At 52.9% G+C, this 56,851-nt stretch carries 59 protein-coding genes and 1 other RNA gene (2 of these 60 only partly in view); 22 read left to right on the top strand and 38 right to left on the bottom strand.

What is annotated here, in order from left to right; genetic code table 11:
• From RB298_RS18850 to RB298_RS18830, 5 genes are all read right to left on the bottom strand, one after another.
• Positions 1–879: the 5' portion of an ABC transporter substrate-binding protein gene (locus tag RB298_RS18850; protein ID WP_486047975.1), read on the bottom strand. Its footprint begins 192 nt before the window's first position; 879 of the gene's 1,071 nt are visible here — the first part of the coding sequence; the start codon lies at positions 877–879; the stop codon falls past the left edge of the window.
• Positions 880–927: 48 nt separating this feature from the next.
• The gene (locus tag RB298_RS18845; protein ID WP_486047973.1) at positions 928–2,142 is read right to left on the bottom strand and encodes an ABC transporter substrate-binding protein; all 1,215 of its coding nucleotides are present in this window, start codon (positions 2,140–2,142) and stop codon (positions 928–930) included.
• 254 nt (positions 2,143–2,396) lie between these two features.
• Positions 2,397–3,197, bottom strand: coding sequence for a Cof-type HAD-IIB family hydrolase (locus RB298_RS18840; RefSeq protein ID WP_015736678.1), 801 nt, complete (start codon positions 3,195–3,197; stop codon positions 2,397–2,399).
• 30 nt (positions 3,198–3,227) lie between these two features.
• Entirely contained in the window at positions 3,228–3,989 is a 762-nt protein-coding gene (locus RB298_RS18835) for a pseudouridine synthase (protein ID WP_096776043.1), read from the bottom strand.
• On the bottom strand, positions 3,986–5,590 hold the full coding sequence (locus RB298_RS18830; protein WP_486047970.1) for an RsmB/NOP family class I SAM-dependent RNA methyltransferase: 1,605 nt from the start codon (positions 5,588–5,590) through the stop codon (positions 3,986–3,988). Before RB298_RS18830 ends, RB298_RS18835 begins: the two co-directional genes overlap by 4 nt.
• 159 nt (positions 5,591–5,749) lie before the next feature.
• On the opposite strand from RB298_RS18830, the gene RB298_RS18825 reads away from it, so the two are divergent.
• A complete protein-coding gene (locus tag RB298_RS18825; RefSeq protein ID WP_452520228.1) occupies positions 5,750–6,277 on the top strand; it encodes a thioredoxin family protein in 528 nt (175 codons plus the stop codon).
• Entirely contained in the window at positions 6,274–6,729 is a 456-nt protein-coding gene (locus RB298_RS18820) for a PCYCGC motif-containing (lipo)protein (protein WP_486047968.1), read from the top strand. Before RB298_RS18825 ends, RB298_RS18820 begins: the two co-directional genes overlap by 4 nt.
• An 88-nt stretch (positions 6,730–6,817) precedes the next feature.
• On the opposite strand, the gene RB298_RS18815 is transcribed toward RB298_RS18820, so the two are convergent.
• Genes RB298_RS18815 through RB298_RS18805 form a run of 3 tightly spaced genes read right to left on the bottom strand, consistent with a single transcriptional unit; the run spans position 6,818 to position 9,183 of the window.
• Positions 6,818–7,261, bottom strand: a complete 444-nt coding sequence (locus tag RB298_RS18815) for a DUF309 domain-containing protein (protein WP_090909553.1) — start codon at positions 7,259–7,261, stop codon at positions 6,818–6,820.
• Positions 7,251–8,063: a GTP diphosphokinase gene (gene yjbM, locus RB298_RS18810; protein ID WP_096776046.1), complete on the bottom strand. Its 813-nt coding sequence runs from the start codon at positions 8,061–8,063 to the stop codon at positions 7,251–7,253. The genes RB298_RS18815 and yjbM overlap by 11 nt, the downstream gene beginning before the upstream one ends.
• 25 nt (positions 8,064–8,088) lie before the next feature.
• Entirely contained in the window at positions 8,089–9,183 is a 1,095-nt protein-coding gene (locus RB298_RS18805) for a quinone-dependent dihydroorotate dehydrogenase (RefSeq protein WP_375120597.1), read from the bottom strand.
• A gap of 195 nt (positions 9,184–9,378) precedes the next feature.
• On the opposite strand from RB298_RS18805, the gene RB298_RS18800 reads away from it, so the two are divergent.
• Positions 9,379–9,516: a hypothetical protein gene (locus RB298_RS18800; RefSeq protein WP_015736685.1), complete on the top strand. Its 138-nt coding sequence runs from the start codon at positions 9,379–9,381 to the stop codon at positions 9,514–9,516.
• Here RB298_RS18800 and RB298_RS18795 read toward each other — a convergent pair.
• From RB298_RS18795 to RB298_RS18785, 3 genes are all read right to left on the bottom strand, one after another.
• Complete coding sequence (locus RB298_RS18795; RefSeq protein ID WP_096776049.1) at positions 9,513–10,916, bottom strand: L,D-transpeptidase; 1,404 nt, start codon at positions 10,914–10,916, stop codon at positions 9,513–9,515. The two genes, RB298_RS18800 and RB298_RS18795, sit on opposite strands and share 4 nt — an antisense overlap.
• Positions 10,917–11,083: 167 nt before the next feature.
• Entirely contained in the window at positions 11,084–11,323 is a 240-nt protein-coding gene (locus RB298_RS18790; protein ID WP_009594795.1) for a ferredoxin, read from the bottom strand.
• Between the two features lie 188 nt (positions 11,324–11,511).
• A complete protein-coding gene (locus RB298_RS18785; RefSeq protein WP_096776050.1) occupies positions 11,512–12,834 on the bottom strand; it encodes a DNA polymerase IV in 1,323 nt (440 codons plus the stop codon).
• A gap of 353 nt (positions 12,835–13,187) precedes the next feature.
• Here RB298_RS18785 and cimA point away from each other — a divergent pair, with 353 nt between their 5' ends.
• A complete protein-coding gene (gene cimA, locus RB298_RS18780) occupies positions 13,188–14,804 on the top strand; it encodes a citramalate synthase (RefSeq protein WP_015736688.1) in 1,617 nt (538 codons plus the stop codon).
• Between the two features lie 91 nt (positions 14,805–14,895).
• Here cimA and RB298_RS18775 read toward each other — a convergent pair whose 3' ends face one another.
• Entirely contained in the window at positions 14,896–15,447 is a 552-nt protein-coding gene (locus tag RB298_RS18775; protein ID WP_096776051.1) for a TlpA family protein disulfide reductase, read from the bottom strand.
• Positions 15,448–15,611: 164 nt separating this feature from the next.
• On the opposite strand from RB298_RS18775, the gene RB298_RS18770 reads away from it, so the two are divergent.
• Positions 15,612–16,145 (top strand): M67 family metallopeptidase, encoded by a 534-nt coding sequence (locus RB298_RS18770; protein WP_486047964.1) that lies wholly within the window; start codon positions 15,612–15,614, stop codon positions 16,143–16,145.
• Positions 16,146–16,181: 36 nt separating this feature from the next.
• Here the strand turns inward: RB298_RS18770 and RB298_RS18765 are convergent, their stop codons facing one another.
• From RB298_RS18765 to RB298_RS18755, 3 genes are read right to left on the bottom strand one after another with little or no spacing between them, the layout of a single operon-like run.
• The gene (locus RB298_RS18765) at positions 16,182–16,922 is read right to left on the bottom strand and encodes a 3'-5' exonuclease (protein WP_015736691.1); all 741 of its coding nucleotides are present in this window, start codon (positions 16,920–16,922) and stop codon (positions 16,182–16,184) included.
• A complete protein-coding gene (locus RB298_RS18760; RefSeq protein ID WP_486047962.1) occupies positions 16,919–17,998 on the bottom strand; it encodes a DUF294 nucleotidyltransferase-like domain-containing protein in 1,080 nt (359 codons plus the stop codon). Before RB298_RS18760 ends, RB298_RS18765 begins: the two co-directional genes overlap by 4 nt.
• Before the next feature lie 52 nt (positions 17,999–18,050).
• Positions 18,051–19,490: an ammonium transporter gene (locus tag RB298_RS18755; RefSeq protein WP_096776053.1), complete on the bottom strand. Its 1,440-nt coding sequence runs from the start codon at positions 19,488–19,490 to the stop codon at positions 18,051–18,053.
• 316 nt (positions 19,491–19,806) lie between these two features.
• Between RB298_RS18755 and RB298_RS18750 the strand changes: the two genes are divergently transcribed.
• The gene (locus RB298_RS18750; protein ID WP_009594823.1) at positions 19,807–20,256 is read left to right on the top strand and encodes a MerR family transcriptional regulator; all 450 of its coding nucleotides are present in this window, start codon (positions 19,807–19,809) and stop codon (positions 20,254–20,256) included.
• A gap of 43 nt (positions 20,257–20,299) precedes the next feature.
• Positions 20,300–20,980, top strand: a complete 681-nt coding sequence (locus RB298_RS18745) for a zinc metallopeptidase (RefSeq protein WP_009594846.1) — start codon at positions 20,300–20,302, stop codon at positions 20,978–20,980.
• A 134-nt stretch (positions 20,981–21,114) separates the two neighbouring features.
• On the opposite strand, the gene gltC is transcribed toward RB298_RS18745, so the two are convergent.
• On the bottom strand, positions 21,115–22,035 hold the full coding sequence (gene gltC / locus RB298_RS18740) for a glutamate biosynthesis transcriptional regulator GltC (protein ID WP_009594790.1): 921 nt from the start codon (positions 22,033–22,035) through the stop codon (positions 21,115–21,117).
• 91 nt (positions 22,036–22,126) lie between these two features.
• Positions 22,127–22,741, bottom strand: coding sequence for a rhomboid family intramembrane serine protease (locus RB298_RS18735; protein WP_096776054.1), 615 nt, complete (start codon positions 22,739–22,741; stop codon positions 22,127–22,129).
• Between the two features lie 122 nt (positions 22,742–22,863).
• On the opposite strand from RB298_RS18735, the gene tpx reads away from it, so the two are divergent.
• The gene (gene tpx, locus RB298_RS18730) at positions 22,864–23,382 is read left to right on the top strand and encodes a thiol peroxidase (protein WP_009594784.1); all 519 of its coding nucleotides are present in this window, start codon (positions 22,864–22,866) and stop codon (positions 23,380–23,382) included.
• A gap of 72 nt (positions 23,383–23,454) precedes the next feature.
• Here tpx and RB298_RS18725 read toward each other — a convergent pair whose 3' ends face one another.
• The 3 genes from RB298_RS18725 to RB298_RS18715 form a co-directional block, all read right to left on the bottom strand.
• Complete coding sequence (locus RB298_RS18725; RefSeq protein ID WP_006211699.1) at positions 23,455–23,847, bottom strand: DUF1499 domain-containing protein; 393 nt, start codon at positions 23,845–23,847, stop codon at positions 23,455–23,457.
• Positions 23,848–23,992: 145 nt separating this feature from the next.
• Positions 23,993–24,184: non-coding RNA, 6S RNA (ssrS, locus tag RB298_RS18720), on the bottom strand.
• Between the two features lie 45 nt (positions 24,185–24,229).
• Positions 24,230–25,033 (bottom strand): YesL family protein, encoded by an 804-nt coding sequence (locus tag RB298_RS18715; protein WP_015736695.1) that lies wholly within the window; start codon positions 25,031–25,033, stop codon positions 24,230–24,232.
• A 188-nt stretch (positions 25,034–25,221) separates the two neighbouring features.
• Between RB298_RS18715 and RB298_RS18710 the strand changes: the two genes are divergently transcribed.
• Complete coding sequence (locus RB298_RS18710) at positions 25,222–25,323, top strand: hypothetical protein (RefSeq protein ID WP_015736696.1); 102 nt, start codon at positions 25,222–25,224, stop codon at positions 25,321–25,323.
• A 195-nt stretch (positions 25,324–25,518) separates the two neighbouring features.
• Here RB298_RS18710 and cshA read toward each other — a convergent pair whose 3' ends face one another.
• Positions 25,519–27,120, bottom strand: a complete 1,602-nt coding sequence (gene cshA, locus RB298_RS18705; RefSeq protein ID WP_096776055.1) for a degradosome RNA helicase CshA — start codon at positions 27,118–27,120, stop codon at positions 25,519–25,521.
• A gap of 286 nt (positions 27,121–27,406) precedes the next feature.
• Here cshA and RB298_RS18700 point away from each other — a divergent pair, with 286 nt between their 5' ends.
• The 4 genes from RB298_RS18700 to RB298_RS18685 all read left to right on the top strand — a co-directional run bounded on the left by RB298_RS18700 (position 27,407) and on the right by RB298_RS18685 (position 31,851).
• Positions 27,407–28,228: a YitT family protein gene (locus tag RB298_RS18700; RefSeq protein WP_096776056.1), complete on the top strand. Its 822-nt coding sequence runs from the start codon at positions 27,407–27,409 to the stop codon at positions 28,226–28,228.
• A gap of 173 nt (positions 28,229–28,401) precedes the next feature.
• Entirely contained in the window at positions 28,402–28,596 is a 195-nt protein-coding gene (locus RB298_RS18695; RefSeq protein ID WP_006211704.1) for a hypothetical protein, read from the top strand.
• Between the two features lie 393 nt (positions 28,597–28,989).
• Positions 28,990–30,201 (top strand): putative glycoside hydrolase, encoded by a 1,212-nt coding sequence (locus tag RB298_RS18690; RefSeq protein WP_015736698.1) that lies wholly within the window; start codon positions 28,990–28,992, stop codon positions 30,199–30,201.
• Positions 30,202–30,474: 273 nt separating this feature from the next.
• Complete coding sequence (locus tag RB298_RS18685; protein ID WP_486047956.1) at positions 30,475–31,851, top strand: MATE family efflux transporter; 1,377 nt, start codon at positions 30,475–30,477, stop codon at positions 31,849–31,851.
• Positions 31,852–31,986: 135 nt separating this feature from the next.
• On the opposite strand, the gene pfkA is transcribed toward RB298_RS18685, so the two are convergent.
• Both pfkA and RB298_RS18675 read right to left on the bottom strand, forming a co-directional pair.
• Complete coding sequence (gene pfkA / locus RB298_RS18680; RefSeq protein WP_009594803.1) at positions 31,987–32,958, bottom strand: 6-phosphofructokinase; 972 nt, start codon at positions 32,956–32,958, stop codon at positions 31,987–31,989.
• A gap of 21 nt (positions 32,959–32,979) precedes the next feature.
• Positions 32,980–34,062, bottom strand: a complete 1,083-nt coding sequence (locus RB298_RS18675; protein WP_096776059.1) for a tetraprenyl-beta-curcumene synthase family protein — start codon at positions 34,060–34,062, stop codon at positions 32,980–32,982.
• A gap of 249 nt (positions 34,063–34,311) precedes the next feature.
• On the opposite strand from RB298_RS18675, the gene RB298_RS18670 reads away from it, so the two are divergent.
• The gene (locus tag RB298_RS18670) at positions 34,312–35,502 is read left to right on the top strand and encodes an MFS transporter (protein ID WP_486047954.1); all 1,191 of its coding nucleotides are present in this window, start codon (positions 34,312–34,314) and stop codon (positions 35,500–35,502) included.
• A 193-nt stretch (positions 35,503–35,695) separates the two neighbouring features.
• Here the strand turns inward: RB298_RS18670 and RB298_RS18665 are convergent, their stop codons facing one another.
• A complete protein-coding gene (locus tag RB298_RS18665) occupies positions 35,696–35,893 on the bottom strand; it encodes a cold shock domain-containing protein (protein ID WP_006211711.1) in 198 nt (65 codons plus the stop codon).
• 196 nt (positions 35,894–36,089) lie between these two features.
• On the opposite strand from RB298_RS18665, the gene RB298_RS18660 reads away from it, so the two are divergent.
• From RB298_RS18660 to RB298_RS18640, 5 genes are all read left to right on the top strand, one after another.
• On the top strand, positions 36,090–36,323 hold the full coding sequence (locus RB298_RS18660; RefSeq protein WP_009594800.1) for a hypothetical protein: 234 nt from the start codon (positions 36,090–36,092) through the stop codon (positions 36,321–36,323).
• Positions 36,324–36,326: 3 nt separating this feature from the next.
• Positions 36,327–36,509 (top strand): hypothetical protein, encoded by a 183-nt coding sequence (locus tag RB298_RS18655; RefSeq protein WP_015736702.1) that lies wholly within the window; start codon positions 36,327–36,329, stop codon positions 36,507–36,509.
• Positions 36,510–36,711: 202 nt separating this feature from the next.
• Positions 36,712–38,502, top strand: a complete 1,791-nt coding sequence (pepF, locus tag RB298_RS18650; protein ID WP_486047952.1) for an oligoendopeptidase F — start codon at positions 36,712–36,714, stop codon at positions 38,500–38,502.
• A gap of 111 nt (positions 38,503–38,613) precedes the next feature.
• Complete coding sequence (locus tag RB298_RS18645; protein ID WP_009594827.1) at positions 38,614–38,940, top strand: LapA family protein; 327 nt, start codon at positions 38,614–38,616, stop codon at positions 38,938–38,940.
• 38 nt (positions 38,941–38,978) lie between these two features.
• On the top strand, positions 38,979–40,013 hold the full coding sequence (locus RB298_RS18640) for a M42 family metallopeptidase (protein ID WP_213579392.1): 1,035 nt from the start codon (positions 38,979–38,981) through the stop codon (positions 40,011–40,013).
• 68 nt (positions 40,014–40,081) lie between these two features.
• Here RB298_RS18640 and taeA read toward each other — a convergent pair whose 3' ends face one another.
• From taeA to hemE, 7 genes are all read right to left on the bottom strand, one after another.
• Positions 40,082–42,019: an ABC-F type ribosomal protection protein TaeA gene (gene taeA, locus RB298_RS18635; protein ID WP_213579393.1), complete on the bottom strand. Its 1,938-nt coding sequence runs from the start codon at positions 42,017–42,019 to the stop codon at positions 40,082–40,084.
• 65 nt (positions 42,020–42,084) lie between these two features.
• Positions 42,085–42,891 (bottom strand): DUF92 domain-containing protein, encoded by an 807-nt coding sequence (locus RB298_RS18630; RefSeq protein ID WP_192571026.1) that lies wholly within the window; start codon positions 42,889–42,891, stop codon positions 42,085–42,087.
• A gap of 32 nt (positions 42,892–42,923) precedes the next feature.
• Entirely contained in the window at positions 42,924–43,547 is a 624-nt protein-coding gene (locus RB298_RS18625; RefSeq protein WP_015736707.1) for a fumarylacetoacetate hydrolase family protein, read from the bottom strand.
• 3 nt (positions 43,548–43,550) lie between these two features.
• Positions 43,551–44,324 carry a glycerophosphodiester phosphodiesterase gene (locus RB298_RS18620; RefSeq protein ID WP_486047949.1) on the bottom strand — a complete coding sequence of 258 codons (774 nt, stop codon included), beginning with the start codon at positions 44,322–44,324 and terminating at the stop codon, positions 43,551–43,553.
• Between the two features lie 32 nt (positions 44,325–44,356).
• Entirely contained in the window at positions 44,357–45,676 is a 1,320-nt protein-coding gene (locus RB298_RS18615; RefSeq protein WP_486047947.1) for a CapA family protein, read from the bottom strand.
• A gap of 148 nt (positions 45,677–45,824) precedes the next feature.
• Positions 45,825–46,766: a ferrochelatase gene (hemH, locus tag RB298_RS18610; RefSeq protein WP_486047945.1), complete on the bottom strand. Its 942-nt coding sequence runs from the start codon at positions 46,764–46,766 to the stop codon at positions 45,825–45,827.
• Positions 46,767–46,801: 35 nt separating this feature from the next.
• Positions 46,802–47,860 carry a uroporphyrinogen decarboxylase gene (hemE, locus tag RB298_RS18605; RefSeq protein WP_015736711.1) on the bottom strand — a complete coding sequence of 353 codons (1,059 nt, stop codon included), beginning with the start codon at positions 47,858–47,860 and terminating at the stop codon, positions 46,802–46,804.
• 237 nt (positions 47,861–48,097) lie between these two features.
• On the opposite strand from hemE, the gene RB298_RS18600 reads away from it, so the two are divergent.
• The gene (locus RB298_RS18600; RefSeq protein WP_486047943.1) at positions 48,098–49,309 is read left to right on the top strand and encodes an MFS transporter; all 1,212 of its coding nucleotides are present in this window, start codon (positions 48,098–48,100) and stop codon (positions 49,307–49,309) included.
• 93 nt (positions 49,310–49,402) lie between these two features.
• Here the strand turns inward: RB298_RS18600 and RB298_RS18595 are convergent, their stop codons facing one another.
• Positions 49,403–50,038, bottom strand: coding sequence for an O-methyltransferase (locus tag RB298_RS18595; RefSeq protein WP_486047941.1), 636 nt, complete (start codon positions 50,036–50,038; stop codon positions 49,403–49,405).
• A gap of 160 nt (positions 50,039–50,198) precedes the next feature.
• On the opposite strand from RB298_RS18595, the gene RB298_RS18590 reads away from it, so the two are divergent.
• A complete protein-coding gene (locus RB298_RS18590) occupies positions 50,199–51,347 on the top strand; it encodes a THUMP domain-containing class I SAM-dependent RNA methyltransferase (protein WP_375120484.1) in 1,149 nt (382 codons plus the stop codon).
• A gap of 170 nt (positions 51,348–51,517) precedes the next feature.
• The gene (locus tag RB298_RS18585) at positions 51,518–53,503 is read left to right on the top strand and encodes an LTA synthase family protein (RefSeq protein WP_486047939.1); all 1,986 of its coding nucleotides are present in this window, start codon (positions 51,518–51,520) and stop codon (positions 53,501–53,503) included.
• Between the two features lie 323 nt (positions 53,504–53,826).
• Here RB298_RS18585 and RB298_RS18580 read toward each other — a convergent pair whose 3' ends face one another.
• From RB298_RS18580 to racE, 6 genes are all read right to left on the bottom strand, one after another.
• On the bottom strand, positions 53,827–54,093 hold the full coding sequence (locus tag RB298_RS18580; RefSeq protein WP_009593780.1) for a hypothetical protein: 267 nt from the start codon (positions 54,091–54,093) through the stop codon (positions 53,827–53,829).
• A gap of 127 nt (positions 54,094–54,220) precedes the next feature.
• Positions 54,221–54,442 carry a YuzB family protein gene (locus RB298_RS18575; protein ID WP_015736716.1) on the bottom strand — a complete coding sequence of 74 codons (222 nt, stop codon included), beginning with the start codon at positions 54,440–54,442 and terminating at the stop codon, positions 54,221–54,223.
• A gap of 30 nt (positions 54,443–54,472) precedes the next feature.
• Positions 54,473–54,775, bottom strand: a complete 303-nt coding sequence (locus RB298_RS18570; protein ID WP_009593786.1) for a HesB/IscA family protein — start codon at positions 54,773–54,775, stop codon at positions 54,473–54,475.
• Between the two features lie 103 nt (positions 54,776–54,878).
• A complete protein-coding gene (locus RB298_RS18565; RefSeq protein WP_015736717.1) occupies positions 54,879–55,154 on the bottom strand; it encodes a hypothetical protein in 276 nt (91 codons plus the stop codon).
• Positions 55,155–55,348: 194 nt separating this feature from the next.
• The gene (locus tag RB298_RS18560) at positions 55,349–56,551 is read right to left on the bottom strand and encodes a M14 family metallopeptidase (RefSeq protein ID WP_096776678.1); all 1,203 of its coding nucleotides are present in this window, start codon (positions 56,549–56,551) and stop codon (positions 55,349–55,351) included.
• Positions 56,552–56,788: 237 nt separating this feature from the next.
• Positions 56,789–56,851, bottom strand: partial view of a glutamate racemase gene (gene racE / locus RB298_RS18555; RefSeq protein WP_009593789.1) — the 3' end only. It continues 744 nt past the right edge of the window; only the last 63 of its 807 coding nucleotides appear in the window; its start codon lies beyond the right edge, outside the window — the gene reads right to left on this strand; it ends in the stop codon at positions 56,789–56,791.

The following is a 56,851-nucleotide window of genomic DNA, read 5'->3' as shown; positions in this document are numbered from 1 at the left end:
TATATAGTCCGCATCGAGCTGCGGGAGTATTTCCAGGGATAGGTTAGCTGCATTCTCGTTCTCGACCAGCTTGGACTTGCCCAGTCCCAGGTCCTGATGGATGACATATCCGCACAGGTAATTTCCGCCCATCAAACTGACTCCTCTGGGTGCGAAACGGATAATGGCCACGTTCTTGTCCCCCACCACGGAACTCAGCTTCGCCTTCGCTTCGCTTGCTTTTTGCTGATAATTTTTCAAGGCGGTCTCGGCCTCCGGCGCCTTCCCGAGCAGATCGCCCAGGGTGGTCAGCGATTTCTCGACATTCCCGGAAGCATTTTTGAATACGTACGTCGGCGCGATTTTGGCGTATTTCTCATAGGTGCCGTCCGCCGCGTAAGTCTCCGTGTGAAGCACGATAAGATCCGGTTCGTAGGACATCAGGGCCTCCGGCGAAGGCAAGCCACCCGAAAAATCGATCAGGGGAATGCCGTCCAGCTCCTCCTGCAAATAAGAGTGTCCTTGCTTGCCGTTGGCCCATTGGGCAACGGGCTTCACGCCGAGCTTCAACAAGGAATCTTCCATGTTCGGCGCAAACACCTTGTTCACCTCAGCCGGAATCCTCACTTCGTGTCCAAGCTCATCCGTTACCGTACGTTCCTCCTTCGTGGACGTCTCCTCACGGTTCGTCCCTGGTTCCTCCGTCGACGCTTGGCTGCTCCCTGCTTTGCCGGACGTCTCCACCGCTGCGGTCTTCGCTGCCTCCTGATCGCCACCGGACGCTTCGGTCTCCGCCTTATCCCCACAGCCTGACAGCAAGCCTATGATGACGGCACAACACGCAAGTGCCGCTATATTGATCCTCCAAATTCTCTTTCCACGATTGAAACGTTTTGCCACAATGTATCTCCTCCTGTGATAATGATTCTCAATTAAGACGAGTATATATTACGTAGCAAACGATTCACCATGGCTTTTATCCAGAACTCCGTTTGGACTATCTCCTGTAAACAGCAGCATCGCCTCGTCCAGCATTCTCGTCACGGCAAGCGCGGAGTATTCGAACCAAGGATCGGACGAGATCGTATAGACCCTTCCTTGAGCGACGGCTCGAAGCCTATGCCACTCGGCGGAATGCTGGAGCGCGAGCCAATAGCGCCGCGATGCGGCTTCCGGGCATACCGCGATCAGAATCCGGTCCGGATCGCACCGCAGCAAATCATCCATCGTTATCTGCTGATTCCGGCTGGCATCAGATCGGCAAGCTCCCTTGAGCTGCAAATCCTGAAACAGCACTTCCTCAAGCCCCCGGTTACCGTAGGAATAGAGATTTTGCCCATATATCCGCAGCGCGGCAACACGATCATTCCCCACCACTTCCTGCATTCGCGAGCGTGCCCGCGCCACTTTCCGCTCATACTGTCCGATCCAGAACTGTGCTTGTTCTTCCTTGTTCAGGAATGCCGCGATCAGCTCCAGCTGCTTCTTCCACCCTGCATGGGACGGAACAATGAAGGTGGGGGCGATAGGCTCCAGCTTGGCTATTTCCTCTTCACCCAGGTGATCCATGCCGATAATGACGTCGGGTTTGGCGCGGAACAGCTGCTCGATATTCTCCTCAAAGCGGCTGTCCGGATAAGGGTTCGTCAATTTCAAGCGGGACTTGATCTCCGAATTGTAGGCATTGTAATAAAACGGGGTCCACTTCGCATCAAGCGGCGCGGCGGCTGGAATGACGTTCAGCGCCACCAGCTGCCCGATGATCGCAGAAGAACAGGCCGCGATCAGCTGCCTCGAATTTCGGGCATATTCCGACGGCGACATGCCCACCTTCTTCTTGAATATCCGGCTGAAATAGAACTCGTCCTTATAACCAACCTTCTGTGCGATATCCCGAAGCCGATCGTCCGATTCGGCCAAGTAACGCTTGGCGTGATTCATGCGAACATGCGTCAGGTAATCAATCGTGGTCTGGCCGAATGTCTTCCTGAACAGGTCTACGAAATACTTGGGACAGATATTAGCCATTCCGGCCAGTCTGCCAATGGTTAACGCTTCGTGATAATGGCTGTCGATGTACTCCTTGATCTCCACCAGGCTGGTTTTTCCGTTGCGATCCGAATCCGATGCGTTATCTATGATCTGCTCTTCTTCCGTATGCATGAGCTGCCTCCTTTTTTCGATAAAACGATATGCAGGCGTGGGGTTTCAGATTTTATAACTGATAATGATTATCATTTTCATCTATAAAAATAGCATGACGCTTCTATCGTGTCAATCCAAATCTGGAAGGATATGCTTGTCTTCATCTTCTTAGAGAATGCGGTTAACCGGCTCCCATTCACGCAAAAAACCCGCCTTCGGGCACTTTCTTCAAGTGTCCCATGGCGGGTTCTCGCTTCTGCAGTATTCAATTTTTACGACAAGCAGTATTTCACCAGCGCTTCGTGTACGCCGTCCTCGTTATTCGAAGCCGTTACCGCATTTGCGGCGGCCTTGACCTCTACCGGCGAATTATCCATCGCAATGCCCATGCCCGCGTAAGTGAGCATCGTAATATCGTTGAAGTAATTGCCGATGGCCAGCACTTCGTCCGGCCGATAGCCTCTTTTGGCTGCCAGCTGCTTCAGCGCATTTCCCTTGGATGCTTGGCTGTGCATCAGGTCGATAAAGAACTCGCCGCTTCGCAGCATGTTGAAGGGCAGGGTCCACTTGCTCCAATCCGCATAGACGCGGTCGATATCGGCGGATTCGCCGAATACCGTAAATTTCACGACCGGGTCCGACAGCTCCTCCCATGACGGCAGATTGCTTGGCAGCATCAAATAGTTTTCGTACATCGAACGTACCGGTCCGGCAAGCTCATCCACCTGGTCCACGTACATCTCGAAGGCGGTATTCACGTCAAAATGCACCCCGTGCTCACGGCAATATTTCATGAAGGGTTCCAGCTGACCCGGGTCCATGCCGAACTGATGCACGATGTGATGGGTCTCCACTTCGACCGTTGCCGCGCCGTTATGACTGATGACATAACCGCCGAGACCCATGCTTTTCATGAAAGGAATCGAATTCAGCGGCCCTCTGCCCGTGCACAGTACGATCTCTACCCCTTGTTTTGCGGCTTCCATCACGGTGTTCCTGGTCTTCTCCGTAATTTCGTGATGATCATTCAGCAGCGTTCCGTCTACGTCAAGCGCGACCAATTTGTATCCCATTCTCCATCCATCCTTTAAGTCTCTATTTCTCTATTCTGATCCGGCTCTTCCGATCAAAGCCAGTTCTTGCTCGGTCAGCTCCCGGTAAGTTCCGATCTCGAGATTTTCATCCAATCGAAGTTCGCCCATGCTGATTCTTTTGAGATACACGACTTTTTTGCCTACCGCCTCAAACATCCGCTTGACCTGATGAAATTTGCCTTCATGGATGGTCAGCGAGATGCGCGACAGCGAGACTCCGTCGTCCCGTTCCTCATGGGAATGGATCGCCAGCTCTCCGGGCAAGGTTACGTATCCGTCATCCAATGTGACTCCTGCGGCAAACCGACGCACATCCTCTTCGTCCACGCGGCCCTCTACGGTCGCTTCATAGGTCTTGGGAATATGCTTCCGGGGCGACAGCAGCTCATGGGCCAATTTGCCGTCATTCGTAAGCAGCAGCAGTCCTTCCGTGTCTTTATCCAGCCTGCCCACCGGAAACGGCTCAAAGACCCGATATTCCGCATCCAGCAGATCCAGCACCGTACGATCGCGCAGATCCTCGGTTGCCGAGACGACGCCCGGAGGTTTGTGCAGCATGAGATACACGTACTCCCGGTATTGAATGGTTTCCCCTTCAAACTCAATGATATCCGCGTAGGGATCCACATGTTTTCCCGGATCCTTCGTTACCGTTCCGTTGACGACGATGCTCCCCTGCTTCGCTTTTTTCTTTAATTCGGCCCGCGAGCCGAATCCCAGATTGGACAGCACCTTGTCCAGTCTTTGCGTAGTCCTGCCTTTGCCACTCATACCGATGTCCACCTCCACCCTGCCGGATACTCGTTCTTCAACATGCCTGACTGCCATTTGCCCCAGCCGGCCGAGTATCCGTCTATACACACTAACACATAACCCTTCGCTTCAGCACCCGGCCGGCACGTCACGCGTTCCTCCGGAATCGACAAGGTTTCCCCTTTCAAATACCGGACCGCTTCGCCGTCCTGGGAAGACAGGCTCACATGCCGGGCGGCCTCATCCGCTTGCAGCGCCGTTGCCAAAGGATGCCCCGGCACGAACCGTTCATTCTTCAGCTGTCCCATGTACCATCCGGGACGGATGGCCTTCAGCTGCTTCAGACGCTCCTCCGGCAGTGGCGATACGTACACATGGCTGCCGTAGACAACGGGATATCCCTGCAGCTTTACGTGCAGCTGCTCTTGGATAAAGGCCTGGAACGGGTCGATCGAAATCGGATTGGATTGACGATCTCCCCCGCTTCGGCGGGATGCCTGCTGACGCGAAGCCCCGTTGCTGCCCCTCCCGGGTTTTCCCGGCCGCTCTTCCCGGAGAGCGGATTTCCCTTTACGCTCTCGGGATGAGTCGGCCCGCGGGGAGACAGCAAGCGAACCGTGGTTCAGGCTGCCTGTCTGGATCCAAGGAGCTTGGTCTTTCTCGGCCTCCCGGAGGTCCAGCTTACCTTCCCGCTGAAGCACGGCCATGAAATGCCCTTCGCCTCTGACCTTATGCGGCCACAATCGGGCGGTGCCGGCTAGCTGTCCCAGCACATCGTCCTTCACGTTCCCTTGGCCCGCCATCCAGTCCGTTTCTCCCGGGGAAAAGAATTCCGAATGATCCACCGGAACCACGCGAAAATCCGGATGTTCGCTCAGAAACTCCGCAATCATCCCTTCATTCTCTTCCGGAGAGAAGGTGCAGGTAGAATACACGAGCCGGCCTCCCGGGCAGAGCATGGCTGCCGCCGATTTCAGGATGTCCCGCTGCATCTCCGCAAACTTGAGCGGAGACGATTCCTCCCAGTACTTCAGCATGGATTCGTCTTTGCGGAACATCCCTTCGCCGGAGCATGGAGCATCAATCAATATTTTCGTGAAAAATTCGGGAAAAGCCCCGGCAATCCGCTCCGGCTCCTCATTCAGCACCACGGCATTCCGCACGCCGTACATCTCCAAATTTTTGGCCAGCGCTTTGGTGCGGTCCGGATGCAGATCATTGCTGATCAGCACCCCCTGCCCCTTCAGCTTCGCCGCAATCTGCGTGGATTTGCCCCCCGGAGCGGCGCACAAATCCAGTACCCGGTCGCCCGGCGTAACATCAAGCAGCTCGACGGGAGCCATGGCGCTCGGCTCCTGGATATAATAAAGCCCTGCATGATAGTAAGGGTGCCGCCCCGGGCGCTCCCCCTCCTGAATATAGTAACCGGTTGGACACCAGGGGATGGGCGCAAGGGCAAAGGGGGATATTTCCAAGAAATCGGACTTGCCGATCTTCAGCGTGTTCACCCGAATGCCGGCAAACGGGGGTTGTTCATAAGACTTCATAAAATTGTCATAGTTTTCGCCGAGCAGCGATTTCATCTTCGCCATAAACGGCGAAGGCAGACGTAATGCCATACTAAGTACCTACCTGTTCTGTATCGTATCGGTTTGAAGTGTATGTTCGCACAGCCGAAGCGAACTTTCGCATGTTCCGCTGCGACTTTTAATATTGTATAATAAACTACATTAAAAAGGACAAGTCCTTGTTTATATTACTCATTAGGGGGTGGATCCATGAACCGCAAAAAAAAGAATAAATACACCGCGTTATACGCCTTCGGGGGAGTCTTCGTACTGTTGGTTGCCGCACTCGTTTTCTTGAACGGTCAAGGAGAAGCAAGCGATTTATACGGCGGCAAGAAGGTCTCCAGCCTGAACCCGGCTACACAGGAGCTCCTTAATGATCCGAATTACCAGCAAATCATTTTGCCGGATCAGCTGAAGAACAAGGTCGACAACAAAGAGAACTTTTTCGTGTACTTCTTTGCTTCCGATTGTCCGCACTGCCGGGCGACGACCCCGGAATTGATGCCATTGGCCGATGACGCCGGCATTACGATGCACCAGTACAATCTCCGCGAGTATCAGGAGGGCTGGAGAGAATACAACATCGAGTTCACCCCGACGCTCGTATACTTCGAGAACGGCATAGAGAAGGAACGCATGGTCGGCGGATTGAAACCGGAAGGTTCCAGCGAAGGCTACTCCATCGACGACTTCAAGCAATTCCTGGATAAATACAAAGGGAGCGTGACGAAATGAACCGCACCCGCGCCATTCTCTTTACCTTCGTCATATCGGGCATGCTGCTGACCGCATGCGGCGGCAAAGAATCCGCTGAAAGCCATCAGCACGGCGCCGCTTCCGAACGATACGAGACCACGGCCAGCCTGACGGTGATGCCGGAGTTTCTGTCCAATTACACCGACAATACGCAAGCAACCTATGCCACGGTCGGAGAACTTGAGGACATTATCAAGGAAATCAAGTGCTACTGCGGCTGCATGGACGAGGAGACCGGCTATCATGATTCCCTTCACCGCTGCTTCATCGCCGAGAGCAAGGACGGCGAAGTCAAATGGACGGACCATGGTGCCCAGTGCGGCATCTGCCTGACCGAGCTCCAGGATGCCAAACGGCTCCATGACGAAGGAAAATCCGTCGAGGAAATCAAACAGTTCATCGATGACAAATATAAAGGCACCGAGTCCTGATCCATCGCATGATCATACGAAAAAAGAGCTGCCCACACGTAGATCCTTCTACAGACGGGCAGCTCTTTTTTTACTTATTCTCTCGGCGCTACTTGGCATGTGCCCGCTCCGGCTTGCGCCGCTGCGGAATGTTCGGCTTGATCCGCTCCGATGCCAACAAAACCGCCCGCTTCAGCTCCGTATCCCCAATTTCGATCGTCAGATCCCTATAGGGGAACGGATGAACGTCATACGATAACAGCTGCTTGGCGTAGTCCCGCACCTCGCCTACCAGCTTCCCCATCGAGATCCCGAGTTCATCACGGGGATAGCTTTCGAGCCGGGAGGCGGCGCTTGTGAACATCTTGTATGCTCCTCGTACGTTGTTGTTCCGGAAGTGAAAGAGCCCGACGGCCACTTGCAGCAGCCCCTTGTACCTGGGATCGCGATCCCGCTCCAGCCACAACTCCTCTAACACCTCATGGCATTCGAAGTAATCCCGGTCCCGGTTGAAATAGACGAGGTAAGCGACATACAGCGGCTCATAGCTCATCTTCATTTACTTTCTTCTTGGCTGCCGCCAACAGCTCCTTCACTTCGTCCAGAAGCACCTTCATCTCATCCATGTCATGATCCTGCCATATCGCATTAAAGCGGCTCTGGAATGCGATCGCTTCATTGACCAGATGGAAAAAGTACAGCTTGTGTATCGCGTTCAGCACCTGCGTCGTAATATTGGAATCGTCCTCGAACTGCCGCTGCGCCTCCAAAATATCCTCACGGATGCTCGACATTTCCGTATCCAGCGTATTGGCCGCTTCTCCGGCCTTCTTCAGCCGCGCCCGAATGTCATCCGGCAGGCTTTCACGGTACTTGTAGCTAAGGGAATGCTCAATCGTAGCCCAGAAGTTCATGGCCAGCGTGCGGATCTGAATTTCGGCAAGCACCTTCTTTTGCCCCAAAGCCGTTTGCACCGGATATTCAATGATCATATGAAAGCTCCGATAGCCGCTCTCTTTGAAATTGGTAATGTAATCCTTCTCGTATAGCACAGTCAGGTCTTTCCGCGCCCGGATATATTCGGCCACCCGCCGAATATCCTCCACGAATTGACACATAATGCGAATGCCTGCGATATCCTCAATCCCGGTTTCCAACTGGTCCATCGGCACATTGAGGCGTTTCGCCTTGTCCAGTATGCTCGAAATCCGTTTGACCCGACCCGTTACGAATTCGATGGGTGCGTATTCCTCCCTTTTTTTCAGTTCGGCACGCATCGTCTTGAATTTGACCTTCAATTCCTCAACGGTCTGCTCATACGGAAGCAAAAATGTCCCCCAGTCTCTAACGTCCATCGCCTTGCCTCCTGTCTTTACCCCTTTACCGATGATTAGCGCCGACGGCTTCGGAAATATGGCTGAAGCCATCCCGTGCAAGCAGCTCCCGGAGACCGGAATGAAGCTTGCGGTTCACCTCAGGCCCTTCATAGATAAGTGCTGTATAAATTTCCACCAGGCTTGCGCCTGCGCGTATTTTGTCATAAGCGTCCGTTGCCGTAAAAATCCCCCCGGATCCGATAATCGGAAGCGAACCGCCGGTTTGCTTGTAGATCCGCGACACGATCTCCGTCGAGCGGTTCCGCAGCGGCTTGCCGCTCAGGCCTCCGGTTTCCTTGGCGTTGCTGTGCGTCAGGCCGTCCCGCGAAAGCGTCGTATTCGTGGCGATAATGCCGGAAACGCCGCTGGCGCTGATCGTATCCACCATGAATTCCAGCTCCTCATCGCTCACGTCCGGCGCAATCTTCACCAGAACGGCCTTCTCGCCCCCATGGATCTTCGCCTGCCGCGACATTTCGTTCATCACGGCTTCCAGCAGGGATGACAATTCGCTCCCATGCTGAAGGCTGCGCAAATCCGGCGTGTTCGGCGAGCTGATGTTGACAACAAAAAAGTCGCCATGCGGAAATAAAGCTTGAATGCAAGCTTCATAATCATCGTTGGCTTTCTCGTTTGGCGTCGCCTTGTTCTTCCCGATGTTGACGGCAACCGGAATGCGGCGTTCCTTGAGTGCAGACAGCCTTTTGGCCATGGCCTCGGCCCCTTCGTTATTGAAGCCCATCCGGTTGATGAGTGCCTCATCCGGAGGAAGCCGGAACAATCGCGGCTGTTCATTGCCCGGTTGTCCCTTCGGGGTTACCGTGCCTACTTCCATAAATCCGAAGCCGATGGAGGAGAAGCCTTTGACGGCGTGAGCGTTTTTGTCCAATCCGGCGGCAAGTCCGACCGGCGTCGGGAAATGAAGCCCGAACAGGTCCACTGCCAAATCCGGCGTTTCGTTTACACCGTACATCCCCCGCATGACAGCGTCTGCGCCGACCACGCCGGAGGCACGTCCAAGGCCGCCAACCACAAGGTGGTGGGCTTTTTCGGGGTCCAGTCTAAAAAATATAGGTTTGCCTATGTTGCGGTACAGCACATCCACTCTTCCTCTCATCCAGTTATTTCTCTATCCTTCAGTTTATCCGTTTCTTCCTCAAAAAGAAAGTTCTTCGGCATAAACTGAGCGATCGTCCCGGCTTGAAAGCGATATGGCAATTTTAGGACAAACCCCTTACAATAAAGGAAGATTGCACAAATCATTTCACGATCATGAGAGAAAGAGGGGAAAGACATGTCAGCCAAACGTAAGCCTCCGACCTTGCAGCAGAAAAAAGAAGAGGTTAATAAGAAGGCCATACTATGGATCAGCTCCGGCATCGCTCTTCTGATTATCCTGATTATCGTTCTGATTGTGATCGCCCAGCCTTAATCCAGCCAGTGATACACCTTGCCCGGGTTGGTCTGACCCTGGGTATGCTTGAGCTTAAAACGCTCTTTCGGCGTCCACAGGTCCTCGGGCAGGACCCCTTCCCTTATTTTCACGACGGTTCCCATCGGAACCAGGTCAAACAGCTCCTCAACATCCTCAGTCAGCATACGGATACAGCCCTCGGATTCGTTCGCGCCGATGCTGTCCACGTCCAGCGTCCCGTGTATCGCGTACAGCGTATCGGAAAGCTGCATTCCCCGCGTGCCGTAGGGACCCTTCGTGGTTCCGTTCGGATTGACTACCTTATCGTTGATATGAAAATCACCCAGCGGCGTTTTCGCTCCGCCGAGCCCGACCGCATAATTACGCAGCAGGATGCCGCCGCTTACGACGGCCAGCCGATGCCGTTTCCGGTCAATGATGACCTGAAGCGGCTGTTCGAAAAAGGGATCTCCGTCCGGCGAAGTCCCCCAATATCCAGGTTCCTCCAAGCTGTTCCCCGGCTGCCCCGGTTGCCCTTGACCGCCATTTCCTTGGGATTGCTGCCGCATTAACGTTTCGAACATCTGCTCCATCGCTTTCGAGCGGCCGGACAGCCAATTGCTAGGGAACGGCTGCGTCAATTCATCCAAGCTTTTGGGCAGGCGGCCGTGCCGAGCCTTATACTGTTTGGCCGCTTCCTGCAGAACGGCCGTCTCAACCTGGAGATCGGCCCACTGCCCCGCGCTCCGCTTAAGCCTCGAACTGTCCGCAGGCTCGCAATCGCACTCTTCGGCTGCTCCCTCGTAAGGCTGAATAGCGATCGCGCCTTGATCATTCCGATGCAGACCGTATAACCGTTCCATGTCCCGGCTCCACAGCAGCCATTTGCCCGAACGCTTCATACCCAGCGCAACCGACCAATTCGGCAGCTGCTGCGGATGCTGAAGCAATGAGGACAGCGGACCCGCGGAGTCCTTGCCTTGGCCGGAAGCAACGGCCGTGTACAGCGGTTCCTTGCGCGAATCCGGCTTCTCTTTGTTGAGCGCATTGGCGGACGCCGGCTCATGCGGCGGGAACAAAACTTCCGCAACATTCCCTGTAGCGGAGCCCGGCGCCTGGGCGGGCGGAAGGAAAACCAGCAGGAGCAGCACCAGCGCCGCTAGCAAACGCCGGGTCCTCTTTCGCTTGCGCTCTTTGTCCTTCTCCATCTCCAATAAGCGCTGCTCGTAATTTTTCCATATGTCGGAAGGGACCTGACTCAGCTCAAAGGCTTCGTAGACCCCTTCGGCTTTGTTGTAGCAGTAGTTCGCCTTGCCCTGCTCGCCGGCCTGCTCATACTCCTTGCCCAGCAGGTACCAGGCCATTTTATTATCAGGATGCGTCTCCACATATCTTTTGAGGTACAGCGAATTGTTCATTCGAGAGCCTCCTATAATGACATTTTTACCTCTATTATCCTGTATATCGGAATAAACGCTCCGATTATGTATGAGTCCCCGGATATGAAAAAACGCCCCCTGCCTTAGTCGGGCAGAGGACGTCGGTATGAGTTCAAGATGGAATATCAGGGATCGAGCGGAATTTGTTATTCTGCGTTAAACGGCTCGTCTGCAATCCGAATTGAATCTGTTGGGCAGCCGTCGCAAGCATCCAGCATGTCGTCATGCATATCTTCCGGAATTTCCGTTACCCCGCGGTTGTTGTCCCCGTCGAAAATAACTTCTGCCAGGCCTTCGTCGTCGTAATCGTAAATGTCGGGTGCCGTTGCGCCGCATGCGCCGCATGCGATGCAGGTATCTTTATCTACCCAAGTAAACTTCGCCATAGTCTCTCTTCCTCCTGTATATCTATAAACATCTCTATAAACATAGTATAAGCTGACGGTTCTGCCGCCACCATCTACATATATTAATACAATTGTTTTAGGAATACAAATAAATTTCCTAACATTTTCCGACAAAAATCGGCTGTACTTGCAGGCCAATGAGCTGTTCTGTGACGAACAAAAAACGGCTAATCGCGATCTCGGTCCTGACGATCGGTATTTTTATTATCGTTCCCCAGTTCCCTTACAAAATCCATCTGTAAAGAAGTACCTCTCCGCTTATGATTGCGGATTAAGGACGATGGGTCATCGCCCAGCATGCCGGCGGTCAGTACCGCGCTCTCGCCGAATTTATTGCGCAGCTCGTCCATCACCCGGGTCAGCGACTCTTTCTTGGGCTGCTTCTCGTAGTCGAACAGGTCCAGCTGAATGGCGGATTCCTCCTTCGCCGTGAGCTGCTGCAGCGTGACGCCGAGCAGACGGAGCGGCTTGTCCTGCTTCCAATGCCGGTTATACAGCTCGCACGCTTCCCGGTAGATGTCCTCGGTATTTTCCGTCGGGATGGCAAGATGCCTCGACCTGGTGATCGTCTTCATGTCCGGCGTGCGCAGCGTAATTTGAATGCCGCTGGTCACCAAGCCCTGCCTGCGGAGGCGGCGCGCTACCTGATCGCTTAAGTTCAGCAGCACCCTTCTGGCCTCCTCAGCCGAGGTAACATCCTGCGGGAGCGTGGTCGTGTGTCCGATGGACTTGCTTTGTTCCCGCTCCGCGACGACCGGGGCATGATCGATGCCGCTGGCCGCTCGTTTCATCCATGACCCCATCACGCCAAAGGTCGAGGTCAGCAGGCTTTCGTCGGCGGCAGCCAGCTGCCCAATGGTCTGGATGTTCAGCTTGCGCAGCTTGTCGGCCGTCTTGCTCCCGATGCCGAACAGCTCCGCGCAGGGTTTGTTCCAAAGCACCTGCGGGACGTCCCGAATTCGCAGCACGGACAGCCCGTTGGGCTTTTTCATGTCCGAGGCCATCTTGGCCAGCAATTTATTGGGAGCAATGCCGACCGAGCACGGAAGCGACAGCTCCTCGCGGATGCGCTCCTGGATTTCCCGAGCGATATCCAGAGGGGTGCCGAACTGCTTCGAGCCGGTAATATCCAGGTAACATTCATCGATCGAAGTCGCTTCCAGCAGCGGCGTATAAGCATAAGCTATGTTCATGAATGCGTTGGAATACTTGCGGTACAGATGGAAATCCGGCTGGATGATCATCAGGTCAGGGTAGATTCGCAGCGCCTGCCTCACGTTCATGCCGGTACGGATCCCCAGCGACCTCGCCGCGTAGGAGCAGGTGACGATGACGCCTTTGCGCAGCTCGATGCTGCCTGCGACGGCCGTGGCTTTGCCACGATAGAGCTCCGGCTCCTCCGCCTCATGCACGGAGCAGTAAAAAGCATTCATATCCACATGCAGGATAACGCGGCCGCTGGCCGGATAATAATCGTCGATAGGTCCCACGCAGCATTCCTTCTTTCTTCGGTACGGTTCTTCATAATTTATAGGGAATAGGGCAGCCCCATTATTTAAGGTTCGGTCTGAATGATGGTTACGGTACTTGAGGCAAATGGTGCCTCTTCCATTATACCGTTTTTAGAGATCGATGCCTGTATGATCTTGTCCGCTAAGCAAATCATGTACGCACGGCTGGCCTCGATTTAACGCGTCCAGCATACCGTCCGCCTTCGCAAGGGTCATGGATGGGCCCCTTGCGGGAAAAGTTTGTTTTACTCTGTTACTTTCCCGCAAAGAAATGCTATAATACAAAATTATAAACAATGCGGTCCAATCCCGGACACCCAAAGGAGGACATCATGTCTAAGTCCATTTCCATCTTTGATACGACACTTCGCGACGGAACCCAGGGCGAAGGAATCAGCTTGTCAGCGGACGACAAGGTCAAAATCGCCAAGAAGCTCGATGCTCTTGGTGTTCATTATATTGAAGGCGGTATCCCGGGAAGCAACAGCAAGGACATCGAGTTTTTCAAAAGAGTCCAGGATCTCGGCTTAACCTCAAAAGTAACCGCTTTTGGCAGCACCCGGCGCAAAGGTTCCATTGCCGACCAGGATGCCAATCTGCTTCGCATTCTGGAATCCGGCGTTTCTGCCGCTACCTTGGTCGGGAAGTCTTGGGACTTCCACGTCCATACGGCGCTTCAAACGACACTCGAAGAGAATTTGGCCATGATTTATGATTCCATCGCTTTCCTGAAGCGGAAAGGCCTCGAGGTCATTTTTGATGCCGAGCACTTTTTTGACGGTTTCAAGAACAATCCGGAATATGCTGTTGCCGTATTGTCCAAGGCACGGGAAGCAGGCGCCGACTGGCTTGTCATGTGCGATACGAACGGCGGCAGTCTCCCGCACGAGATTTCGGACATTGTCACGTCGCTGACGGGTCCATTGCCTGGCGCTCCGCTCGGCATTCATACCCACAACGACTGCGAGCTTGCCGTTGCCAACACCCTAAGCGCCGTGCAGGCAGGTGTCCGGCACGTGCAGGGAACGATGAACGGATACGGGGAACGATGCGGGAACGCCAACCTGTGCTCCATCATTCCGAATCTGCAGCTGAAGCTCGGGTATGAGTGCATCGGTGACGACAACCTCCGCACGCTGACGAATACCGCACGGTATATCAGCGAAATCGCCAACGTTAACATGCCGGTTAACCAGCCGTATGTCGGCAACGCCGCCTTCGCCCATAAGGGGGGCATCCACGTTTCGGCGATCCTGCGCGATTCCAGAACGTACGAGCATATCGAACCGGAGAAGGTCGGAAACAAACAGCGCGTGCTGGTCTCCGAGCTCGCGGGGCAGAGCAATATCGTATCGAAGGCGCAGGACATGGGGCTTGACTTTGATCCGGCAAGCGAGCAATCCAAGCATATTATCGGTAAGATCAAGGATCTCGAGCATGAAGGTTATCAATTCGAAGGCGCAGACGCTTCCCTGGAGCTGCTTCTTCGGGAAGCGAACGGAGAGCTCAAGGAGCTGTTTACCTTCGAATCCTTCAAAATGCTGGTCGAGAAGTCGGCCGGACAGCCGGTCGTCTCCGAAGCCTTCGTCAAAGTCAACGTCGCCGGCGAGAGCATTTATACCGCTGCGGAAGGCAACGGTCCGGTCAATGCGCTCGATAATGCGCTGCGTAAAGCGCTGGTCCAATACTTCCCGACGCTCAAGGAAATGCATCTTGCCGACTATAAGGTGCGGGTGCTGGATGACAAGGATGCAACGGCAGCCAAGGTCCGGGTTCTGATCGAATCCAAGAACTTCGAGAATGCCTGGAACACCGTCGGGGTATCCAGCAATGTCATCGAGGCCAGCTGGGAAGCGCTGGTGGACAGTATGCGTTATGCGCTGCTCGGCCAGATTTCCCCGGAGCAGGTGCATGAGTCAGCGGCAAGGCAAGGCTTGGTAAATCATTAGGTTATGTCCAATATAAAAAGCGCGTATCCACCATGTTCAGGACATGGCGGCCGCGCTTTTTTTTGGTTTTGTCAGCTGGCTAAGCAAACGATTAATTTATCAGCTTGGCCACCTTTTTACGAAGATCCTTGGGATCGGGAGCGCCCAGAATGATTTCCTGAATCACGCCGTTACGATCGATCAACACGTTGGTCGGGAAAACCTGCCCTTTATACAGCTCCTCGAACACTTCTCCTTTCGTATCGAGAAGGATCGGGTATTGAAGGTTAAAATCCTGAACAAATTGACGCGCTTTCTTCGCATTGTCATACTTGGACACGTTCACGCCGTAGATTTCGAGCTCACTTGCATACTCTGCAGCCAACTTGTCGAGCTCCGGCGCCTCCTGCTTGCACGGCTCGCACCAGGATGCCCAGAAATTGACAAGCATTGCCTTGTCGCGCGCTCCGCCGCCGGAATAGGACTTATCGTCCATCCCCTTCAAGGTAAAGGTCGGGGCAAGCAGGCCGGCTTTGGCCCCCGTCTCCGTCGGAAGCGGCTTCTCCTGCATGAAGACGGCCTGGATATCGTCGCCGGCTTGATTATAGACAACAGCGCCTGCTGCGATAAGAAGCAGGACGATAATGATGATGTTACGTTTCATAGGTATAGGTTCCTTTGCTAAACTTAGTTATGGAGGTTGTTCAAAAAGTCCGCTTTTGAACACGCACTTATAGATCCTATTGTACCCTGAAACCCCGATCTTTCAAACACGCGATCGACGCCATCATAAGATCGGACCAATTATATGATCCAGGAGGATTATACATGAACCCGTCTCACGCGTCCCTGGAGCGGCTTCTGCTGCGCGAGGCCGTCAAAGAGCATATGTCGGACCATATGCATCATCGTTTGCCGGAGGAAGCTTGCGGCGTCCTTATCGGGCATGCCGATGAAGCAAGCCGGTCCATAACCGTTACGCAATTTATTCCCGTAAAAAATACAGCGGAATTTCCGCTGCATTCTTTTCATCTGGACCCCGTTCAGTGGACTCGCTTGGTATTGGCTGAAAAAGGCATCGTCGGTTTATTTCACAGTCACCCGCATACCACGCCTGACCCCTCGGGCGAGGATCTGCTTCAGCTCCAATCCTTCGGCGGGTTGCTCCGGGTGTATGCTATTGCTTCTCCTGCAGTTCCCGGCGCCTCCGGCTTAAACGCATTGCAGCTCCATGCCTACAAAATTATCCGGAGTGAGGAAGAACGCGAATCCTTCAGCCAGCTGCCGCCAAGCTCCAAGTCGCTTCCGGGAAGGGCATTTTATTCCCTTGCCCCGGTCCCATTTGCAATTCTAAAGAAATGACGAACTGGCGGACACCTCCAATCTCCAATCCCAATGCTACCCCTCGCTTAGATAGACGTATAAATCCCCTAGCGTGGTAGCCTGGCCGCGCGCCTGAATGTCTTTCATGTAATCGGCCCACAGCCGGGCGGTCATGCGCGCATCGGACAGAGCATGGTGCCTTCCCTCCACCGGAATGCCGCTGCTTCGCAGCAGCTCATCCAGACTGTAATCCTTCTGTTCGGGATATAACCTCTGCGCGAGCATCATCGTATCGAGCAGCCGATGCGTTAATCGAACCTTGGAGGTCTTCCACAAGGCGGCGTTCAAGAAACCCCGGTCATGCGCGGCGGCATGGGCAACAAGCACCCTCCCCCCTATAAAGGCCATGAAATCATGCAGCCCCTCCATTAAAGGCGGGGCTGCATCAACCATTTGCTGCGTGATACCCGTAAGCTCGGCAATGAATGGAGACACCGGGGCACCGCTGTTCACGATCATATGAAAGGTTTCATTCTCGATCACCTGCTCCCCGATGACCCGGATCGCACCGAAAGACAGTATTTCATCGCCGTGCTGATGGTTGAACCCCGTCGTCTCCAGATCGAACACGACAACCTCCAGCTCGTCCAGCGGGGTGCCCAGAACCTCCGGCCTCCGGTTATCCTTCATCTGGGATCGGATGAATGCCAATTGCTGGGCCGTCTGCGCCCCGCGCATGGAGGCGATGGCGGAATTGATGTTACCCGAACGAAGCGATCTCCAGAAACCGCCGTTCGATTGTACCGGTTCAGTCATGGGCTTCTCCTCTCCGCAAAACGATGCTCGCGCTGCAATGATCGGTGCACCCGTCTCACCACTCCAAGCGTATCGCGAAGCTCGTACTGCATGGTTTTGTTCTTGAGCTGCTCCTGCGGGATATACCCGCTGCTCGTAATCAGCCCGTCCTCCACTCGAATGGGCGTATCGTTTCTCAACCGAAGCGCCGTCAAAAAAGCGCGCTGCACGCTTTCCAGCAGCAGATTCCCGCCTTCAAGCAGCATCACCTTTTCCATGCGTTTTTGCGTCGAGGTTTCGATGATGCCCCGCTGCAGCGCCATGGTGCGTATGCTGTTCACCAGCGGAATATAAACGCCATACTTCACGTCAAACTCGCCGGCATGCTCTCCAAACCGCTCCGTCACGATTCGCCCCATGACATTCAGCGTTGCCTTATGCTTGACCGTGTTTCGCAGCACGGCATGGCCGATGTCCGGATGCTGCTCGACGGAGCTGCGGAAATGGTCCACCCACGCCTCCGAAAGCTCGGTATCGCCCGATATATGGCGCAGGTCCGAAGCAATAATGAAGTTTCGTATCGGTTCCCACTGCCGGTCTCCGCACCATTCGCTGATCTGATTCTTCCAATCGCCAAGCCGCTTGCTCCATAATGGCTCGGAACACATCACTTTTCCGGAGCATTTCGGGTACCCGAGATATTCCAGCAGATTCGCCAGCCGAAGCCCAAATTCCCGAAAGAAGGGGAGCGCCTCCTCTTCCAGCTCATCGCCAATGATCAAACCGTTGTCCTGATCGCTCCACAGCGTAGCTTCCTGCCTTCCGCAGCTGCCAAAAGCTACGAACGCATAACGCGCAGGAGGCCGGCCAAAGCCAGCCTCCCACATGTCCTGCTCACAGATTGCCGCGGCACGCTGTCCAATCAGATCGTGCATCGTATTCACGGATGCGATCCACTCTCTCAGCTCCATGTTACTGCGCATCTCGATGAGATGGTTCTGACAAGCGATCCGTTCATCTCGTAATTGCTGGGCTGTTGCTGCTTTCCGAATTTCCGACAATGCCGGAAACAGATTTACGGATTTCAGAGGTTTCATGCCGCGGCCTCCTTCTGACTTGTTTCATGAACACATGATAATGGTGAGCTTCTTATAAAGCCGTGTCGCTACCGGGAACCGCCTTGCTTCCGGAACGAAACTCTGGGGATTTCCCTTCCGATTCCACCAAAAGTTTCATTTGTTCCGGATATCCGTAGGTTCCATGTTCACTGATATCAAGACCCATCAATTCCTCTTCCTCCGTTACGCGGATGCCCATCGTAACTTTCATGATATACAGAATGATGAACGAGATCACCAGAACGAATGCAAACGTGCCGATCAGACCCAGAAGCTGAACGCCGAGCTGGCCGAAGCCCCCGCCGTAGAACAACCCTTCCTTGCCTACGCCGGTGATTTCAACAAGCCTAGGAGCAGCGAACAATCCGGTGGACACGGCACCCCACATACCGGCAATGCCGTGTACGGAGAATGCATATACAGGATCATCGATACCTTTGCGGTCAAACCATTGCGCCGTAAAGAACGTAATCGTACCCGCTACGGCGCCGATCACAACGGCCGCCCAAGGCTCCACGAAAGCACAAGCGCCTGTGATGGCAACGAATGCAGCGAGAATACCGTTCAGCATGCTAGGAATATCCGCTTTGCCAAGAACCGCCCAAGAGATCAGCAATGCGGCCAGTGCGCCTGCCGCTGCCGCGATATTCGTATTCAATGCCACGAAACCGAAGAAACCGTCTGTGAGTGCCGAGATGGTGCTGCCCGGGTTAAACCCGAACCAGCCGATCCAGATGATGAATACGCCGAGTACGGATAAAACTTGGTTATGACCCGGTATGCTGTTAGGCTTCCCGTCTTTATTATATTTGCCAAGTCGAGGCTTCAGAAGAATGGTAGCCACCAGTGCTGCTGTTGCGCCTGTCAAGTGAACGACCGTCGATCCGGCAAAGTCCTGCATGCCCAGAGCGCCGAGCCAGCCGCCGCCCCAAACCCAGTGAGCAACGATCGGGTAAATCACGATGGTGAACAGCAATCCAAACACGATATAAACGCTGAGCTTTGCCCGTTCTGCCATACCACCGCAAGCGATCGCCAAGGATACGGCCGCAAAGGACAGATGGAACAGGAACATGATGGTCGTCGGCACATCGTATGCGGACAAGGAATCAAATGAGCCTGCTGCATTGTCTCCGCTTAAGAAAAAGCCTTCAAATCCGAAAAAGCTGTTGCCGTTACCGAAGGCTAGACCAAACCCTAGCGCCCAGAAGGCTACGATCGAAATGCCGAAGGTCAGAAAGGTCTTGCCTGCGACGTGTCCCGCATTTTTCATGCGAACCGAACCGGCCTCCAGCAGAGCGAACCCTGCTTGCATGAAAAATACGAGCAGCGCTGCCAAGAATACGAATACGGAGTTCAGACCAGCCGTCAATTCAACGTTCGTGGCTCCCCCATCAGCGGCGAACGCGCTCGCCGGGAATGCGAGTAGAGCGATTACTCCCGCCATTAAACCTAGCCATCTTTTTTTCATGTTTTACACTCCCCTTTGTGTTAACTAATATAACATAACCTTGAATTCTTATTGTCATTATAGGGGGGAGATTAAAAATCCGCAACGGTTTTTTTCAAAAAAAACTTCCTTTATGTAATATAATCTAACATTAAGTGCATACAGTGCAAATCGTTTAACATGATGCTCAGTGCAGAATAAATTAGGCTTCAAGGTTTTTTGTCACAACTATGACGTTTGACTGTATGGTTGAAGATCATGTATCATATTTCTATTAAAATGAAAATATAAATGCATTCATTAATGTCCAATTCAATGAAGGCTTGCGAGGTGATGAATGATGGGGATCACGAGCGGAAACCTTTTCCGGATCGGTGAGCTGGCCAAGGCTGCCGGAATCAGCGAAAGAACCATTGACTACTATACGAAGCTGGGTTTGATCTCCCCTGAAAAACGGACGTTAAAAAACTACCGGCTGTACAGTTCTGAAACCTTAAGCACTCTCGAACGTATTAATCAGTTGAAGCAAGAGAAATATACTCTCGATGAGATTAAGGAGAGACTGGATCGCTGGAAGTCGGTTGCCGATGATTCCGAAATGACGGAGAAGCTAACCAAACTCGAAATACAGATGAAACAGCTGGAACGGGATGTCAAGGAGCTCAACCCGCTTCTTAGCGAATTAAAACCCAGTCAAGCACGGGAGGTGCTCGCTAACATTCTTCCCAAGGGAGCTGCCTGTATCGAGTCGCTGCAAATTTTGCTGAACCAGTTCACTTCGATGTAATGATGCAACACCAAATTGACAACTTTGTATGGGGGTATGATAAATGTATTCTGACTGGATGTTTATACTCATTATTATTGCGTTTATATTCTCTCTCTGGGCTCAGTTCCGGGTCAAAGGCACGTTCAACAAATGGGCCAAGGTTGAAAACAGCACCGGCATGACCGGATACGATGCAGCGCGTCATATGCTGGATGCCAACGGACTCCATGACGTACCGATTGAACCGGTGCCAGGCACGCTCTCTGACCACTATGATCCGACCAAACGCGTAGTCCGGTTGTCGGAGCCTGTTTATTACGAACGTACCATCTCGGCCGTCTCCGTCGCTTGTCACGAGGTAGGCCATGCGATCCAGCATGCGGAGCACTATCCGATGCTCGTAGCCCGTCACAAGATGTTCCCGGTCGTTAACTTTGCATCCGGTATCGCTCCGTTTCTCTTGATTGCCGGATTCCTGTTCCAAGCCATGAACCTGGTCGGTCTCGGCATTATCTTCTTCTCTTGCGCCGTTGCCTTCCAGCTTGTCACGCTGCCGGTCGAGTTTAACGCAAGCAACCGTGCCCGTCAGCTGATGGTTCAAGAAGGCTATATTGCCAATGACGAAGAACGCGGAGTCGCTAAGGTATTGAACGCTGCGGCCCTGACCTACGTCGCTGCAGCTTTGATCTCGCTGCTCGAGCTGATCCGTTACATCATGATCTTTACGAGCAACCGCGAATAAACCCGTTTGACATGAAGAACAACGATAAAGGGCTTTCCTCTCTACCTTGATTGGCGGAGACGGAAAGCCCTCTTTTTTTATAATCACTTGATGATGTCCATCTTGAATTCTAGACTCTTAGGAGAAGAGAAGCGTCATTCCGCTTTCTCTTCCTTTTTCGGCGACGGATCAATGCCAAAATATTGAAGCAGAAACGCACGGAAGGCTTGCGCAACCGGTGGCAGCTTCTCGTCCGCGCGGTGAATCAGACCGATGGAACGCGTTACCTTCGGCTCCGAGATTCGGACGCGTGCCGGTTGAAGCGGATTCGTCTGGAACAGCGCCATTTCAGGTAGCAGGCTGACCCCCATGCCGGCAGCAACCAGCCCGCGGATCGTATCCGTCTCCTCGCCTTCAAAAGCAATTTTCGGCGTGAACCCGGCCTCCAGGCAGGCATGCCATACAATCGGGCGCAAGGAGTAGCCCTTGCTGAACAGCACAAAGCGTTCCTCCTTCAATTGCTCCAGCTTGATGGACTGCTCCCCCGCAAGCGGGTGATTCGGCGGCAGGATCGCAAACAGCTCCTCTGTCAACACGATATCTCCGTCCACTTGATCGTGGCGATCCGGAAACGGAGACACAAACGCCAAATCCACTTCAGCCCCGACGACGTCCCGGATCAAAGTCGGGAACATGCCCTGCTTAAACCGGAACTTCACGTTCGGGTACTTCTTCCGAAATTCAGCCACGATGGACGGAATCAAATGTATGCCCAGGCTGTGAGGGAAACCGATACGGATTTCCCCTTGCTCCGGGTCCAGGAATTCATGTATCTCGACGACCGCACGGTCCAAATCCTTCATAATGCTCTCCACCCGTTTGCAAAAAAGCTGGCCTACCGGGGTTAACTGCAGATTCCGGCCTTTTTGCATGAACAAATTAACACCCAGTTCTTCTTCCAACTGATGTATTTGACGGCTGACGGCCGACTGAGCCACATGAAGCTCTTCTGCCGCTTGGGTAACGTGTTCCTTTTGCGCAACCTTTACAAAGTATTGCAACTGTCGTAATTCCACGCCTTTTATCGCTCCATTCTTATTCCCTAGAAGACTTGAAGACTTTATCCAAATCATCCAATTCTATTATAACAGACCCTCTTAGGTCCGATTATGTTCGACGTTTGAATAATCGAATCATGAGACCGTAGAGGAAAAATCCGCCTACCAATCCGCCGACATGGGCTACAAGGCTGACCCCTGGGGTAAACGAGAACAAGATCCCCAATATAAGCAGGGTGAACAGCGTCTTGCGGGACGACTCATCAATGACATGCTGCTGGAACAAGGCGATGTACAGATAAGCGCCATAAGCTCCGTATATGGCTCCTGAGGCGCCTACAAGGAAGGTATAGTCCTCCATGCGCTCATAATAAGCCAATCCGATTACATTACCGAGAACACCGCTGAGCAGATATAGAATGGCAAATTTCCAGCTCCCCATGATTCTCTCCAGCGGGGGAACGAATACCAGCAGTGCGAAGCTGTTGAACAACAAATGGTCAAATCCGTTATGGAGGAACATCGCCGTAAAATATCTCCATGCCTGGTCGACGAACTGCGGCAAATCCGACAAAGCTCCATATTTCAGCAGCGTCATCGGATTCCTCGAACCGCCGTCAAAGGATGTGATTACAAACATCACCAGGTTGATCACAAGCAGCAGCGATGTAACGGGATAATAACGCAAATAACTTTTCCAATTCTCATAACGTACGAATATCATAGCATCCTCCTCATCCTAAACCAGGCCAGGGGTGCCCTTTAGTGGACATTCCCTTTTTAAAAAGATTATAATGTACCATGAACCTGATCACCAAACTTTGATATCCAAGGAGGAGATTTCTCATGGCTCAAGAACGTTCAGGAGCTGCCACTTTCAAGGGCAATCCTATTACACTCATCGGACCACAGCTCAAGGCTGGTGATGCCGCGCCGGATTTTACCGTGAGCAAGAACCTGCTCGAAGACGTATCTCTTAAAGATTATGCAGGTAAAATCAAGCTGATCAGCGTCGTTCCTTCCCTCGACACCGGGGTATGCGACGCACAGACGCGCCGTTTCAACGAAGAGGCCGCCGGACTTGGCGACGATGTCGTGATCCTTACGATCAGTGCCGACCTTCCGTTCGCCCAGGCCCGCTGGTGCGGAGCTGCAGGCGTTGACCGGGTCATTACGCTGTCCGACTATAAATCGCGTTCTTTCGGTGAAGCGTATGGCGTGCTCATCAAGGAGTTTCAGCTCGACATGCGTTCGATCTTCGTCGTGGATGCTAACGATACCATCACCTACGTAGAATACCTTGGCGAAATGACGGAGCACCCGAATTACGAAGCTGCCATCGATGCCGTGAAATCTCTGCGTTAACACGCCGAAGGCTACATATGCGGCACACCTTTAAAAAGCGGGAGAGCAGCTCTCCCGCTTTTTCTTATTCTACTAAGCATCCACTTTATACTTGCTCAGTTTTTTGTCCAGTACAGCGTACAGGTTCAAGATGACCCGGTAGTTCGCCCCCAGATCCCCAAGGGAACCGCGGGATGCCGAATACATGTCAACTGCGCTGCGAACCGGACTGATGCCGAGCACGGATACGGTAATGTCCAGTGTACGTCCAAAGGAGGTTCTTTTCTCTAACGTGATTTCTCCCACGGATTTTACCTCATGCAGAACTTTGTAACCCGGAATTTTTTTCAGTGTCGAGGAAACCTCTTCAAAACACTTTTCTTTTGAAAGATTGTAATAACGCGTCTTCAGCTTGGGATCTTTAGCACGGTCGCTTGTGCCGTCATAGCTGCGCACGATACCGATTAGAACTCGTTTTAATGACAAAGACCGTTCCTCCTTTATAAATGACCGTTCCTTTCCATACTCTAGTTTAACATTGTTTATGCTTTCAGCAAACCTTTATATACAGCAAAAAGGCACCTCTTTCACTTCGAATTCGAAATAAAAGAGGTGCCCATTCATTGGCTTGACGAAACCCGCCTATGCCGTCCGGTAAACATTGTCTTCGAACCTGCTATAGCAGGTGGGTGACCGCAGAACCGCTTATGAATTCCCCTTGTCATATAGACAGGGCATTTCAGCCACGATTACGTATAGATCTCCCTAGACATCGTCATTGGTTCAAAACAACGGAAAACCGAAACGAACATCGCAGGATGTAGTCTTATTATAGGGGGTTTTGCCGGAAAAGTAAACCTCTCGTTATTTAAGGTTTCGATCCGTTCTCTCCCTTTTTGGCAGAATCCATGCTTTCCAGAAGAGCTTGCTCGGTTTCCGACTCCTCTTCCTCGGCCTTCTTCATTTTTTCCTGCTGCTCCTGCATTTTGGTAAAGGTCGCATAGAAGTTAAAGAACGCGAACAAGGCCATCAGGCAGAACAGGAAGAACACGAAGAGCACCGGCATTTGCGTGCCGATATACGCCAAGACAGCGCTTCCGATCAAAGTCGAAAATACGCGGAACGGACGAATCAGAGTCAGCAGCACCGCATTTTTTAGGAGCTGGGTCGTTTTCATCTCATAATGAACGGTCATGGAGAAGAAATTAAACAGGGAGACAAACAGTACAATGAGCAGCACCAGCATCACGATGCCGACAAGCTGGAAGCCATCGAGCTGCGTCATATAAACCGTGTAATCCACGTACATAATCACGAACAGCAGCGTATAAAAAATACCGCCGATCATGCTCTGCTTGTAATTTTCCTTATAGCCCTTAAAGAACGTTTTGAACACGGACACGTCCGGATTGCCCATTACCCATTTCCGCACAACGGTAAATAAAGCCGCCGTAGCCGGAAATAAAACAAACGGTGATAATATTCCCAGGATCCAGTTCGACAGCAGCTGCTCGTTATGCGCTTCCGGCGTCTGAACGGCCATTAGGAATTTGGTTAGAACGATAAACAGGAAAGGCGATGTACAAATAACCCACAAGATGTTCGAAAAAGCAATACGGGTAATCCACTCGGTGAGCTTATATAAGCCACCCATGGCTCCTTTCATTTCCAAATCCGTTTCCTCCTCACTCAAATCATGCATGTATCTATTAATATACCTTATTTTGTACATGCATTGCCAGAGCCTAATTTATACGAACCTGGGTGTATATCCAATCCAGTGGCCCTGTTTCTCCATACGATATCACGTAATCCATTCAACAAGCTTGAATTTCCAAATTTAAAGAGGAGGGATTATGTATGTCTTGTGAAGGCGGAGGTTACGGCTACGGAAATAACGTTGGTATTGTCCTGGTTCTGTTCATCCTGCTTGTAATTATTCTCAGCACATTCTATATCTAATGTCTCCTTAGTCATTATCGTGAAACAGATGGGCTGATCGTGGGTTTAAACTGCGCGGTTAAAGGGGATGCACTCAGGGTGCATCTTCTTTAACCATGAACAAAAAGACGAAGCGCGGCTCCACTTGGCGTGGGCTGCTGCTTCGTCTTTTGGTGTTTTTGGCAGATTACTCCCGGTAAAGGAAGTTAGCCGTTATTATTCGTCCCCGCTCCGGTTAGGACGACGCTCGCCGCCGCTGTAGGAACGCGGTTTGCGGTCACCGCTGTTGTTGCGGTCACGGTTGTAACCACCGCCATCGCGATCACGGTTGTAACCACCACCGCCGTCACGGCTGTATCCGCCTTTGGAGTAGCCGCCACGGTTACCTCCGCCGCCGCTTCCGCCGTCACGGCGATATCCGCCGCTGTTGCCGCGTCCACCATAACCGCCGCTAGGTTTGCGGCCATTACGGATATCCGGCTTCCGGCGTTTAGCGCGGATCGGATCCTCAGGGGTAAGGTGAATATCGGATGCTTCCTTCTTGTCGCCTGTCAGGATTTTCATTGCAGCTGCAAGCAATTGTACGGAATCGTACTGCTCCAGCAATTGAATGGCAAGACCTTTGTACTCGGTCAATTCCCCTTGCTCAATGATTTCAAGCACGCGCTCAGCGATGATGCGCTGTTTACCTTCGATCGCTTCGGCAATCGTTGGCAGCGGCTTGCGCGGAATACGGTGGCGCGTCACACGCTCGATGAAATACAGATGATCCATTTCACGCGGCGTGACGAAGGACCAGGCTGTACCTTCCTTGCCCGCACGGCCCGTACGTCCAATACGGTGTACATAGCTTTCCGGATCTTGCGGCAAGTCAAAGTTTACGACATGGGTAACGCCGGATACGTCGAGACCGCGTGCTGCCACGTCTGTCGCCACGAGCACATCGATGCTGCCGTCGCGGAATTTACGCATGACGGTATCGCGTTGGTGCTGGGACAGGTCGCCATGGAGGCCATCTGCCGAATATCCGCGTTTTTGCAGGGCTTCTGCCAATTCGTCGACACGGCGCTTGGTACGTCCGAAGACAATCGCAAGCTCAGGCGACTCCATATCCAGAAGGCGGCTCAAGGCTTCGAATTTTTGACGTTCAGGAACTTCGATATATGCTTGGTCGATCAGTGGAGCACTTACGTGCTTAGGAATAACGGATACATGCTCAGGTTCCTTTAGGAACTGGGATGCCAGCTTCTGAATGTTAGCGGGCATAGTTGCGGAGAACAGCAAGGTTTGACGTTCTTCAGGAACAAGCTTTAGGATCGACTGGATGTCTTCCATGAAGCCCATGTCCAGCATTTCATCCGCTTCGTCCAGTACAACGGTTTGTACGTCATCAAGACGGATGGTTTTTCTGTTGATGTGGTCAAGTAATCGACCCGGTGTACCGATAATAATCTGAGGCTTTCTTTTCAAAGCGCGGATTTGACGCCCGATATCCTGTCCGCCGTAAATGGCCAAGGAACGGATTCCTTTGAAACGGGACAGCTTGCCGATTTCTTCAGCAACCTGAATGGCAAGTTCGCGGGTCGGTGTCATAATTAGAGCGACGATACGCTCCTCTTCCTTGGCGATTTTGTGGATAAGAGGTAGGCCGAATGCTGCTGTCTTACCTGTACCAGTCTGTGCTTGTCCAATCATATCCTTGCCGGTTAGAGCAATCGGAATCGATTGGGATTGAATCGGTGTGGCTTCCTCAAAGCCAAGCTCAGTGATTGCTTGCAGCACGCGCGGCTCCAAGCCAAAATCTGCGAAATTTTTCAATAGGTTCATACTCCTTCTATCTGTGGACTTCCACTTTCTTCTCTGTATTCTTAAGTAGTGGTAACGTTTATAGGCTTTCCCGGCCAGCAGGATTTTCTGCACGAGGTGAACCGGTATATTTCTCTTATCACCAGTATGGTGACTGGTTAATGTATAATCATCCTGATAAGCTTGCAAAGTTATCAATGTAACGGACTACTCAAGAATATCCAATACATTATATCACAAAACATTTCTGGAATACCAGCAAGCTTAAAGAAGTCATAATAACCGGGAGGTGATTCCTATGCTGAAGCGTCTATGGACCTATTTCTCAATCGTATTCGGGGGCATGATTATCGCCGCCGGATTCAATCTGTTTCTGATTCCCCATCATCTGCTCAGCGGCGGCGTATCCGGCGTGGCCCTCGTGATCGGATATTTCACGCCGCTTAATATCAGCATCATGTATTTTGTCCTCAACATTCCGATCCTGATCACCGGCTGGTTCAAGCTGGGCAAAAGGTTCGTCGGTCTCAGCATCCTCTCGGTTATCGTCACAACCTTGTTTCTGGAGCTCATCCCAGTGAACCACGTTGCAACCGACATGCTGCTGTCCGCGGTTTTCGGCGGCGTGCTTGTCGGGTTCGGCACCGGCCTCTCCTTTCGGGTCGGCGGTTCGACAGGGGGCTTCGATATCATCGGCTCCCTGGTCACGAAATATCGGGACTTCCCCGTCGGCAGCGTGCTGGTGACGCTGAACGCCATCGTCATCATGGCGGTAGCTTATCTGGAGCAGGACTGGAACCTGGCGCTCGCTTCCATGGCCTCCATCTATGTTGCCGGTAAAATGGTGGATATGCTTCACATCAGCCACATCAAGGTGACCGTCTTTATCGTGACGAACCGGACGGAGGCCTTGCTTGAGAAGCTGCTCAAGCGCCCCCGCGGCATAACCAAGATCAAAACCCAGGGAGCTTTCAGCCATAAAGAGAAGGATATGCTCATGACCGTCACGACGCGATATGAGCTGGCTGAGCTGAAGCAAATCATTACGGAAACCGACCCCGAGGCTTTCGTCAATATCGTGGAAACGACGGCCGTCATGGGGCAATTCCGCAAGAACTAAATATTTACCAGGTGTGAGCGAGCGGTAAATTTGTGGTATAATATTAGTGCGCGGTTCCTACAATATTCATGAGATCTGATTCCCGGGCGAACGCTCAGGCCCAATTTTAATTGTTTTTCCGTTTTACAAAAGAACGTCCTGCCTAACCAATTCGGAAGGAAAGGGTGATTTTTATGGAAATGGAAACGGTAAAATTGTCACAAATCGTCATGAAGTGGTTCCCGGAAATGATACCGTTCTTCAGACAGAACGAATTGAATTCCATGATCGTTCTTAGGGACGGGCTGAGTATTCTGGAGCAGGAGGACGCTCTTGAGATCATTCAGTTCAGCATTTGCGAGCATCAGAATCAAACTCCGCTTCATTAATTTTAAAGCAACACGCGATCATTGCACGACAAATGCCGTTCTTCTCCGGTCCAGGTAAAATCCACCGGTGAAAAACGGCATTTTTTTATGAGAAAATGTGAATTCTATAGGCACGTCATTACCCGTTAAGCAGCAAAAGGCCGCATGTAACCGCTATCCACCTTCTTTGTGTTTCTAATCCGACTTGTCACTCCCCATGTTCACACGTTGTTCACGGTAAACTTGCCGCTAATGTCGAACTTTAGCGTTTAAAACGCCCTTCACCCGTTTAATGAACTAGGTACGCTCGCCCACCGTTTCCAATTTATTGTCGTTTGTAACAATCCTGTTCTTTTTGAAGGCAACCGTTCCTTTATAATCATGATGTGAATGTACACAAGGGAGAGAGTAATTATGAATATCATCTTGGCTTTATTCATCTTGGCATCCGCGGGTTTAGGCAGTTCCAGTCCGCAGGAAGGCAATCTTACCGCCAAACTTCAGGCCTCATTAAACACCGCCATGATCCAAGGCATGCACCAAAACAACAGCCAAGGCCACGGCCAAACCGAGGGCAAAGGCCAGGGGCAAAGCGGCATCAAGCCGAATACGACGGCAATCGATCCGCAGGTCGACGCGCCTAAAGTCAAGGGCATTTATGTAACGGCTTATAGCGCAGGCGGCTCCAGAATGAATCAGCTGGTGGATCTTTTGGACAACACCGATCTCAATGCCATGGTCATTGACATCAAGGATGATGAAGGATACATAACGTACAAGACCGATAATCCTAAACTGAAGGAGCTCGGCAAATCCCAGCCGTTTATCAAAGACATCAAGCAGCTGATGAAGCGGTTGGAGAAACACGATATCTATCCGATCGCCAGGGTGGTAGTGTTCAAGGATACCATACTCGCCAAGAAAAACCCGGAGCTTTCCTTCCGTAAAAGCGACGGCACCGTATGGACCAACGGCGGCGGCGACAGCTTCGTCAACCCGTACAGCAAAGAGGTATGGGATTACAACATCGAGATCGCCAAAGAAGCCGCCAAACTCGGATTCAAGGAAATCCAGTTCGATTATGTTCGTTTTCCGGAAGGTTTCGAGAAACGGGCCGATTCCCTGAAATATACCAAGACGGATCAATCGCGCGTGGACGTGGTATCCGATTTTGTGCAGTACGCCCGGGAAGAGCTCGCGCCGCTCGGCATCCGCGTCTCCGTTGACATCTTCGGCTATGCGGCCTCCGTGCCTGCGGCAGAAGGCATCGGGCAGGACTTCGTGAAAATCTCCAAAAACGTCGATATCATCAGCCCGATGGTATACCCGAGCCATTACACGGCGGGCTGGTTCGGCTCCCCCGTTCCGGACAAGGCTCCTTACCAGACGATCAAGGGATCCATGGAAGACACCCACAAGAAGCTTGATGAGCTGGGAGAGCAGAAGCCGATCATCCGGCCTTGGATTCAGGACTTTACCGCCAGCTGGCTCGGAAGCGGAAACTATGCCAAATACGGCAAAAAGGAAATCGAGGAGCAGATTCGCGCCCTCAAAGACACGAACGTCGATGAATACTTACTCTGGAATGCTTCCAACCGTTATACGGAAGGCGTCACTCATAAATAATCACTCATTCGTTTGGAAAGGGTCGGCCATCTTTTATGGCTGGCCCTTTCTTCCGTTTGAACGATGGTGAACCCCTCTCTTGACAGCCAATGCTATGATGAAGATTAGGGCCGGACTTCCGGCCCTGAACAAGCAAGCTGACGCACCCCGATTCAAACGCTGGTTGAGTTACGGCTTGCCGCTCAATAAGCCCGTTATTGTACCCGCTCAGGGCAGGGTCCTACAATATAGGGACAGCGTCATAAAACTTCAACGAAAGAAAGGCAAATCACAATGCAACCGACCACTACAACACGGGGAAAGCTGAAACAATTCGCGATCATTCTCATCCCCATTCTCGTAACGCAGCTTGCTTTATCGGCCATTACTTTTTTTGACACCAATATGTCGGGAAAATTCAGCTCGGTCGACTTGGCAGGCGTAGCCATCGCTACAAGCATTTGGATTCCGGTCCAAACCGGACTCAGCGGAATTCTCATGGGGATCACCCCCATCGTTTCGCAGCTCGTCGGCGGACGACAGGAACAAAAAGTCGCCTATCAGGTCAACCAGGCGCTCTGGCTGTCCGTCTCACTGGCCATCGTCGTCCTTGCGATCGGGTATGCCGTCGTACCGAGCATTCTTGGTGCCATGAACCTGGAGCCTGAGGTTCGGCGGATTGCTTCCCATTTTCTTGCCGCCATCTCGATCGGCATCATTCCGTTGTTTGCCTACACCGTGCTTCGCAGCTTCATCGATGCGCTCGGGCAAACGAAAATTTCGATGGTCATCACGCTGATCACCCTCCCGGTGAACGTAGGCTTGAATGCCCTACTGATCTATGGTTACTGGGGCTTTCCGCGATTGGGAGGCGTAGGTGCCGGCCTGGCGTCCGCCATTACCTATTGGACGGTTCTGGCGATCGCCATCGTCATCATCCATAGAAATCACCCATTCTCTCCATTTGGTATCTTCAGGCAGCTTCGGGGAGTATCCCTGAGCGCTTGGAAGGGCCTGTTAAAAATCGGCTTGCCGATCGGGTTCTCGATTTTTCTCGAGACCGCGGTCTTCGCCGCGGTGACTTTGCTCATGAGCAGCTTTGACACGGCTACCATTGCCGCGCATCAGGCCGCCTTGAATTTCGCTACGACACTGTACATGCTGCCGTTAAGCATATGCATGAGCTTAACCATTCTTGTAGGCTTTGAAGCCGGCTCGGGCCGGATGAAGGATGCCTGGAAGTACGCCAAGCTCGGCATCGGCACGGCCGTCATCCTGTCGCTGATCACCGCTGTCGTCCTGTTTATGGCCGGCCGCCAGGTTGCCGGTTTATATCCCAACGAGCCTGAGGTCGTGGCGTTGATCCAGCATTTCCTGCTGTTCGCGATTTTCTTCCAGATCTCGGACGCGATCGCCACGCCGACCCAAGGAGCGCTGCGAGGCTACAAAGACGTTAACGTCGCTTTTATGCTCGCATTTCTATCGTTCTGGGTCATTGGCCTGCCTGTGGGATACGTGCTCGCCAACTATACCGATTGGCAAGCCTTCGGCTACTGGATCGGGTTGATCACGGGTCTTGGGGTAGGCGCGGCCCTGATGCTTATGCGCCTGGTCAAAGTCCAGCGCAAGTTCGCTGGCCAGGCAAAGGCAACGTCCTTATCCGCATCATAAGACAACGGACCGCATATCGCGGAAGTTGTTATCGCGACATCAGGATGGTCTAACATTTATACTAAAAAAGACCGTCTCCAAGCAGAATGGATTCTGCCATGGAGACGGTCTTTTATCGTTATCGCCAAAACGGACTTATTGGGACAATCGCAATGCCAGATCGTACAGATCCCGGTCAAATTCCTTCTTGGTGTTAACGACCTTGTCAATGTCCGTAAGGACCAGTTCGCCTTTGATGATGCCGCATCCTTTGTCGGATTGGCCATCAATCAGGCTGCGAACCGCAAAATCGCCGAGACGGCTTGCCAAATTGCGGTCAAACGGAGTCGGAGCTCCGCCGCGCTGGATATGACCAAGCACGGTTACGCGGGCATCGATTGACGCATGGCACTCTTTCAGATCGTGGACAACGTCCTCGCCGCGTCCGACGCCTTCCGCTACGATAATGATGCTGTGGCGCTTGCCTTTGGCAAAATTCTCGCGAAGACGCGTCGCCACTTCATCAAGATTGTACTCCACTTCCGGCACCAGGATGGTCTCCGCCCCGGAAGCCAGGCCCGCGTGAAGGGCGATGTCGCCGCAGTGGCGTCCCATAACTTCTACAACCGACGAGCGGGCATGGGAAGACATCGTATCGCGCAATTTGTTTACAGCGTCTACAACGACGCTGACCGCTGTATCAAAACCGATCGTATAGTCGGTAAAGGAAATATCATTATCAATCGTGCCCGGAAGACCCATCGTTTTGATTCCGAGCTTGCTCAGCTTGTTCGCACCTTGGTACGAGCCGTCTCCGCCGATGACGACCAAACCGTCGATGCCGTGCTGATTCAGAATGTCGGCGCCTTTCTGCTGCCCTTCCGCCGTCTTGAACTCCTCACAACGGGCGGAACGAAGAATCGTGCCTCCGCGCTGGATGATATCCCCTACGCTGCGAAGGTCCATTTTGATAATGTCGTTTTCGAGAAGACCTTGGTAACCGCGTTGAATCCCGTATACCTCTAGTCCATAATACAAACCGCTCCGTACAACGGCGCGCAGCGCCGCGTTCATCCCTTGGGAATCGCCACCACTTGTAAGAACTGCAATTTTTTTAACCTCTGCCATGTCTCTTTTCCTCCTTCAATGTCACTCATGCTTATGCTTACGAATCCATCGGCTGTTGACGTAGAAAAAAATCCGGGTCATCGGGCTCTTCTTCATCAAACGTTTGGATACGGTGCGAACCAGTTGCTGCTCGCTGACTTTTGGATCGGATAAATATAACGCCAGTAACCCCTCAATGATCATACGATGAAAAGGGGTCGAGGGAATCGTTCTGACATCCTTCCGGGCCCACTCAACAATGGAAGCTATACGGTTCAGCATCGTATCGGCATCTTCGTAATAATTACAAAAGTTCAGATCGCCGCCCAGCCTGTCTTCGTCTTGATCAATAAGATAATCCAGCATAATGTGGAGACTGCATACATTCGGAAAATAAGACGCATGAATGGACGATGCATCCTCGTCATCCAGAAACGGATCGGTTGCAGCCAAGAACAGCATGAACACACCCAAGGTTGATCCCGTTGCAGCCGCAAACTCGTTCCACCGCAGATGCGGTGTCCGGTGTGCATGCCGGGACCACCATTCAAGCAATGCCGCTTCTCTCTTATCCGGATGGATGTGCTTGTATACCTGCAAATCGGCATAAAGCCCAGCCAAATCCCTTATGTAGGGCTTTGCCGCTTCATATCCTGATAATTGCCCGATGCAATCCCGGCATTTCTGCACAAGGCGGAGAAGATAACCTCCGTCCTCCCTTTCGGACCGGAGCGCGTAATAATCAGCCGGCTCCATTTCAGGTGTAACGGCATCCAGCATCGACTGATGGAGCTGTCTGAAATCCGCTGGATCCAGCGAAGTACTGCGGTCACATAAATTATCGAGATAATCGCTAATTGTCTGGTAAGCTACAATCAATGGAATGAGAATGTGCTTTTCCGGCAGATTGGCTGCGGCATACACCGCACCGCCCTGGCAGTGAAATCTTTTGGTATCTATACTGGCCAGTGCCTGCTTTCGTAGCTCCTCATCCGGAATTTGCTCAGCCTCCCGGCGCCACTTCTCCAATTCGCTCCGCACTTCCGGGAGTATGAATTTGTACACCCGGCTCATCAGCCCGACCGGACTGCGCGGAACCTTACGGCTTAGCTCTTGATTATTCAATGAACTCTGCCTCCACATGGTTGTCTTTTTATACCTATCCAAATCAAACCTATTATAATATGATCGCCCATTTTGCACAAATAACACAGATCATTGACGGGGGGCGGCCGTTAACGCATTCTATTATCCATCTATCTCCAATCAGCGATATGTTATATACTAGTCGGAGTTGAACAACAGACCATGAACTTCGCGAATGCCGTTTCATCCACCGGTCCACGGGTTCATGAAAGAACGGAGATCCCCAGCATGAAACTTCCCGCTTCGTCCAGACCGGATCAGAATTGGCTCCGCGCCTTTATGTTTACGATATTCGGCACGACAGCCCTTGTCATTTCTTATTTTCCGCTTTATTACAAAGAGATCGGCTTCAGCAGCGCGCAGATCGGCTATCTGTATGCCATCGGCCCGTTGATATCCATGTTCTCCAACATGATTTGGAGCTACACAAGCGATAAATACCGGACCATCAAACGCATCATGAACATTCTGATAATCGGGCAGCTTGTCACGATGCTTATCCTATGGCAGGTTACAAGCTTCGGCGTTGTATTGATTACGATCAGCTTGTTTTATTTCTTCTACTACCCGGTCTATCCGTTGGCGGATACGATGGCCATCCAGACGGCGCACCGGTACGGTCGCAGCTTTACCGTCATCCGCGTATTCGGCTCGCTCGGCTACGCGTTCTTCGCCCTTGGCATTGGATATGCCATCGGTGCAGCGGGCGCTTCGGCTGCGCTGTCGATCGGCATCGGGATCGGCGTGTTTACGCTCATATGCTCCTTTCTTATCCGCGATGGCGTCGCGGCCAAATCAGAGCCTGTGGAACTGGCAGCCCTGCTCAAAATATTGCGTTCGAAAGAAATATTGTGGTTTTTCGGCTGCACCTTCTGTCTTGCCATCGCCCACCGCATGAATGAAGCCTTTCTGACGCTCACCTTATCGGGGCTTGGTGCGGGCGAGGGTCTTATCGGGTGGTCCTTGATGATCTCGGCTGCCAGCGAGATCCCGATTTTTTTCCTGCTGAGCAAGTATGGAGACAAGATGAAGGAGCTGCCGCTGCTCGGCTTTGCAAGCCTGATGTTTGCGCTCCGATTCCTGCTCATGGCGCTGGCGTCCGATCCGTTGTCGGTGCTCGCCGTCCAGTCGCTTCACAGCATTACCTTCGGCGTGTTCTATGTAACCGCGGTCCGTTATATTACCAGGATCATTCCGTGGCAGTACCGGGCGACCGGGATGGCGCTCTTCATTATTTTCTGGTCCAGCGTCTCAGGGCTTCTCAGTGGAGCTTTCGGCGGTTTGCTGTTCGAAGCCGCGGGGAGATCGTCCTTCTACCTGCTTGCAGCCCTCCTGTCCTTCGCTGCCTGCCTCGGCTTTATCTACCGGCACCTCTTCGCCAAGCCGGAGGAGATGCATACCTCTGGATTAGGCGCCTAGAATACAGCGCGAAACGCTCCTGAGTATAAGATCAATAAAGGCAAGTACGGACCGGGTATCGATCCGAACCTGCCTTTGATTGATCCTGACTAGACCTGCTTGACCCAAAAGAATACAAAAAAGCACAGTTCTCGGTAGAGAACTGTGCTTCATGCCTTGGTAATTCTATAAGATCTCCGTATCGGGAGTTAGCTTACAGTTTTGTTACGTTGGCTGCTTGAGGACCACGGTTACCTTCTGTGATGTCGAACTCAACCGCTTGACCTTCTTCCAAACTCTTGAAGCCTTCTTCTTGAATTGCGGAGAAGTGTACGAATACATCCTCGCCACCTTCAACGGAAATGAAGCCGTAACCTTTTTCTGCGTTAAACCATTTAACTGTACCTTTCAAATGAACAACCTCCTAAAAATACCGCCATCTATGGCGAATATCCATATTATATCCCATGTTTTCTGACAATGCAATCCGTCAATTCACCCTAAGGGGCTTTTTTCGGCACACTATTTTAATCAGAAGATGATTTGCTTTTAAGCCCGCGAGTGCGTTATCATTTACCCAAAAGCCTAAGTAGCAAACGGAGATGCATATGATCAAAAAACATGAAATATACAAAAAAGACAAGTGGAACATGATGACGGTCGAAGTTCAGGGCCGATACATCGTTCTTCGCGAAATTTCCGACCAGTGGGGTGAAGAGACCCATACCTTCATGAGTCGGCCAGCCTTGATGCACTGGGCTCAAAACCGCTTTCCCAAAGAAGATTTCGAAGGCCGGGAAGATGAGTGGAGAGAAATGATGGCTGCCTTTAAGCAGGTGTAATGGATGGATTATACGAATATCGTCATCTTCATTATTCTGGCCTTCAGTCTGGGTGCCATCATGATCATGTACCGGGATCGGATACCCCAAAGACTGAGAAGGGGGATGGCCCTGATTGCCGTCGCCTTTATCTTGTTTGCCTTTTACCTTATTGTATACAGTTTCTTGAATCTGGGTTCCTCGTAAATTTATAGGATGAAAGTGGCGGGTACGCGGCATACTATCGCTCGGATGCTTCAATTCGAGGAGGTATTATGCCATGAGAGGCGCCAAGGTGCTCTGCATTACGCTTGCCATCTGCCTGCTAGCTCTATCCGCTGCCCGCTCCGAAGTCTTGTCTGAAGGAACCCGGACTCCAACTAATCCATATCATTCAAGGAGGATTTCCATGGAACAATTGTTGAAACGCGCTGATGTCCCTAAAGAGCATCAATGGAAACTCGAGGATTTATTTGCTGATCAAAAGGCTTGGGATGCAAGCTTTGCGGAGCTGAAGAATCTGCTGAAACGGACCGCCGATTACCAAGGCAAGTTAAACAACGCAGCTTCCATCAAGGAATGCTTCGAGCTCGAAGACGAAATTTCATACCATGCCGAACGCTTATACGTATACGCTCATATGCACCATGACGAAGATACGGCAAACCCTACATATCAGGCACTAACCGCCAAAGCCAAAAAACTGAACGTCGAAGCCGGAGAAGCCCTCTCTTTCATCACGCCTGAAATTCTGTCCCTGTCCGAGGCGGAACTGGATAAACTGATCGAGGACCCTACCCTGAAGGAATTCAAATTCACGCTGACGGAGATGAAACGGGAGAAAGCGCACGTGCTGTCCAAGACGGAAGAAGCGCTGCTGGCTCAAGTCGGCAACCTCTCCTCTGCACCGCAGACCATTTTCGGCATGCTCAACAATGCGGACATGAAATTCCCGAAAATCAAAAACGAGGACGGCAAGGACGTCGAGCTTACGCACGGCAATTATATTCAATTCCTGGAGAGCCCGAACCGCGAGGTTCGCGAGCGTGCCTTCAAAGCCGTCTACGAAACCTACGGCAAGCAGAAAAACACGATTGCGGCTACGCTGAACGCCAACGTTAACAAAAATATGTTCTACTCCCGCGTCCGCAAGTACCCCTCCGTTCTGGAAATGGCTCTCTATGGGGATAACATTCCGAAGGAAGTCTACACGAACCTGATCGACACCATTCACGAGAGCCTGCCGCTCCTTCACCGTTACATGGAGCTCCGCAAGAAGCTGCTGGGCGTGGATGAGCTTCATATGTACGATTTGTTCGCTCCGCTCGTAGAAGAGTACAAATGGGATATCACGTACGAGGAAGCGAAACAAATGACCAAGGAAGGCCTTACGCCGCTTGGTGACGATTATCTCAGCAGCCTGCAGGAAGGCTATGACAACGGCTGGATCGACGTGTACGAGAATGAGAACAAACGGACCGGCGCGTACAGCTGGGGCGCATACGGCACGCATCCATATGTTCTGCTGAACCACAAAGATAATCTGAACAGCATGTTTACCCTTGCCCACGAGATGGGTCATGCGCTTCACTCCTACTACTCCGACAACGCCTTGAAATACCGTGATGCGCAGTACACCATCTTCCTGGCCGAAGTGGCGTCCACCACGAACGAGGCGCTGCTGATGGATTACCTGCTGAAGAACGCCAAGGATCCGAAGCAGAAGATGTATCTGCTCACCTACTATGCCGATCAATTCCGGACGACGGTATTCCGTCAAACGATGTTTGCCGAGTTCGAGAAGATCGTGCATGAACGCGTGGAAAGCGGCGAATCCCTGACGCCACAGGATCTTTCCGACATCTACTACGAGCTGAACGTGAAATATCACGGCAAAGGCATGCAGGTGGATAAAGAGATCGGCATGGAATGGGCACGGATTCCTCATTTCTACAACAGCTTTTATGTGTACAAATACGCGACCGGCTTCTCGGCTGCGGCCAGTTTCTCCAAGCAAATCCTGGAGGAAGGCCAGCCTGCCGTTGACCGTTATCTCGGCTTCCTGAAGAGCGGAGGCAGCGACTACTCCATCAACATCCTCAAGAAGGCCGGCGTGGATATGTCTTCTCCGGAGCCGATCCGTGAGGCGATGAGCGTGTTTGAAGACGTCATCAACCAGATGGAGCAGTTGACGAAATAAACAGCCCTGCTTTCGCGGGCTTAAGCGAATCTCAATTGACCGGTGGAATAAAATCCCTTGCCCTTTACGGGCGAGGGATTTTATACTGTTTGGAGGAAGGAGGTGTTCCCCATGAAAATTCAATGGTCGTTAATCGCAGCCTTATTGTTTGCCCTGATTACGGCTGTGTTCGCCGTCATCAATGTCAATCCGGTTGCCGTGAACCTGTTATTCGGCACCGTCAACGTACCGCTGATTCTGCTGATTATCGGATGCTCGCTGATCGGGGGACTGATCGTCGGCACGTTCGGGATTTACCGTCAATATCAAATGCAGAAGGAAATCCGTTCGTTAGCGGAGCAGCTCATACATATCCGTGAAGTAACGGGATACACCCCTGAAATACAAGCTGCGGAAGAGGAAAACAAGAAAGATCAGAAGGACGCTCCCGTTGAATAGGAAGGCTGTCCCATCGAACCAAGGAGGCATAACAACCCGTGTCGATACAACCGAATGAAACTTACGTGCTGGACCTGCTAAAAGAACTGCTGGATACGCCGAGCCCTACCGGATATACCCACGACATCATGAAGCGGATCGAGCAGGAAGCCGCTTCGCTTGGAGTTTCCCTGGAATGGAATGAGAAAGGCGGAGCCATCCTGTCCGTTCCCGGACAAGACGGCAGCCGAACCGTCGGCCTGAGCGCCCATGTGGACACGCTCGGCGCCATGGTTCGTGCCGTGAAATCGGAAGGTACGCTCCGGCTTACCTCCGTCGGCGGATACATGATGAACAGCATCGAGAATGAATACTGCATCATCCATACGCGCAGCGGCAAGAAATATACGGGCACGATCCTGTCCACGCATCCTTCCGTTCACGTGTACAGCGATGCCCGTGATTTCAAGCGCCAGGAAGCCCATATGGAGGTCCGGATCGACGAATGGGTGGAGTCTGCCGAAGATGTGAAGAAACTCGGAATCGGCGTTGGTGATTTTGTGTCCTTTGATGCGCGTGCGGTCATTACGCCGAGCGGTTACATCAAATCGCGCCATCTGGATGACAAAGCCAGCGTCGCCGCCCTCTTCGGCTTGCTCGAAAGCATGAAACGGGATAACTGGAAGCCTGCCTACAATGTGAAGCTTCTCATCTCGAACTATGAAGAGGTCGGACATGGCGCCGCCTACATTCCTGCCGACATCCATGAACTGATTGCGGTCGATATGGGCTGCATCGGCGATGACCTGAGCTGCAAGGAAACCGATGTATCCATCTGCGCAAAGGATTCTTCCGGTCCCTACGACTACGGCATGACCAGCCGTCTGATCCAGCTGGCTGAAAGCGAAGGCATTGCTTATGCGGTGGACGTGTACCCGCATTACGGCTCCGATGCATCCGCGGCGCTCTCCGCCGGCAGCAACATCAAGGCTGCGCTGATCGGTCCCGGCGTTCATGCATCCCATGCGATGGAAAGAACGCATAAACAGGCTGTTCTTAACACCGTTAAGCTGCTGGCTGCCTACGTGAAATAAGTCATCTCCCTACAGAAAAAGGGGCGTCCCGCCAAGGCCATAAGCCTGGGGACGCCCCTTTTGCATATTCAAGATTTCTTGCTCTGCTCAATCTTCTCCGCAAGCTCGTTCAGATAGGTCCAGCGCTCCATCAAATGCTCCAGCTCGCCTTCCGTCTCCTCTTGGGACTTCATCAGCTCCTGAAGCCTGGCCGCATCGCTGCCGGCGGTCTCCATCTCCGATTGAATCGAAGCGAGCTTGTTCTCGGCGGCTTCGATAAGACCGTCAATCTGCTCGTACTCCCGCTGTTCTTTATAACTGAATTTCAAGCGCTCCCGCGGCGCTTCCTGAGCGGAACCGCTGCCTGAGCCTCCCGAAGCAGGCTTGGCACTGGATGCTTCCGCCTTGCCCCCGGCGGCTTCGCCGCCATGGCGCTGCATCCATTCGGCATATTCGCTGTAAGAGCCGACATGGACACGGATCTGTCCGTTGCCCTCAAACGCCATGATCTTGTCAACCGTTCGATCCAGGAAAAAGCGATCATGGGATACCACGATGCAGACGCCCGGGAATTCATCCAGGTACTGCTCCAGGACGGACAGCGTCTGAATGTCCAGATCATTGGTCGGTTCATCGAGAAGCAGCACGTTCGGCGCGCTCATCAGCACCCGCAGCAGGTACAGCCTGCGCTTTTCGCCCCCGGACAGCTTGGCGATCGGCGTCCACTGCAGCGCCGGCGGGAACAGGAAGCGTTCCAGCATCTGGGCCGCGGTAATGGCCGAGCCGTCCGCCGTGCGGACAACCTCCGCTTCATCCTTGATATACTCAATCACTCGCTGACTGCCGTCCATCTCCTGATGCTCCTGGGTGAAATAACCGAGCTTGACCGTGGGGCCAAGCACGACTTCCCCGGCATCCGGCTGAAGCCGCCCGGCAATCAGATTGAGCAGCGTGGATTTGCCGCTGCCGTTCGGGCCAACGATGCCGATCCGATCCTCGGGAACGGCAATGTAGGAAAGATCCTGAATGAGAACTTTGTCATCGCTCTTCTTCCGCAGACCTTCAATCTCCAGAATTTTTCGTCCCAGCCGGGTAGAAGCGACCGAGACGTCCAGTTCGCCGGAGCTGTGAACCATCTCCTGATCCTTGAGCTTCTCGAATCGTTCGATCCTCGCCTTCTGCTTGGTCGTACGCGCCTTGGCTCCTCGGCGAATCCAGGCCAGTTCGTTCCGCAGCAAATTCTGGCGCTTCTGCTCGGAAGCAGCCTCACGCTCCTCGCGCTCCGCCTTCAGTTCCAGAAAGCGGCTGTAATTCGCCTCATATCGGAACAGCCGCCCGTGGTCCAGCTCCAGCATGACATTGGCCACCCGGTCCAGAAAATACCGATCATGCGTAATCATGAGCAGCGCACCCCGGCGCTTCTGCAGATACTGTTCCAGCCAGGCCACGGATTCATTGTCGATATGGTTCGTCGGCTCATCCAAGATAAGCAAATCGGAAGGCTGAATCAAGGCCGCAGCCAATGCGACCCGCTTACGCTGGCCGCCTGAGAGCGTCCCCATCTTCGCGTCATAATTCCGGATGCCCAGCTTGGACAGGATGGTTTTCGCATCGCTTTCCAGCTGCCACGCCTGCAGCGTATCCAGCGTCTGATTGAGCTTCAGCAGCTTCTGCTGCAGGTCTTCGCGATTCGGATGCAGCTCCAGCAGTTCCATCGTTTCGGTGTACTCCCGGACCGCCTTCATCTCTGGAAGATCGCCCTCAAATACCTGCTGCAGGACGGTATTGTCCGGATCAAACTCGGGGTTCTGGGCCAGATAACGCACCCGGATGCGATTGCCCATCGATATTTTACCGGCATCCGGCGGCTCAATCCCCGCGATAACGCGCATAAACGTGGATTTCCCCGTGCCGTTTACGCCGATGATCCCGATTTTATCCTGGTCCTCCATCCCGAAGGAAGCATCCTGAAACAGAATTTTGTCTCCATAGCTTTTCGTTACCTGTTCCACGGTCAATATATTCATAGTTATGATCCCTACTTACATTTATAGATTTCGTTGATCGTTCCTTCATCGGTAAGACGGATACATTATAACGCAATCCACGCCGCAATCCCATAAGCTGCCGCGCCGCCAAGCAATGAGCTGACCAGATTGACCGCATCGTTGGACATCCAGGCATGTCCGCGCATGCGCACCGTATCCTGGCCGCAATGTCGAGACACTTCCACCGATTTGCCGCACGCCGGGCAGCGATACATTACCTGCATGGTCGCACCGAGGTACGAATCGGCAAAAGCTCCGACCATGCCGCCCGCAAGGGCAGCCAGGACATACGGCAACAGATCCGCATTCATGCCGCTCCACTCGGCCAGCAGCCATCCGCCTGCCCCAATCAGCATGCTCCCTGCCGCCGCCGCCGCGGAGCCGACCCAGGACACGCCGCCGGATTCCCCGGCTGTCAGCACCCTTCCGTTCAGCACGGAACGCGGAGGCTTCCGGCTAAGGCTGCCCACCTCCGTGGCCCAGGTATCCGCCGTCACCGTAGCCATGACGCCTATAAACAGGTACACCCACAGATGGGACGGAATCCATACGTTCAACAGACACAGCACCATGCCGATGCCGCCATTGGCGAAGACCTGACCGGCATCCCGCCGGCCGGTCTTGGCATAGGATTTCTCCAGGTCCGCCTTCCGCTGCTTTCCATGCCGCGAGAGCAGCGTGGACGTTATGAAAAAAAGAAGCAGGGTTCCGAACCAAAACGCGTTCCCTGCTCCGTAATATATGGTACCCATCAGAATAGCGGCTAAGGCTCCGGATTCCGATAACGATCGTTTCCTGTAAGCGGCTCCTGCCACGATGACGGCACCCGCTGCCCCGATCAGCCAATCCATCCGCGATCCCTCCCATAATAAAGCTTGTCAGATTACCCGATTTCGCAGCGGCCCAGACGGACGTCTCCCCAGAACAGTTCGAACACGTCGCCGGATTCCGTGGGTCCCACGCCGGCCGGCGTGCCTGTGAAGATCAAATCCCCTTGACCAAGACCGTAATGCTCGCCGATGTAATCGATGATGCGCTGAAGAGAGAAGATCATATCCTTCACATTCCCCCTCTGGACCTGGGCGCCGTTCTTCCAGACGGTAAAATCCTTATCCTCAAGCTTGGCGGTTCCCGGGAAAGCAATGGATGGCGTAAGCGGTGCGGAAGATTTAAACGCCTTTGCCGCCGTCCACGGGTGTCCTTTCTCCTTAATGACCGTCTGTACGTCACGCAGCGTGAAATCGATGCCAAGGGCCATCGTTTTTACAAGCTCGTCCACGGTCTTGCCTGGCGCGTAATCCTCTGCAAGCTGAATAACAAGCTCGCCTTCAAAATGAAGGCTGCCCCTGTCCATCGGCAGCTTCAGCACGCTGCCGTCCAGCGGAACGACGGCATGCGAGGGTTTAAGAAAAATCATCGGCTCTTCCGGTACGGCATTGCCGAGCTCCGCCGCATGCAGTTGGTAATTACGTCCTACACAATAAACGTTATTCACTAGGGCACACATCAATTAAAACCTCCATTTTCTTCGCCAGAACGGAACTTTTGGTGCAATTTTATGAATAAAGATTTGGCCCCATGTATCGGGCCGGTTCGTACAGATCATGATGGCGGGATTCATTCGGGCGAGCGATCTCATGCTCTTCGCATCATCCACCGTCCAAGCCATGGGCGTAATGCCGTTCTTCACCAGATCCGACGCAAAAGCCGCATCCAGGTGGGAATAGCCGATGGATAAAAAGGAACATTTCATTTGCTTCAAGCGTGCCAGCAAATTGCGAGGATGCGCATCGATGATAAGTCCGGTTTTCACGTCGGGCTCCAATTCCTTTGCCTTCATCAAAGCTTTCGGTTCAAACGAAGTAAGCACCACGTCCGGCAGCATCCGGTGGGCTTGAATCCGCTCCAGGACAGCGGCTTCCAGGCCGGGATACATGTCCCCGCTCGTTTTGAGTTCGATGTTAAGTTTCAATCGGCCTTTGACCAGCTGCAGGACCTCATCCAGCGATGGAACCTGCTCTCCCCTGAACTGGCGTCCCTTCCATTCTCCGGCGTCCATCCTCCGGATTTGCTGCCAGGTCAGATCCTTCACCTTGCCCTTCCCGGTCGTCGTACGATCCACGCTGAAGTCATGGATCACGACAGGGACCCCGTCCTGAGTCAGCTGCACATCAATCTCCATCCAATGCACGAAGGGCTCATCCATCGCCAACTGAATGGCTGCGCGCGTATTTTCAGGCGCTTTACCGGAAAACCCCCGGTGAGCCACGCATAAATTGTTCATGGTGGGACCTCCTTGATGTAACGTTTAACGAATTAGTCTGCGGCCTTGCCTGCTATAACTTCACCATCAAGCGCTATTTTGACGCCGCCGACGGATCGCTCCTGGACCTCTTTCAGCAGGGCTTCAGCTTCTTTGCCTTCAAGCGGAATGACCTGTCCGATCTCAGTACGGTAAGGCGTCAGCTTCAGGTCGCAGTCTCCTTGCTTGCTGCATGAAGCCCGGAACACGGCTGTTTTCCACGTATCCGCATTCGACGATTTGGTAAAGATGAAATTGCCGGTGCTGTACGCAATCCACTTACCCTTGTACTGCTCCAATCCCTGCAGCACATGCGGGTGGCCGCCGATAATCAGATCGGCGCCGCCGTCAATGAATGCGCGTGACAGATTGATCTGATGGACATTCGGCGTCTTATGAAGCTCCTCCCCCCAATGGGCGATGACAACCACCAGATCGGCCTTGTTCCTTGCCTCCTGGATCGCTTCAACCGCCTTGGGCAGCACATGGTCATAAGCCCCGGCGACCCCCGGCCTGTTCTCCAGCGCATACCAGGTCGTCTCCGGCAGGACGCGGCTGAACCCAAGCAAGGCAACCGTCATGCCCTGAAGCTCGAAATATTCGGCCGCAAAGGCTTCTTCCTCATTCCGTCCTGCTCCCACATAACGGATATCATGGTCCTTCAGGTGCTTCAAGGTATCCAATAGCCCCTCCTGCCCCTGATCCAGAATGTGATTGTTAGCCAGATTAACGGCTTCCACCCCGACATCCCGGAGGGCGGGCAATACGTCCGGAGAGGACTTGAATACGAATTTCTTGTTGGCGGCGCCAACGCCTCCGGTCGTAACCGGGGTTTCCAGATTAAGCACGGTTAGGTCGTCCTCCAGAAATGCGGTACCCAGGTGCTTGTAGGGATAATCGTATCCATGCTTCTTCAGCTCAGCCTCCACCTTGCCCGAGAACAACGTGTCCCCTGCAAAATGCATGACCACCCGCGCTGCCATCTCGTCATCGGCAGGTTCATCCGCTGCGCTGCCATCAGGCCCCGTTATCGCGGAATCGTGAGGTTCGCCGGGCTCCGTCGTCGTCGAAGGATCCGAATCCGTTCCCGCGCCTACATCCTGCTGTCCGGAGCCGGTGCTTCCCGCCTGCTCCCCTTCCATGCCAAAGTCCGGCATACCAGGGGGATAAGCCGTTTGCGGAACCGGATCTTCCTTGAATTTAAAATGATAAACAAGCAAAGCAGCGATCATAAAAATCAGGCATAGGTTCAGAATGAGCCAAACCTGTCCGGTTCGCTGCTTACGGGCCTTCTTCTCGGCCTTGCTTTTCTCTGATCGTGACAGATGCTGCATAGGTCACTCCTTTATTCACTCATGAGCTCGCGCAATAAGTCGTTTCCCCCATTATACCAGCTTCCCCATAAAGAATAGAACCCCCCGTCGCCGGGGAGTTCCATATCAAAGCATTCTGTTGAGAAATTCGAAATTCGGGTAATACGGCTTACAGTCCAATCAAGGTGATCACGGAGTCGCTGAGCGCCTCCATATAGAGCGGGTCGCTGTTCAAGGAGTCGATGCGCTCAAGCCGCATATCCATCTCCTTGGCAATGCTTTTGGCTTCGATATCCAAATCGTACAGCACCTCAAGATGATCCGATACGAAACCGACCGGCGCGACCAGCACGTCCTCCACCTGTTCTTCTTTGTTCAGCGCCTGCAGCGTATCCAGAATGTCCGGGCCCAGCCAAGGCTCCGCCGTCCGGCCGGCGCTTTGCCACGTAAACTGCCACTGCTTCACGCCTGCCTTCTCGGCTACGGCCTTGGATGTCTCAAGCAGCTGATCCTGATAAGGATCTCCGACGGACAAAATGCGTTCCGGAAGGCTGTGGGCACTGAACAGCACCCTCACGCTGTCCCGAACAGCCCCCGCTTGCTCGAACTGGTTCAGCTTCGCCGACACTCGGTCTGCAAAAGCCTCGATCAGTTTCGGATGCGTGTGATAGCTCTCCACGAACGAAATCTGAAGTCCCAGCTCATCGGCCTTCGCCTGGGCACGCTTCACGTAGGATCCGATGCTCATGGTGGAGTAGTGGGGAGCCAGCACGATGCCGACGGCTTCCTTGATGCCGTCCCGGACCATTTGCTCCACGCCGTCTTCGATATACGGAGCCGCGTGCTTCAAGCCTTGATAACACACGAACTCAAGATCGATGGCCCGGGGATCCGCATTTAATGTATCCTGCAGCGTGCGGACCTGCCGGTCCGTGTTCTCGCGGAGCGGAAACACGCCACCCACAATCGCCTCATAGCGGTCCGTCAGCTCCTTGAGCTGCTCTTCCGACGGCTTATTTCCGCGGCGGATATGCGTATAATAACTTTCGATTCCTTCCATGCTCTCCGGCGTGCCGTAGGACATGACCAATACGCCAATCTTATTCTTCATACCATCTCACCTCTGGCTAATAAAATATTCAACGTTTAAGAGCGTTGTGCTCCTGCCTGCAATGCTTGAGCGGAGTATTCGTGAATATACGAGGTCAGCTCACGCAGCTTCTCCAGGGAAGCCTCCGGGAATAAACCGTGTCCTAGATTAAACACAAAGCCCGGCTCCTGAATCCCCTGATCGATAATTTCTTTGGCATACTGCTGAATGACCGGCATCGGCCCGGTCAGAACCGTCGGATCCAAATTGCCCTGAACGGCATATTTATGCTCCAAACGGCGGCGTCCTTCCGTAATGGACACTCGCCAGTCGAGACCGATGACATCCGTGCTGAGATCCGTAAGCGTAGGCAGCAGTTCTCCTGAGCTTACCCCCGGGAAATAGATCTTCGGAACGCTTAGGTCCTGAAGCTCGGCAAAGATACGCTGAATGGTTGGAAGGACAAACGTTTGGAAATCCTTTGGAGACAAAGCTCCAACCCAGCTGTCGAACAATTGAAACGCTTTCCCGCCGTTTGCCACGTGGGCGCGCAAATAAGCGATCACCATGTCGCCGAGCTTGTCCATCAGCGAAAACCATACCTTCGGCTCGCTGTACATAAGCTCTTTCGTGCGAAGATAATTTTTGGAAGGTCTGCCTTCGATGAGATAACTGGCAATCGTGAACGGAGCACCGGCAAACGTAATGAGCGGAACGTCGAGCTCCTTGTCCAGAATGCGGATCGTCTCCAAAACATGGCCGAGATCACCTTCCACGTCGATCGGGCGAAGCTTCTCTACATCCGCTGCGGATCGGATCGGATTGTCGATCACGGGACCGATATTTTTCACAATATCGAAGTCTACCCCGATCGAGGCAACGGGATTCATGATATCGGAATATAAAATAGCCGCGTCCACGCCGAGCTTCCGTACCGGCATCAGGGTCACTTCTGCCGCCAGCTCGGGTTGACTGCATATTTCCAGCAGGGAGTACTTTTCTTTAATCTTTCGATACTCCGGGTCGTAGCGTCCCGCTTGTCGCATGTACCATACAGGAACGTGGTCCACTTCCTGCTTGCGGCAAGCGCGGATGAATTGATCGTTATAGGTCATGATTAGGCCCCCATCAATGTGTATAAAGTTTCCTAAAGAACATTATGCCCTTTTTAAAAGTAAGTAACAACCGTCTTACATGGACATCCTATGAAAATCGCATGACAATCTTATGACATTGTTAGCATTTGGCACTTTTTAAATATGTTATACTGGAAGAACGGCTTTTTTAGGGTAATTCCACATACGTCCGGTTCGCGCCGGACCCGACAGCTTAGAAAGGAAGTGAAAGGCACATTGACCAATTGGAAAATCAATCTCATTGTGCTTTGGTTCGGGCAGTTCTTGGTCAACTCCGGGATGACCATGATCACCCCGTTCCTGACATTGTATTTGGCGCAGGACCTGAATGTCGTAGGAGACCGGGAGATAGGAGTATGGGCCGGATTGATCTTTGCGGCCAACTTCCTGACCTCGTTTATTTTTCAGCCGATCTGGGGAAAAGTCGCCGATAAGTACGGACGCAAAATCATGCTGCTGCGCTCCGGCTTCGGCATGGCGCTTGTCATCGCATGCATGGGCTTTGCCACCCATCCGTGGCATCTGCTGGCTCTTCGGCTGCTGAACGGTACCATATCGGGATTTAACCCTGCGGCGATATCGCTCGTATCGGGCACGACGCCCAAGAATCGGATGGGGTTTGCGATGGGCATCATGCAATCCGGACAAGTCGCCGGCACCATACTCGGTCCGTTGATCGGCGGACTCATGGCCAGCTGGGTCGGCTTCCGGCCGATTTTCTATATTACAGGCGGGTTAATCTTTACGGCCTCGCTGCTCGCCTTGTTCCTCGTCAAGGAAAACTTCAACCGCGAGCGGGCGGCCAAGGCGCCGCAGCCATCGGTTATCGCCGGGCTCAAGGAGCTGAGCCACATTCCGCAGCTGCCGGCGTTATTCGCCGTCACGTTCCTGCTTCAATTCGCGATGATCAGCCCTATGGCGCTGCTCCCGCTGTATGTTCAGAAGCTTCATGGATCCGCGGTGGATATCGCGATATGGGCCGGATTCGTCGTGGCGGTCACGGGGCTGTCGAACATGATCGCCTCCCCGATACTCGGCAAGCTCAGCGACAAGGTCGGCGCGCACCGCATACTGACGTACGCCTTGATCGGTACGGGACTTACGTTGATCCCGCAAGCCTTCGTGCAATCCGTGTGGCAGCTGATCATCGTGCGGTTCATGATGGGCGTGTTCATGGGCGGGCTGCTGCCAAGCGTCAACGCGCTGATTCGCTCCTACACGCCGGACGGCATGGAAAGCCGCTCCTTCGGCTTCAACACAAGCTCGCTTGCGCTTGGCAACATGCTGGGCGCGGTAATCGGCGGATTCTTATCCGGATTCATCGGAATCGAAGGATTGTTCGTTACATCCGGCTGCCTGCTGATCATCAATATGTTATGGGTGAGACGGAAACTGTTCTCGCATAAGCCTTCGCCCAAATACCGTTGAGCCTGCCAGCAGAATAACAGCAACCGTCTTATCCAAAAAGGGGCTGTCCCGTGGTCTAACCGACCCGAGGACAGCCCCTTTGTGTTATCTGTTTCATCCCTTCACGCGCGCAAGGATCAGCCCGTCATAGGCGGGCAGCAGCGTGCTGATCAGCCTCTCGTCCGTCGCGATGATTTCATTAAAGCGGCGGACGGCCTGAACCGAAGGACCGTTCTTCTCCGAGTTCAGCGTCCGGCCCCGCAAAAAGCAATTGTCTCCGGCAATGAGGGCACCGGGATTGGCAAGCTCCATGGCATATTCCAAGTACAGAGGATAGTTCTCCTTATCCGCATCAATAAAGAAAAAATCGAATGTCCGCCCTTCCTGCTTCAAAACCTCCAGGCTATCCGCCGCCGGACCGATGCGGTACTCCACCTGATCCTTGAATCCGGCCTTCTCCAGATGACGTCCTGCGAGTGCCGCGTATTCTTCCTTCAGCTCTAAGGACGTGAGCTTGCCGTCGGCTGCAAGTCCGCGACACAGACAGATGCCGCTATAGCCGCCAAGGGCGCCGATTTCGAGAATATTCCTTGCGCCGGCAGCCTGTACCAGCATGGTCAGCAGCCGGCCGTATGCCGGTGCCACCGAAACCTCCGGCATCCCGTGCTCGCGGATGGCTTCTATTACAAGCCGAAGCTCTTCATCTTCAGGGTATAATTGGTTAACATAATCATCAGGGGTCGTAAGCAATGAAGCTGCCTCCTTTTTCTCATAACATGCCTTGACTCCGTTAAACCTAACGAGAACTATCATATGATAATTGTCTTAGTCAATGCAATCGCCTATACTATATAGATTGAACCGGCGGCGACTCTCGCCGTACACATGTTAAATGGAGTTGACATCGTTAATGCCTCGATTACAATTGATCGCGACGGCCCCGATGGGGCTGGAAGCCGTCGTTGCCCGCGAGTTGAAAGAGCTCGGGTATGCCGACATGGAAGTAGAGAATGGAAGAGTTACCTTTTCGGGTGACCTGATCGATATTTGCCGCTGCAATCTATGGCTCCGGACGTCGGACCGAATCCTCGTCAAGATGGGGGAATTTACGGCCCTGACCTTCGACGAGCTCTTTGAAGGAACCAAAGCGCTGCCGTGGGAGGAATGGATTCCGGCGGATGGCGAATTCCCCGTGGAAGGACGTTCCCATAAATCGCAGCTTAGCAGCGTTCCCGCCTGTCAGGGCATCGTGAAAAAAGCTATCGTGGAGAAGCTGAAGCTCTCGCACCGCACGGAATGGTTCCCCGAGGACGGTCCCCGTTATGTAGTCGAGGTATCTCTCTTGAAGGATCGAGCCATCCTGACGCTGGATACGACAGGGCCCGCCCTGCATAAACGAGGTTACCGCAAGCTGGTGACGGAAGCTCCGCTGAAAGAAACGATGGCTTCCGCCCTGCTTCAGTTAAGCCGCTGGGGCCCGCATCGCCCGCTGTATGACCCGTGCTGCGGTTCGGGCACGATCCTGATTGAAGCCGCCATGATGGCCTGGAACATTGCGCCTGGCCTGCGCCGGTCGTTCCCGTCCGAGCACTGGGATATCATCGGAGACAGCCTGTGGGAGGATGCGCGCGAGGAGGCGTTTGATGCGGTGAAGGACGATATTCCGCTCCATATCGCAGGAAGCGATATCGACCCGAAAGCCATCGAAGTAGCCAAAGCCGCTGCCAAAAGCGCGGGCCTTGCCGGCGAAATCGACTTCAAGGTCCTTCCAGCGGCCAAAGCCATCCCTGATGGCGAATTCGGCTGTATTATCACTAATCCGCCTTACGGCGAACGGTTAAGCGAGAAAGAGGAAGTTGAACGTTTGATCCGCCAATTCGGCTCCGTCATGCATTCGCTTCCGACCTGGTCCTTCTTCGCGATCAGCCCGACCAAGCAATTCGAGCATTACTTCGGCCGCAAGGCGGACAAGCGCCGCAAGCTGTTCAACGGCCGGATCGAGTGCCAGTATTATCAATATCTGGGGCCCTTGCCACCGCGTAACAAATCGGCGGAATAACGTCATGACGCCGCTTGAACCGCCGCCTTCGGGCGGCTTTTTTGTCTGCATCGCCGTTTGAATTCATGCCGGGCCAAGCTATAATTAGAAAAGCGTCTATCTACGTTCTTGCATAGAAATCAGACAACGTTTCGAGAATGTTATAGTTTTAGATAAAGGAGGATACCCTCGTGCTCTCATCGCCGTCATGGATCGATATCCGCAGCCGGGTCTCCAAAGGACTGCATTACCGGTACACCGCCTATCTGTTATTCCTTATCCTCATGATGTACAAGCTGATCATGCTGGATCATCAGCTTCATATTGCCAACATGAAGCTGGACCGGGCCGACTATGTGATCGCCGTCGGCTCGCTCCTGCTGATCTCCTTCTGGACCTTATGGCTCCCGGCAAGAGGCCGGCTTGCTTCATTAACCCTACTGAATCTGGTATGGACGGGGATCCTGTACGCCGATTTAATCTATTACCGGTACTTCGATGATTTCATAACGGTGCCGGTGCTCATGCAGGCCGGGCAAGTCGGCTCGCTCGGAGACAGCATCCGTTCCCTTATACACGGCGCCGACCTGTTCTTTTTTATCGATTGGGTTGCCATCGTCCCGTTTACGGCCGTGATGGTGTTCCGCAAACGAACATCGACCTCCGAAACGTACGGGTTCCCGGGTGAATTTCAGCGGCATCGGCGGAAACGGGTGTTTGGCCGGTTGGCAGCTGGTACGCTCGTCTTCATCCTTGGCATGGTGATGACTTTCGTTCCCATCAAGAAAGCGTCCGATACTTGGGCTGTCGGCCTCTTTGAAGGCAATTGGTGGAATATTACGCTATATAACGTGACGGGACTTATCGGTTTTCACGGATATGATCTGTACCGTTACGGCCGGGATCATCTCATCGGCCAGCCGAAGCTGGCAGATGAAGAGGTTAACCAGGTCAAGGCATGGTTTGATGCCAAGCATGGTAAAGCATCCGGAACCGGGGCTTTGTTCGGCAAGTATAAAGGCAGCAACGTCATCATGATCCAGACGGAGGCCTTCATGAATTTTGTCATTGGCCAGTCGATTGGGGGGCAGGAAATTACCCCCAACTTCAACCGTTTGATGAAGGACAGCATGTATTTCAGCAATTTCTACCATCAAACCGGGCAAGGACGAACGTCCGATGCGGACTTTGTCACGCACAGCTCCCTGCTTCCCCTGCCCACGGGTTCCGTGTTTACGCGATATGCCGACCGCGAGTACGATACTCTTCCGGAGATTCTGAAGGAGCAGGGTTATGCAGCAAACGTGTTCCATGCCTATGACAGCAGCTTCTGGAACCGGACGACGATGTATCGGGAAATGAACTATGACCGTTTTTACAGCAAGAAGGATTATGAAATGAACGATGTGCTCGGATGGTCGCTGAGCGACAAAGCATTCTTCGCGCAATCGCTGGATCGTATGAAAGGCATCGAGCAGCCCTTCTATTCCTTCCTGATTACGTTAACGAGCCATCATCCGTATTATGTCCCGAAGGATGCCCGCAAGCTGGATACTGGAGAGTTTGAAGGCACGATGTTCGGGGATTATCTGCAGTCGATCCATTATGTGGACGAAGCCTTCGGCCAGTTCGAGGAGCAGATGAAGCAGCAAGGGCTGTGGGATAATACCATACTGCTCATCTATGGCGATCACGATAATTCGATCAAGGAAATATCGGACTATGAGAAGTTTCTTGGACGGGATCTGAACGCACTCGACATGGAACAGATCATGAACCAGGTCCCCCTGCTCATTCGCCTGCCTGACGGCGGGAATGCCGGAATATATCCCGAGGCCGCCGGCATGATGAACGTGACGCCGAGCATCCTTCATCTTCTCGGCGTATCGGAAGCGCCGTATTACTGGATCGGGGGCCATCTGTTTGATGATAAGCCGCGTCTGATTCCGCTGCGCAGCGGCGCTTTTTCCGAAGAGAAGGTGTTCTACCTGCCTTCTGAAACGGCCGGGCTGGAAGGTGGAACCTGTTATGATCTGACAACGCGTCAGCCAACCGACATTCAGGCCTGCCGTGACGGGTACGACGAAACCCGAAAGCAGCTGCAAATCTCGGACCAAGTCATCACGTACGATCTGCTGAAGTTATTTAAAGCACAGGGCAAGGGTGAAATGGAGTAACAGAACAGCTTCGATTTAGGTTCAACCCAAGACCCAGGCGCCCCGCTTAACCAAAAAAACAGGCTGATCATGATGATCAGCCTGTTGTTTAATGCGATTTTCGATAAGACCATGTCCCCTTACAAGAAGACCCTTATTCTTGCCGCATGCTTCTTCCACCCTGCCCAATAGGACACTGACTCGAGTCGGTTTCCCCATCTTTGGCAAACGTTTCACACATATCACCTGAGCTTCTTCTAGGATGGCCGCCCCAGCTTCATATAAGTTGGCCAAAAAGCCCGTTCAAAGCTTGAAAGCTCTGGAACGGGCTTGCACAGGATGATTTACTTTTTAGCCGAACGAAGCTTGGACAGGCGTTCCTTCTCTTCACCTAACAACTCTTCCGCCAATTCCACGGCGTTTCGGTTCCCCTGCTCGATCACCTGAGCGACCGCTTGCTCTGTATGGGATAACGAATTCTCCGCTTGCTGAATTAACTGTTCCGTCGGATGGGACATGGCCGAGGATACGGCACGGTGCAGTTTCTCCACGGAATCTAACGCGCTGTTGCTTGGACTGTTGGAGTGAAGACTGGAATCGTGACTGTTCATGACGGATGCTCCCTTCTAAAGTCGTTGTTCCTGTTGCCCTCTTAGCATGGATGGCTGAGCCAGGAACTATACCCGTAGAAATGGGAAATCCATGAATCTTCGATTGGGGGCCCGAACAGCCCGTTGGTTACTTCACAAACGGCAGCGCCTTTGCCAGCACCTCATCCTCTGTAGGTGCGCTGACATACCGGCCGTTGATATAAATGAATGCGCGTTTGCCGCAAGGACCGCAATAGGATTTACAGCCGATCTTAATGTCGGCATCCGGCACCATTTTCTGAATCTTCGGGATGATTGTCTTCAATTTCGTATGCCTGCATTTCTCGCAGACGCGAATATCATTAGCCATTATTCATTACCTTCTTTGTTCTGAAGTATCCTAGTGGTCGCCGTGATTCCCTTGGGATGGATTCGTAATGACAAAGCCTTCCTCGGGAAAATAAAGATAGTCGATTTTGACGCCGTCCAGAAAAGGTTGTCCAGCCTCCAAAATGACGTCGATCTCTTTATCCGTCGATACGACGACATCGCTTTCCTTAGGTGTGTCCAGATCCAGTCCATAGTGGGCATGATCGCCATGCGCATGGGTAACCAGCACGCGAAGTTTTTTGTCCTTGTTTTCTTCCTTGTCCAGCTCTCGCTTTATCACTTTGGCCGCATTGCGGGTAATTTTACATTTCACGTATATTCATCTCCTCACGGATGTTTCATTCAATATGTTATTGTAGACCCCTGCCGACTTTTTCGCAAGGGTTCTATCCGTATTGCCGCTGCCCGAAGGCCGCTTACCTTGCGCGCTTGACCGTGCCTTGGTTCTCACCGAGCAAACCCGGATATTTCCGTTCGACGCGGGATACGAACCAGTTCATCAGCAGCATCGTGACTCCGATATCATCGATCGGCAGGAAAGGCATGAAATCCGGCAGTACCCAGTACAGCGCAACCGGAACCAGGAATAACAGCTTGTCCCCTAAAGCAACCCGGGAAGAGGCCAAGTACCCGAATATCCGCTGGAATACGTGCGACCAGCGCCGAAGCGACCATAATCTTCTCCACTTCATGGTGCATACCTCCATTCCAATTGCATGAATATATATTACCCAATTCCTGAATCTCTAAGAAATCCCGGCCATTCCTATGCGGCCCGCAATCAATCAGAGGGCGAAAAGAGGCCACTGCCTTGATCCATGACAAGCAGCGGCCGATTCTTCTATCTTTGTATACGTTTAGGAATGCTTCTCGTTTCATTATCAGGTTATTCCAAAGACATGAACGCCGACAGGATCGATCCCACCTCGACGCACAGGTCCTCGAAATCCTCGAGCGGCAGCGGATTAATCCCATAACCGATCTCCACCGTAAAGCCCGGTCTCCTGAAATGCTGAATGAACCAATCCTTGTAGCCCGCATCGCTCCCCTGAAGCTTCACCGGCCTGTAACCGCCCGCCTGACCCATTATTCTGGCCATGTTCTCGCTTTCCGGAGGTTCGTAGTCCCTGTAATTCCAATAAATTTCCCTGCCTTGGCTGTGAAGGGAAACGGCTCGTTCTGGAGAGATCGACAGGGTATGCTGATAGACGGTCTCGGCTTCCGGCTCGCTCAGCGGCTTAGCCCCCGCATAATCCTGCGGAGAAGGACGCGTTTTGCCCCTGCGAGCAACTTCCTCGTTCCAATGCGCCGGGAATTGGTCCCCCAAATCCACGCCGTTGATATTCGCCTTCCAGCGGCGAAAGTCCTCGCGACCGCCATTCCATTCCAGCAGACGTTCATAATAGGGATGAGAAGGTGTGATTCCTTCTTGTACGAGTTCTACCCCGTCCGGGTTTGCCATCGGGACAACCCACAGCGTATAGTCCTGGTACCAGGCCGTCGGTTCCTGATGATAAACCGTTGAATCTTGGACCAACGCCCTGCCGTACTCCTCCATGAATCGCATCAGACAAGGAGTGGTGATCCATTCATTGGCATGCAGCGATGCATTCATGTGAAGGTTCTTCGAGCCTTTGCCGATTTTGGCCGCATATATGGGTTTGCCGAGCACGCTCCGTCCGATGACGCTCCACTCGATGGCAGGGTAAAGCAGCTGCATCTCTTGGATATCGCGCTCCAGATCCCCCGGCCCATATTCGCCGGTTAACCGTATCAAATGCTTATGCGTTGGGCCCGGCAGAACGATCGTTTTTCCCTGGGGCAGCTGATTAGCCGATAAACCGGGATTCAATTCTTCCAAGGCTTCCTTGCGAAACCGGAACGCACTGGCAATACGATCAAACGTATCATGCTCCTGAATGACATACCGCCGGCGCAGCGATGCAGGAAGATAGAGCATTTGTCCCTGCTGGAGATACGGCTGCTGGGCGGCCCATGGATTTGCCGTAATCAGCTGTTCATACGCCAGACCATATCTGGCAGCCACGCGTCTTAGTGTATCGCCTTTCTGTACGACATATTGCTGCATAATGGATTCCTTTCCGCGGCTAAGCCGCTTCAATTAGCGTCCAATCCATGTATATGAGCAGCCGCTTGTCCGACATGAGTGATGCAGCCGATCGAAACGGCGCCAAGCCCCTTCCTATCGTATGAAGGCGATCGTGAAACCAAAGAAAGGCAGGAAAGGGCCCCATCCCTTGTCCTGCCTGCCTCGCATACTCGTATTCGCAATCATTCTAATAAGCTTTAAAGTATGAACCGTGAATTATAGCTTCGTAATCTGCCATACCACCGGCGTCCGCTTGATATGCTCACCAAGCCATTCGGT

Source organism: Priestia sp. BR_2 (genome assembly GCF_041954005.1).
GTDB classification, from domain to species: Bacteria; Bacillota; Bacilli; order Paenibacillales; family Paenibacillaceae; genus Paenibacillus_AQ; species Paenibacillus_AQ lautus_A.
The sequence above is the reverse complement of the archived record's forward strand: the minus strand, read 5'-3'. Positions and strand labels throughout refer to the sequence as shown.

What these genes read in the sequence shown, in the direction of transcription:
- RB298_RS18845 (WP_486047973.1), bottom strand. Translation starts at nt 2,142, where the DNA reads ATGCATACGGAAGAAGAGCAGATCATAGATAACGCATCGGATTCGGAT.
- RB298_RS18840 (WP_015736678.1), bottom strand. Translation starts at nt 3,197, where the DNA reads ATGGGATACAAATTGGTCGCGCTTGACGTAGACGGAACGCTGCTGAAT.
- RB298_RS18835 (WP_096776043.1), bottom strand. Translation starts at nt 3,989, where the DNA reads ATGAGTGGCAAAGGCAGGACTACGCAAAGACTGGACAAGGTGCTGTCC.
- RB298_RS18830 (WP_486047970.1), bottom strand. Translation starts at nt 5,590, where the DNA reads ATGGCATTACGTCTGCCTTCGCCGTTTATGGCGAAGATGAAATCGCTG.
- RB298_RS18825 (WP_452520228.1), top strand. Translation starts at nt 5,750, where the DNA reads ATGAACCGCAAAAAAAAGAATAAATACACCGCGTTATACGCCTTCGGG.
- RB298_RS18820 (WP_486047968.1), top strand. Translation starts at nt 6,274, where the DNA reads ATGAACCGCACCCGCGCCATTCTCTTTACCTTCGTCATATCGGGCATG.
- RB298_RS18815 (WP_090909553.1), bottom strand. Translation starts at nt 7,261, where the DNA reads ATGAGCTATGAGCCGCTGTATGTCGCTTACCTCGTCTATTTCAACCGG.
- yjbM (WP_096776046.1), bottom strand. Translation starts at nt 8,063, where the DNA reads ATGGACGTTAGAGACTGGGGGACATTTTTGCTTCCGTATGAGCAGACC.
- RB298_RS18800 (WP_015736685.1), top strand. Translation starts at nt 9,379, where the DNA reads ATGTCAGCCAAACGTAAGCCTCCGACCTTGCAGCAGAAAAAAGAAGAG.
- RB298_RS18795 (WP_096776049.1), bottom strand. Translation starts at nt 10,916, where the DNA reads ATGAACAATTCGCTGTACCTCAAAAGATATGTGGAGACGCATCCTGAT.
- RB298_RS18790 (WP_009594795.1), bottom strand. Translation starts at nt 11,323, where the DNA reads ATGGCGAAGTTTACTTGGGTAGATAAAGATACCTGCATCGCATGCGGC.
- cimA (WP_015736688.1), top strand. Translation starts at nt 13,188, where the DNA reads ATGTCTAAGTCCATTTCCATCTTTGATACGACACTTCGCGACGGAACC.
- RB298_RS18775 (WP_096776051.1), bottom strand. Translation starts at nt 15,447, where the DNA reads ATGAAACGTAACATCATCATTATCGTCCTGCTTCTTATCGCAGCAGGC.
- RB298_RS18770 (WP_486047964.1), top strand. Translation starts at nt 15,612, where the DNA reads ATGAACCCGTCTCACGCGTCCCTGGAGCGGCTTCTGCTGCGCGAGGCC.
- RB298_RS18765 (WP_015736691.1), bottom strand. Translation starts at nt 16,922, where the DNA reads ATGACTGAACCGGTACAATCGAACGGCGGTTTCTGGAGATCGCTTCGT.
- RB298_RS18760 (WP_486047962.1), bottom strand. Translation starts at nt 17,998, where the DNA reads ATGAAACCTCTGAAATCCGTAAATCTGTTTCCGGCATTGTCGGAAATT.
- RB298_RS18755 (WP_096776053.1), bottom strand. Translation starts at nt 19,490, where the DNA reads ATGAAAAAAAGATGGCTAGGTTTAATGGCGGGAGTAATCGCTCTACTC.
- RB298_RS18750 (WP_009594823.1), top strand. Translation starts at nt 19,807, where the DNA reads ATGATGGGGATCACGAGCGGAAACCTTTTCCGGATCGGTGAGCTGGCC.
- RB298_RS18745 (WP_009594846.1), top strand. Translation starts at nt 20,300, where the DNA reads ATGTATTCTGACTGGATGTTTATACTCATTATTATTGCGTTTATATTC.
- RB298_RS18735 (WP_096776054.1), bottom strand. Translation starts at nt 22,741, where the DNA reads ATGATATTCGTACGTTATGAGAATTGGAAAAGTTATTTGCGTTATTAT.
- tpx (WP_009594784.1), top strand. Translation starts at nt 22,864, where the DNA reads ATGGCTCAAGAACGTTCAGGAGCTGCCACTTTCAAGGGCAATCCTATT.
- RB298_RS18710 (WP_015736696.1), top strand. Translation starts at nt 25,222, where the DNA reads ATGTCTTGTGAAGGCGGAGGTTACGGCTACGGAAATAACGTTGGTATT.
- RB298_RS18700 (WP_096776056.1), top strand. Translation starts at nt 27,407, where the DNA reads ATGCTGAAGCGTCTATGGACCTATTTCTCAATCGTATTCGGGGGCATG.
- RB298_RS18695 (WP_006211704.1), top strand. Translation starts at nt 28,402, where the DNA reads ATGGAAATGGAAACGGTAAAATTGTCACAAATCGTCATGAAGTGGTTC.
- RB298_RS18690 (WP_015736698.1), top strand. Translation starts at nt 28,990, where the DNA reads ATGAATATCATCTTGGCTTTATTCATCTTGGCATCCGCGGGTTTAGGC.
- RB298_RS18685 (WP_486047956.1), top strand. Translation starts at nt 30,475, where the DNA reads ATGCAACCGACCACTACAACACGGGGAAAGCTGAAACAATTCGCGATC.
- pfkA (WP_009594803.1), bottom strand. Translation starts at nt 32,958, where the DNA reads ATGGCAGAGGTTAAAAAAATTGCAGTTCTTACAAGTGGTGGCGATTCC.
- RB298_RS18670 (WP_486047954.1), top strand. Translation starts at nt 34,312, where the DNA reads ATGAAACTTCCCGCTTCGTCCAGACCGGATCAGAATTGGCTCCGCGCC.
- RB298_RS18660 (WP_009594800.1), top strand. Translation starts at nt 36,090, where the DNA reads ATGATCAAAAAACATGAAATATACAAAAAAGACAAGTGGAACATGATG.
- RB298_RS18655 (WP_015736702.1), top strand. Translation starts at nt 36,327, where the DNA reads ATGGATTATACGAATATCGTCATCTTCATTATTCTGGCCTTCAGTCTG.
- pepF (WP_486047952.1), top strand. Translation starts at nt 36,712, where the DNA reads ATGGAACAATTGTTGAAACGCGCTGATGTCCCTAAAGAGCATCAATGG.
- RB298_RS18645 (WP_009594827.1), top strand. Translation starts at nt 38,614, where the DNA reads ATGAAAATTCAATGGTCGTTAATCGCAGCCTTATTGTTTGCCCTGATT.
- taeA (WP_213579393.1), bottom strand. Translation starts at nt 42,019, where the DNA reads ATGAATATATTGACCGTGGAACAGGTAACGAAAAGCTATGGAGACAAA.
- RB298_RS18630 (WP_192571026.1), bottom strand. Translation starts at nt 42,891, where the DNA reads ATGGATTGGCTGATCGGGGCAGCGGGTGCCGTCATCGTGGCAGGAGCC.
- RB298_RS18625 (WP_015736707.1), bottom strand. Translation starts at nt 43,547, where the DNA reads ATGTGTGCCCTAGTGAATAACGTTTATTGTGTAGGACGTAATTACCAA.
- RB298_RS18620 (WP_486047949.1), bottom strand. Translation starts at nt 44,324, where the DNA reads ATGAACAATTTATGCGTGGCTCACCGGGGGTTTTCCGGTAAAGCGCCT.
- RB298_RS18615 (WP_486047947.1), bottom strand. Translation starts at nt 45,676, where the DNA reads ATGCAGCATCTGTCACGATCAGAGAAAAGCAAGGCCGAGAAGAAGGCC.
- hemH (WP_486047945.1), bottom strand. Translation starts at nt 46,766, where the DNA reads ATGAAGAATAAGATTGGCGTATTGGTCATGTCCTACGGCACGCCGGAG.
- hemE (WP_015736711.1), bottom strand. Translation starts at nt 47,860, where the DNA reads ATGACCTATAACGATCAATTCATCCGCGCTTGCCGCAAGCAGGAAGTG.
- RB298_RS18590 (WP_375120484.1), top strand. Translation starts at nt 50,199, where the DNA reads ATGCCTCGATTACAATTGATCGCGACGGCCCCGATGGGGCTGGAAGCC.
- RB298_RS18580 (WP_009593780.1), bottom strand. Translation starts at nt 54,093, where the DNA reads ATGAACAGTCACGATTCCAGTCTTCACTCCAACAGTCCAAGCAACAGC.
- RB298_RS18575 (WP_015736716.1), bottom strand. Translation starts at nt 54,442, where the DNA reads ATGGCTAATGATATTCGCGTCTGCGAGAAATGCAGGCATACGAAATTG.
- RB298_RS18565 (WP_015736717.1), bottom strand. Translation starts at nt 55,154, where the DNA reads ATGAAGTGGAGAAGATTATGGTCGCTTCGGCGCTGGTCGCACGTATTC.
- RB298_RS18560 (WP_096776678.1), bottom strand. Translation starts at nt 56,551, where the DNA reads ATGCAGCAATATGTCGTACAGAAAGGCGATACACTAAGACGCGTGGCT.